This is a genomic window from Paenibacillus aurantius (assembly GCF_032268605.1).
GTDB lineage: Bacteria > Bacillota > Bacilli > Paenibacillales > NBRC-103111 > Paenibacillus_AO > Paenibacillus_AO aurantius.
This window is the reverse complement of the sequence record NZ_CP130318.1, coordinates 5,585,782-5,642,799: the sequence shown is the minus strand read 5'-3', so window position 1 is coordinate 5,642,799 and position 57,018 is coordinate 5,585,782. Positions and strand designations below refer to the sequence as shown.

Annotated in this window: 53 protein-coding genes (2 of these 53 cut by a window edge); 41 read left to right on the top strand and 12 right to left on the bottom strand. The window is 58.0% G+C overall.

Going from position 1 to position 57,018, the window contains the following annotated elements:
* Window positions 1-116: the 5' end (the start) of an MGMT family protein gene (locus MJA45_RS25455; RefSeq protein WP_315604698.1), read on the bottom strand. 208 nt of this gene lie to the left of the window's left edge; only the first 116 of its 324 coding nucleotides appear in the window; it begins with the start codon at window positions 114-116; its stop codon lies beyond the left edge, outside the window.
* Window positions 117-371: 255 nt separating this feature from the next.
* Here MJA45_RS25455 and MJA45_RS25450 point away from each other — a divergent pair, with 255 nt between their 5' ends.
* The 7 genes from MJA45_RS25450 (at window position 372) to MJA45_RS25420 (ending at window position 7,329) form a co-directional block, all read left to right on the top strand.
* Complete coding sequence (locus tag MJA45_RS25450; protein ID WP_315604697.1) at window positions 372-662, top strand: hypothetical protein; 291 nt, start codon at window positions 372-374, stop codon at window positions 660-662.
* Between the two features lie 400 nt (window positions 663-1,062).
* On the top strand, window positions 1,063-1,929 hold the full coding sequence (gene efeO / locus MJA45_RS25445; RefSeq protein ID WP_315604696.1) for an iron uptake system protein EfeO: 867 nt from the start codon (window positions 1,063-1,065) through the stop codon (window positions 1,927-1,929).
* Window positions 1,930-1,932: 3 nt separating this feature from the next.
* The gene (gene efeB / locus MJA45_RS25440; protein ID WP_407083081.1) at window positions 1,933-3,249 is read left to right on the top strand and encodes an iron uptake transporter deferrochelatase/peroxidase subunit; all 1,317 of its coding nucleotides are present in this window, start codon (window positions 1,933-1,935) and stop codon (window positions 3,247-3,249) included.
* Window positions 3,250-3,266: 17 nt separating this feature from the next.
* Window positions 3,267-5,072 (top strand): FTR1 family iron permease, encoded by a 1,806-nt coding sequence (locus MJA45_RS25435; RefSeq protein WP_315604695.1) that lies wholly within the window; start codon window positions 3,267-3,269, stop codon window positions 5,070-5,072.
* A gap of 261 nt (window positions 5,073-5,333) precedes the next feature.
* A complete protein-coding gene (locus MJA45_RS25430; protein ID WP_315604694.1) occupies window positions 5,334-6,173 on the top strand; it encodes an amidohydrolase family protein in 840 nt (279 codons plus the stop codon).
* A 126-nt stretch (window positions 6,174-6,299) separates the two neighbouring features.
* Window positions 6,300-6,764: a MarR family winged helix-turn-helix transcriptional regulator gene (locus tag MJA45_RS25425; RefSeq protein WP_315604693.1), complete on the top strand. Its 465-nt coding sequence runs from the start codon at window positions 6,300-6,302 to the stop codon at window positions 6,762-6,764.
* 13 nt (window positions 6,765-6,777) lie between these two features.
* Window positions 6,778-7,329, top strand: coding sequence for a DUF6022 family protein (locus tag MJA45_RS25420; RefSeq protein WP_315604692.1), 552 nt, complete (start codon window positions 6,778-6,780; stop codon window positions 7,327-7,329).
* A gap of 91 nt (window positions 7,330-7,420) precedes the next feature.
* Here the strand turns inward: MJA45_RS25420 and MJA45_RS25415 are convergent, their stop codons facing one another.
* Window positions 7,421-7,888, bottom strand: a complete 468-nt coding sequence (locus tag MJA45_RS25415) for an SRPBCC family protein (protein ID WP_315604691.1) — start codon at window positions 7,886-7,888, stop codon at window positions 7,421-7,423.
* A 157-nt stretch (window positions 7,889-8,045) separates the two neighbouring features.
* Between MJA45_RS25415 and MJA45_RS25410 the strand changes: the two genes are divergently transcribed.
* Complete coding sequence (locus MJA45_RS25410) at window positions 8,046-8,939, top strand: NAD-dependent epimerase/dehydratase family protein (protein WP_315604690.1); 894 nt, start codon at window positions 8,046-8,048, stop codon at window positions 8,937-8,939.
* Window positions 8,940-9,051: 112 nt separating this feature from the next.
* Here the strand turns inward: MJA45_RS25410 and MJA45_RS25405 are convergent, their stop codons facing one another.
* On the bottom strand, window positions 9,052-9,771 hold the full coding sequence (locus MJA45_RS25405) for a Crp/Fnr family transcriptional regulator (protein WP_315604689.1): 720 nt from the start codon (window positions 9,769-9,771) through the stop codon (window positions 9,052-9,054).
* Window positions 9,772-10,059: 288 nt separating this feature from the next.
* On the opposite strand from MJA45_RS25405, the gene mobA reads away from it, so the two are divergent.
* Complete coding sequence (mobA, locus tag MJA45_RS25400) at window positions 10,060-10,623, top strand: molybdenum cofactor guanylyltransferase (protein WP_315604688.1); 564 nt, start codon at window positions 10,060-10,062, stop codon at window positions 10,621-10,623.
* 306 nt (window positions 10,624-10,929) lie between these two features.
* On the opposite strand, the gene MJA45_RS25395 is transcribed toward mobA, so the two are convergent.
* Window positions 10,930-11,205, bottom strand: coding sequence for an HPr family phosphocarrier protein (locus MJA45_RS25395; protein WP_315604687.1), 276 nt, complete (start codon window positions 11,203-11,205; stop codon window positions 10,930-10,932).
* Between the two features lie 167 nt (window positions 11,206-11,372).
* On the opposite strand from MJA45_RS25395, the gene MJA45_RS25390 reads away from it, so the two are divergent.
* The gene (locus MJA45_RS25390) at window positions 11,373-11,969 is read left to right on the top strand and encodes a hypothetical protein (RefSeq protein WP_315604686.1); all 597 of its coding nucleotides are present in this window, start codon (window positions 11,373-11,375) and stop codon (window positions 11,967-11,969) included.
* Between the two features lie 750 nt (window positions 11,970-12,719).
* Here the strand turns inward: MJA45_RS25390 and MJA45_RS25385 are convergent.
* Window positions 12,720-13,373, bottom strand: coding sequence for a transcriptional regulator (locus tag MJA45_RS25385; protein WP_315608104.1), 654 nt, complete (start codon window positions 13,371-13,373; stop codon window positions 12,720-12,722).
* A gap of 271 nt (window positions 13,374-13,644) precedes the next feature.
* Between MJA45_RS25385 and MJA45_RS25380 the strand changes: the two genes are divergently transcribed.
* The gene (locus tag MJA45_RS25380) at window positions 13,645-14,187 is read left to right on the top strand and encodes a hypothetical protein (protein WP_315604685.1); all 543 of its coding nucleotides are present in this window, start codon (window positions 13,645-13,647) and stop codon (window positions 14,185-14,187) included.
* Window positions 14,188-14,755: 568 nt separating this feature from the next.
* On the opposite strand, the gene MJA45_RS25375 is transcribed toward MJA45_RS25380, so the two are convergent.
* A complete protein-coding gene (locus MJA45_RS25375) occupies window positions 14,756-15,652 on the bottom strand; it encodes a LysR family transcriptional regulator (RefSeq protein ID WP_315608103.1) in 897 nt (298 codons plus the stop codon).
* A gap of 108 nt (window positions 15,653-15,760) precedes the next feature.
* On the opposite strand from MJA45_RS25375, the gene MJA45_RS25370 reads away from it, so the two are divergent.
* The 10 genes from MJA45_RS25370 to MJA45_RS25325 all read left to right on the top strand — a co-directional run bounded on the left by MJA45_RS25370 (window position 15,761) and on the right by MJA45_RS25325 (window position 25,493).
* On the top strand, window positions 15,761-17,041 hold the full coding sequence (locus tag MJA45_RS25370) for an adenylosuccinate synthase (protein WP_315604684.1): 1,281 nt from the start codon (window positions 15,761-15,763) through the stop codon (window positions 17,039-17,041).
* A 21-nt stretch (window positions 17,042-17,062) separates the two neighbouring features.
* Window positions 17,063-17,548, top strand: coding sequence for a RidA family protein (locus MJA45_RS25365; protein ID WP_315604683.1), 486 nt, complete (start codon window positions 17,063-17,065; stop codon window positions 17,546-17,548).
* 593 nt (window positions 17,549-18,141) lie between these two features.
* On the top strand, window positions 18,142-18,840 hold the full coding sequence (locus tag MJA45_RS25360) for a class I SAM-dependent methyltransferase (RefSeq protein ID WP_315604682.1): 699 nt from the start codon (window positions 18,142-18,144) through the stop codon (window positions 18,838-18,840).
* Window positions 18,841-19,014: 174 nt separating this feature from the next.
* On the top strand, window positions 19,015-20,085 hold the full coding sequence (locus MJA45_RS25355) for a GNAT family N-acetyltransferase (RefSeq protein ID WP_315604681.1): 1,071 nt from the start codon (window positions 19,015-19,017) through the stop codon (window positions 20,083-20,085).
* Between the two features lie 167 nt (window positions 20,086-20,252).
* A complete protein-coding gene (locus MJA45_RS25350) occupies window positions 20,253-21,176 on the top strand; it encodes a DMT family transporter (protein WP_315604680.1) in 924 nt (307 codons plus the stop codon).
* Between the two features lie 157 nt (window positions 21,177-21,333).
* Window positions 21,334-21,969, top strand: a complete 636-nt coding sequence (locus MJA45_RS25345) for an FMN-dependent NADH-azoreductase (protein ID WP_315604679.1) — start codon at window positions 21,334-21,336, stop codon at window positions 21,967-21,969.
* Between the two features lie 133 nt (window positions 21,970-22,102).
* Window positions 22,103-22,999 (top strand): CHAD domain-containing protein, encoded by an 897-nt coding sequence (locus MJA45_RS25340; protein WP_315604678.1) that lies wholly within the window; start codon window positions 22,103-22,105, stop codon window positions 22,997-22,999.
* Window positions 23,000-23,122: 123 nt separating this feature from the next.
* On the top strand, window positions 23,123-23,470 hold the full coding sequence (locus MJA45_RS25335) for a YciI family protein (protein ID WP_315604677.1): 348 nt from the start codon (window positions 23,123-23,125) through the stop codon (window positions 23,468-23,470).
* Window positions 23,467-24,708 (top strand): RNA polymerase sigma factor, encoded by a 1,242-nt coding sequence (locus MJA45_RS25330; protein ID WP_315604676.1) that lies wholly within the window; start codon window positions 23,467-23,469, stop codon window positions 24,706-24,708. Before MJA45_RS25335 ends, MJA45_RS25330 begins: the two co-directional genes overlap by 4 nt.
* Window positions 24,709-24,944: 236 nt before the next feature.
* Window positions 24,945-25,493 carry a DUF1697 domain-containing protein gene (locus MJA45_RS25325; RefSeq protein ID WP_315604675.1) on the top strand — a complete coding sequence of 183 codons (549 nt, stop codon included), beginning with the start codon at window positions 24,945-24,947 and terminating at the stop codon, window positions 25,491-25,493.
* Window positions 25,494-25,613: 120 nt separating this feature from the next.
* Here the strand turns inward: MJA45_RS25325 and MJA45_RS25320 are convergent, their stop codons facing one another.
* Together MJA45_RS25320 and MJA45_RS25315 are read right to left on the bottom strand one after the other, a co-directional pair.
* Entirely contained in the window at window positions 25,614-26,426 is an 813-nt protein-coding gene (locus MJA45_RS25320) for a VanW family protein (RefSeq protein ID WP_315604674.1), read from the bottom strand.
* Between the two features lie 4 nt (window positions 26,427-26,430).
* Window positions 26,431-26,814 (bottom strand): hypothetical protein, encoded by a 384-nt coding sequence (locus tag MJA45_RS25315; RefSeq protein ID WP_315604673.1) that lies wholly within the window; start codon window positions 26,812-26,814, stop codon window positions 26,431-26,433.
* 133 nt (window positions 26,815-26,947) lie between these two features.
* On the opposite strand from MJA45_RS25315, the gene MJA45_RS25310 reads away from it, so the two are divergent.
* From MJA45_RS25310 to MJA45_RS25245, 14 genes are all read left to right on the top strand, one after another.
* Window positions 26,948-27,394, top strand: coding sequence for a DUF1801 domain-containing protein (locus tag MJA45_RS25310; RefSeq protein WP_315604672.1), 447 nt, complete (start codon window positions 26,948-26,950; stop codon window positions 27,392-27,394).
* Window positions 27,395-27,536: 142 nt separating this feature from the next.
* Window positions 27,537-27,686, top strand: coding sequence for a hypothetical protein (locus MJA45_RS25305; protein ID WP_315604671.1), 150 nt, complete (start codon window positions 27,537-27,539; stop codon window positions 27,684-27,686).
* An 82-nt stretch (window positions 27,687-27,768) separates the two neighbouring features.
* The gene (locus tag MJA45_RS25300; protein WP_315604670.1) at window positions 27,769-28,854 is read left to right on the top strand and encodes a PQQ-dependent sugar dehydrogenase; all 1,086 of its coding nucleotides are present in this window, start codon (window positions 27,769-27,771) and stop codon (window positions 28,852-28,854) included.
* 28 nt (window positions 28,855-28,882) lie between these two features.
* Window positions 28,883-29,164: a hypothetical protein gene (locus tag MJA45_RS25295; RefSeq protein ID WP_315604669.1), complete on the top strand. Its 282-nt coding sequence runs from the start codon at window positions 28,883-28,885 to the stop codon at window positions 29,162-29,164.
* 190 nt (window positions 29,165-29,354) lie between these two features.
* Window positions 29,355-31,124: a glycoside hydrolase family 2 protein gene (locus MJA45_RS25290; protein ID WP_315604668.1), complete on the top strand. Its 1,770-nt coding sequence runs from the start codon at window positions 29,355-29,357 to the stop codon at window positions 31,122-31,124.
* 55 nt (window positions 31,125-31,179) lie between these two features.
* Complete coding sequence (locus MJA45_RS25285) at window positions 31,180-32,919, top strand: sensor histidine kinase (protein WP_315604667.1); 1,740 nt, start codon at window positions 31,180-31,182, stop codon at window positions 32,917-32,919.
* Between the two features lie 3 nt (window positions 32,920-32,922).
* On the top strand, window positions 32,923-34,560 hold the full coding sequence (locus MJA45_RS25280; protein ID WP_315604666.1) for a response regulator transcription factor: 1,638 nt from the start codon (window positions 32,923-32,925) through the stop codon (window positions 34,558-34,560).
* Between the two features lie 197 nt (window positions 34,561-34,757).
* The gene (locus MJA45_RS25275) at window positions 34,758-36,437 is read left to right on the top strand and encodes an extracellular solute-binding protein (protein WP_315604665.1); all 1,680 of its coding nucleotides are present in this window, start codon (window positions 34,758-34,760) and stop codon (window positions 36,435-36,437) included.
* A gap of 82 nt (window positions 36,438-36,519) precedes the next feature.
* Window positions 36,520-37,419, top strand: coding sequence for an ABC transporter permease (locus tag MJA45_RS25270; protein WP_315604664.1), 900 nt, complete (start codon window positions 36,520-36,522; stop codon window positions 37,417-37,419).
* A 15-nt stretch (window positions 37,420-37,434) separates the two neighbouring features.
* Window positions 37,435-38,316: a carbohydrate ABC transporter permease gene (locus tag MJA45_RS25265; protein WP_315604663.1), complete on the top strand. Its 882-nt coding sequence runs from the start codon at window positions 37,435-37,437 to the stop codon at window positions 38,314-38,316.
* A gap of 101 nt (window positions 38,317-38,417) precedes the next feature.
* Window positions 38,418-42,626 carry a LamG-like jellyroll fold domain-containing protein gene (locus MJA45_RS25260; RefSeq protein WP_315604662.1) on the top strand — a complete coding sequence of 1,403 codons (4,209 nt, stop codon included), beginning with the start codon at window positions 38,418-38,420 and terminating at the stop codon, window positions 42,624-42,626.
* A 292-nt stretch (window positions 42,627-42,918) separates the two neighbouring features.
* A complete protein-coding gene (locus MJA45_RS25255; RefSeq protein WP_315604661.1) occupies window positions 42,919-43,437 on the top strand; it encodes a cupin domain-containing protein in 519 nt (172 codons plus the stop codon).
* 133 nt (window positions 43,438-43,570) lie between these two features.
* Window positions 43,571-44,122, top strand: coding sequence for an RNA polymerase sigma factor (locus MJA45_RS25250; protein WP_315604660.1), 552 nt, complete (start codon window positions 43,571-43,573; stop codon window positions 44,120-44,122).
* A 2-nt stretch (window positions 44,123-44,124) separates the two neighbouring features.
* Window positions 44,125-45,120, top strand: a complete 996-nt coding sequence (locus tag MJA45_RS25245; protein ID WP_315604659.1) for a hypothetical protein — start codon at window positions 44,125-44,127, stop codon at window positions 45,118-45,120.
* Between the two features lie 20 nt (window positions 45,121-45,140).
* On the opposite strand, the gene MJA45_RS25240 is transcribed toward MJA45_RS25245, so the two are convergent.
* The gene (locus MJA45_RS25240) at window positions 45,141-45,890 is read right to left on the bottom strand and encodes an alpha/beta fold hydrolase (protein WP_315604658.1); all 750 of its coding nucleotides are present in this window, start codon (window positions 45,888-45,890) and stop codon (window positions 45,141-45,143) included.
* Window positions 45,891-46,037: 147 nt separating this feature from the next.
* On the opposite strand from MJA45_RS25240, the gene MJA45_RS25235 reads away from it, so the two are divergent.
* The 4 genes from MJA45_RS25235 (at window position 46,038) to MJA45_RS25220 (ending at window position 50,305) form a co-directional block, all read left to right on the top strand.
* Window positions 46,038-47,015, top strand: a complete 978-nt coding sequence (locus MJA45_RS25235) for a helix-turn-helix transcriptional regulator (protein WP_315604657.1) — start codon at window positions 46,038-46,040, stop codon at window positions 47,013-47,015.
* Between the two features lie 243 nt (window positions 47,016-47,258).
* Window positions 47,259-47,882: a DedA family protein gene (locus tag MJA45_RS25230; protein ID WP_407083080.1), complete on the top strand. Its 624-nt coding sequence runs from the start codon at window positions 47,259-47,261 to the stop codon at window positions 47,880-47,882.
* 203 nt (window positions 47,883-48,085) lie between these two features.
* The gene (locus tag MJA45_RS25225; protein ID WP_315608101.1) at window positions 48,086-48,697 is read left to right on the top strand and encodes a transglutaminase-like domain-containing protein; all 612 of its coding nucleotides are present in this window, start codon (window positions 48,086-48,088) and stop codon (window positions 48,695-48,697) included.
* Between the two features lie 300 nt (window positions 48,698-48,997).
* Entirely contained in the window at window positions 48,998-50,305 is a 1,308-nt protein-coding gene (locus tag MJA45_RS25220; RefSeq protein ID WP_315604656.1) for a histidine--tRNA ligase, read from the top strand.
* 477 nt (window positions 50,306-50,782) lie between these two features.
* Here MJA45_RS25220 and MJA45_RS25215 read toward each other — a convergent pair whose 3' ends face one another.
* Window positions 50,783-52,015 carry an aminopeptidase gene (locus MJA45_RS25215; RefSeq protein ID WP_315604655.1) on the bottom strand — a complete coding sequence of 411 codons (1,233 nt, stop codon included), beginning with the start codon at window positions 52,013-52,015 and terminating at the stop codon, window positions 50,783-50,785.
* A gap of 318 nt (window positions 52,016-52,333) precedes the next feature.
* Between MJA45_RS25215 and MJA45_RS25210 the strand changes: the two genes are divergently transcribed.
* On the top strand, window positions 52,334-53,473 hold the full coding sequence (locus MJA45_RS25210; RefSeq protein ID WP_315604654.1) for a Gfo/Idh/MocA family protein: 1,140 nt from the start codon (window positions 52,334-52,336) through the stop codon (window positions 53,471-53,473).
* Window positions 53,474-53,587: 114 nt separating this feature from the next.
* On the opposite strand, the gene MJA45_RS25205 is transcribed toward MJA45_RS25210, so the two are convergent.
* Both MJA45_RS25205 and MJA45_RS25200 read right to left on the bottom strand, forming a co-directional pair.
* A complete protein-coding gene (locus MJA45_RS25205) occupies window positions 53,588-54,892 on the bottom strand; it encodes a dicarboxylate/amino acid:cation symporter (protein WP_315604653.1) in 1,305 nt (434 codons plus the stop codon).
* Window positions 54,893-55,023: 131 nt separating this feature from the next.
* Window positions 55,024-56,097 carry a DctP family TRAP transporter solute-binding subunit gene (locus MJA45_RS25200; protein WP_407083079.1) on the bottom strand — a complete coding sequence of 358 codons (1,074 nt, stop codon included), beginning with the start codon at window positions 56,095-56,097 and terminating at the stop codon, window positions 55,024-55,026.
* 77 nt (window positions 56,098-56,174) lie between these two features.
* Here MJA45_RS25200 and MJA45_RS25195 point away from each other — a divergent pair, with 77 nt between their 5' ends.
* Window positions 56,175-57,018, top strand: the 5' portion of a protein-coding gene (locus MJA45_RS25195) for an ATP-binding protein (protein ID WP_315604651.1). It continues 752 nt past the right edge of the window; only the first 844 of its 1,596 coding nucleotides appear in the window; its start codon is at window positions 56,175-56,177; its stop codon lies off the right edge, out of view.

Below are 57,018 nucleotides of genomic sequence, written 5' to 3'. Positions count from 1 at the left end.
ACCTGGCGGGCCCCCCGCGGGCTTCCCGCCGCTCCGGCAATCTGCCCGTAGGTCATGACGCGTCCCTCCGGAATGGACCGGATCACCTCCAGCACTCTCTCCGTAAATGGCGTCATCCCCGCCGCCTCCTTCTGCCGGGCCCTTCTCCCGTTCGGTCCGCGGTTCTCCTGACCGCTTCCCCAGGCTGTCCCTTCATGTATCATCTTTCCTTCCCTCGTTCCTATCCGAAAAACCGGTCTGTGTAAAGTATAAGCCATCGGGAAAAGCGCGCCAAATGAAACGCCGCCTTCCGCCTTCCGTAAAAATAGATGGTCAGTTCTTCAGGGGGTAATCATACATAACAATAAGGAAAGCAAGAGGAGGGACGGTTCATGAGCAATTCCAAACAGCTGAAATGGATCACGGGGGGACTGGAGGCGGTGCTCGGCATTCCGTTTGTGGGGGGGCTGATCGTCCTCAGTCTGGCCTGGGTGCCCCTCGGCATTATGCTGGTGCTTCACATCATTACGCTCCTGATGGCCTCCAAGGAGGGAGGCTCCCGGGTCGGGAGCGTCGTCGGCATCGTCACCTCGGTCATCGCCTTCATTCCGGTCGTGGGCATGATCATGCACATTCTGACCGCCGTCATCCTGCTGATCGACGCCGCCCGCAAGCCGGTCTAGCAGTGGTTCAGCCTATGACAAGGTGGCAGGTAGGCAAGACCTCACGGATCTGCAGCGTGCTGGCGCAGCCAGGCGCGGACGATGTGACTCAGCATTCCATAACCCCTAAGGGAAGCCCCCCGGCCCTCTTGGGGGTTTTTGCTGTTCTGGGTCTTTTTCTTCTGCTGCGGTGCGTTTGCCCCCCCCCTTTTTAAATTAGTCATTGAAAATCATTCTCACTTGTGATATTTTCAGTTGAGATTAATTCTCATTATCATTTGGGATCCTCCCCAAAATGATGGCTCGTGCTTCCCAACTCTCTATTCTTGAATACATACAAGATTCATGCGGGAGGCAGCGGGGGGAAAGCCCAAAGCCTGGCCATTACACTTAAAATTTTAATAAGGAGTGTCATTCATTCATGAAATCCGGTCTCATTCTTACCTCTGCGATACTGGCAGCCTCGGTGCTTGCCTCCGCCTGCGGGAACACAAAAGAAGCCGTTCAGCCTAGTGCAGTGGCTTCCACGCCCGTTCCTTCCGCTGCACCTGCCGCGCCGGCTGTTGACTATACTCAAGCTATTGATCAGTACCGGACTTACGTCATAGAACAGTGCAATGCCTATGTTAAGGCTACCGGGGAATTTACAGCCGCCATCAAAGCGGGGGACCTGGAGAAGAGCAAGGAGCTTTACGCTCCTGCGCGCATGTATTATGAGCGGATTGAGCCGATCGCGGAGTCGCTTGGAGACCTGGACCCGGCTATGGATGCCCGGGAAGGGGATGTTGAGGAGAAGGACTGGAGAGGCTTCCACCGGATCGAGAAAGGACTGTGGATGGACGGGAAGACCCATGGCCAGGAAGGCTACGCCGACCAGCTGCTGAGCGACAGCAAGCTTCTGAGGGCGAAGGTCGAAACGGTTGAGATTGATTCCACCCTGCTGCTGACGGGAGCGGTCGAGCTGCTTAATGAGGTGTCGTCGACCAAGGTGACGGGCGAAGAGGAGCGCTACTCCCGAACCGACCTCTATGACATCGCGGCCAATGTGGAAGGGGCGCGGAAGATTTTTGACGTGCTGAAGACGGAAGTGGAGAAGAAGGACGCGGAGCTGGCCCGAACGATCGACGGGCGCTTTAACAACCTGTTCAAGGTGATGGAGCCTTACAAGAAGGGCAGCGGCTATGTTCTTTATACGGATCTGACGCAGGACCAGACGAAAAAGCTGAGCCAGGCGGTGGATGCGCTCGCCGAGCCCCTATCCCAAATGGGCAAAAAACTGGGGGCCTAGATCATGGAAGACAACAAGAAACAGCCGCAGCCGGCAGACATGCACAAGGAGAGGGAGGGAGGCACCCCCTTCTCCCGCCGGGAAGTCCTTAAGATGGCGGGAGTGGGAGGCCTTGGCCTCCTGCTCGGCTCCGTTGGGGCCGGAGGGGTACTGGCCGGCACCGGGAAGCTCGGCTCCCGGTCGGACACCGCTTCCGCCGACGCGGCCCGGAGCGGCCGCCTTCCGTTCTATGGGACCCATCAGGCGGGAATCGTGACTCCCCCGCAGAATTTCCTGTGTTTCGCCGCCTTTGACCTGACGGTGACGCGTGGGGAGGAAGTAAGCCAGCTGTTCAAAGCCTGGACGGAAGCTTCGGCAAAACTGTGCGCCGGCGAAACGGTGGGCACGCAGAACAGCCAGACGGGTCTTCCTCCGGACGATACCGGAGAAGCGGTCGGCTTGAACCCTTCGAACACGTCTATCACGTTCGGAATAAGCCCGTCCTTCTTCGACGAACGCTTCGGGTTCGGTCCGAAGCGTCCTGCGGGGCTCGTCGATCTTCCGCGTTTCCCCGGAGACAATCTGCGGAGCGAATGGTGCGGGGGAGACATCGGCGTGCAGGTGTGCGCGGATGACCTGCAGGTGGCGTTCCACGCCATACGCAACCTGACCCGCATCGCCCGGGGAAAGGCTGTCCTGCGCTGGACGCAGGAAGGGTTCCAGCGTACGGCCGCAGCGGGAGCGCCGGGGGAAACCCCACGCAACCTGATGGGCTTCAAGGACGGAACGGGGAACCCGGATGTCACGGATGAGAAGCTTATGAGCGACCTCATCTGGACCCAGGCCTCAGACGGTCCGGCCTGGATGGCGAACGGCAGTTACATGGCCGTGCGCCGCATCCGTCTGCGCCTCGAGGTGTGGGACCGTTCGACGCTCGGGGATCAGGAAGCGACGTTCGGACGGCACCGGGACAGTGGCGCGCCGCTCGGGCTGAAGAACGAGTTCGATCCGCTGCCGCTTGATGCGAAGGGAGCGGACGGCAAGGCGGTCATCCCGATGACCGCCCATGCCCGGCTCGCCCATTCGGAGACGGAACGGATCCTTCGGCGGTCCTACTCGTATTCCAGCGGTCTCGACCGGCAGACAGGGCAGCTGGATGCGGGATTGTTTTTTGTGAGCTACCAGCGGAGCCTGGAGAAGCAGTTCATTCCCCTGCAGATGCGGCTCGCCAAGCAGGATAAGCTTAACGAATATATTACTCATGTGGGAAGCGCGGTGTTCGCCTGCTTCCCCGGCGCGAAGGAAGGCCGGTATATCGGCCAGGAGCTGTTCGAAGGATGAGGAGGGAGAGCATACGAATGAACAGGCAAGGATACCCCCTCCGTTCGGTCGTTCTGCTGCTTGCCCTGCTGCTGGGTCTGGCGGGGGGAAGTGCCGCGGCTGTCCCGGCTGCAGCGGCGGGCACTGACGGGCTCATGCCGGCTGCAGGCGGTGCGCTCGTGCACACCACCCAGAAGGAATGGCCGGAAGCGGGCAGGGAGCTGGAGCGGTTCGAGGCCGAATGGAAGGCCGTCCACGCTCCGGCTTCTCCGCAGGCGGACCAAGTGAACGCCGCCCTGACCGCGGCCAAAGCGGCTCTGTCCAGGCCGGAAGCGGATCCGGGCGCAGCCTACAAGGCCGTCTCGGCCTTGACGAAAGCAGCCGACGCCTTCGTCAAGGCAGCGGAGACCGCTTCCGGTTCCGCCAAGGGCGGCGGTCCGGCAGCGGCGAAAGAACTGCTGCCCGTGCTGCAGCGGATGCAGGAAGCGGCAGGGAACGGCCAAGCCGAGCAGGCCCGGGCGGAATTCCGCCGGTTCGACGCCCAGTGGGCGAAGGCGGAGCCGGCCATCCGGGCGGACAGCGTCCCGGTGTACGGCCGGCTCGAGACGCTGCTGACCATGGCGCGGATCTCCCTGCAGGCGGAGCCCTTCCGGGCGGAGGCCGCGGCTTCCGCGATCGGCGAGCTTAGGCAGACGGTGGAGGGCTACTCCGCCGGAACGCTGGCCGAAGCCGCCCCGGAAGCGGCAGCGGACGGCCGGACCGTGGACGATGCCCTCCTCCTGCTGGAGAAAGCCCAGCAGGCTATCGGCAGCGGCCAGCCGGCCGCAGCGGCGGAGCGGATGCAGGCCTTCATCCGGCTCTGGCCTTCCGTCGAGGGAGCGGTGCTGACGCGGGCGCCCGATGTTTACACCGCCATCGAGAACCGGATGGCGGAGGCCTCGGGCGACCTGCTGTCGAGCCCGCCCAAGACGGAGGCGGCCTCCCGGGTGATCGAGGCCATGCGGGCGGACCTGGAGCCGTACCGGGGCTCCGTCCGCTACACCGCATGGGATGCCGCGCTCATCCTTCTCCGGGAAGGCCTGGAAGCGCTCCTCGTGCTGGCCGCCCTGCTTGCCTTCCTGCAGCGTTCCGGCCATTCCGGCCGGCAGCGGTGGGTATGGGGCGGAGCCGCTGCCGGTCTCGTGCTTAGCGCCGGACTGGCGGGAATCCTCACCTATGCCGTAGCCTCTGCCGCTGCCGGAGGAGCCCGCGAAACGATGGAAGGGGTGACCGGCCTGGTCTCCGTCGTGATGATGATCACGGTCGGAGCCTGGCTGCACGGGAAAGCCCAGGTACAGACCTGGAACCGTTACATCCAGAACCAGGTAGGAGCGGCGCTTGCCGGAGGCAGCTTGTGGTCCTTGTTTGCGGTTGCGTGTCTCTCCATCCTGAGAGAAGGAGCGGAGACGGCCATCTTCTATGTGGGGATGGCCCCGTCCATTGATCCCATGCAGATGCTGACGGGCATAGCAGGCGCTCTGGCCGCCCTGGTCGTACTGGGCTGGATCGTCGTGAAAGCCAGCGTCCGGCTTCCGGTAAGGCCGTTCTTCCTTACGGCTTCGCTCTTAATCTACTATCTCGTGATCAAATTCCTCGGGCAGAGCCTGCACGCTCTGCAGGTGGCCGGCCCTCTGCCCGCGACCCCTTCAGCGGGTTTGCCCTTCTGGGAATGGCTCGGCGTTTACCCGACGTGGGAAACGACCGTTCCCCAGCTGGCCGTGCTTGCCTTTCTCGCTTTCTCGTTCATCCGGACAGAGAAGAAGAAGGCAGCGGTCGGCGGAAAGGAGGCTCCCTCCCGCGTATAGCCTTCTTTAGGACGGCGTAGAGAAGGCTTTTCTTAAAGGCCCATCTGTATACCACCGGTTCTTGCCCGCGCGGTAAGGGATCGGTGATTTTTTTAGCGAAAGGCCTTAATTTTAGGTAAAGGTCTTAAGACGGTCCATTCGAGGGCAATCCACACTTTTCCGGCGGCCAATCCGGAAGGATTGTCCCTAAGCCCCTGGTGACATCCTGAAAACTACTGGTAGAATGAAGGGAGTTTATTCTTTAAGCAAAGGAGCCAGATCATGAGAATCGATGCCCACCAGCATTTCTGGAAGATCGACCGGGGAGATTACGGATGGATTACCCCCGAAATCCCGGTGCTCTACCGGGACTACCTCCCGGAGGATTTGAAGCCAATCCTGGACCGGCACGGGATCGGCGGAACGATCGCCGTGCAGGCGGCCCCCACGTTGGAAGAAACCGACTACTTGCTCTCGCTGGCCGAGAAGCATCCCGCCATTCTCGGAGTCGTTGGATGGCTCGACTTGAACGATCCCCGTTGGCGGGAGCATTTCGAGCGTCACCGGCAGCATCCCCGGTACATAGGCTTCCGGATCATGATCCAGGAAATGCCCGATGCCCGCGTCATTTTGGAGCCGTCGTTTGTGGAAGCGCTTCGGTTTTTTGCGGAGGAGGACGTTCCGGTGGATTTGCTCGTGAAGGCCGGCCAGCTGGACTCCCTCGTGGAGCTGCTCGACCGGGTTCCGAACGTGCGGGGAGTGATCGATCACATCGCCAAGCCGTTCATTTCCCGGGGAGAGATGGAGCCCTGGCTCAGCCAGATGCGCCGGATCGCCTCCCATCCGGGAATCTACTGCAAGCTCTCCGGCATGGTTACCGAGGCCGATCCCGAGAGCTGGAAGCCCTCCGATCTGACCGGCTATATCCGCTCGGCTATCGAGCTATTCGGTCCCGACCGGGTTATGTTCGGAAGCGACTGGCCGGTTTGTCTTCTTGCCGCCTCCTACGACGAGGTGATGGAAGCCCTCGAGGAGTCGCTGCCCGATGGCTACAGCGAGGTGGATCGGGAGAAGTTGTTCGGTGGGAACGCCGCCGTCTTCTACAAGCTTCCGCCAAGATAGGAAAGAGCAGGCGCCGGGACGCCTGCTCTTTTTTCGTTGTAGCTGCGCCAGCTGGTCTGGTTCGCAGAAGAACACGTCTTATCCGAACATTGACAGGTAACTTACAATATGTCAATATATTGTCATATGAAGAAACTTAGCGCCAAGGGAGAAGCATTCACGGATTTGGTATTGGAGGTATTTCGCCTTAACGGGCTTCTACTGGCTGCCGGTGACCGGTTAACGTCACCCGTCGGCTTAAGCAGCGCCCGGTGGCAGGTGCTCGGTGTGGTGGAGCATGGGGCCATTCCCGTGGCGCACGTCGCCCGCATCATGGGCCTTACCCGCCAGAGCGTCCAGCAGACGGCGGACGCCCTGGAGCGCGATGGGTTGATCGTTTACCGGGACAACCCGCATCACCTGCGCTCCAAATTGATGGAGCTGACGCCGAAAGGGCGGGAGGCTTTGGATTATGTAACGGAGCGTCATTCACTTTGGGCGAATGAAATCGGAGAAAAGGAGACGGAGGAAGCTCTCCGGCAGACATCGTCCCTGCTTAGGAGATTAGCGGAGAGCTTGGAGCAAGAAAGGTGCAGTTACCAGGAAGACTAGGAGGAGGGGAAGGATGAACGGGGAAAAGTCTATCCGGTCCTACATGCAGAGCCGTCCGAATCCGATAATAGGCATCAAGGAATATGTGGAGGCCTACATTGCGGCGAATGGCCGTTCGATTCTGGAGAACAACCGGGAGAAGCTTAGGAAAGCTTATGAGGAAGCGGGTGATATGGCTTACGGGACCTTTCTGAATCTGCTTTTCCTTGACGTCCACAAGCAGTTGAGGCAGGAAGGATTGCAGCCGGAGCCGAGACTGCCGGGCGATTTCGACAGCTCCCGGGAGTGGGGGAGCTGTCCCGAGCAGACGGACCAGCAGCGCTGGATGTGGAGTACCATCAAAGAGGAGGGCGGCGAAGCGGTTGGAACCCTCGTCACGATCGTTTATCACGATCATACCGGGTTCCGGGTGCCCCGTATGCCGGATCTACTAGCGCTGGAGGAGTCCGGCAAGGAGAAGGTGGTCGAGGCTCTCTCCAGCCGATCCGAGGATTTCCGGAACGCTCTGGAATTTACAGAGGAATACGCACGGTATTTACAAAGCCAGTCCGAGGGGCAGGCCTAAAGAAAGACGCGACAAAGCGTCCGCCCGGCATAGGAAGCAGCTGCCGGACGGACGCTGTTTGCTTTCCGAGCCGGGAGATTCCCTCCGGAACTCAGCCCGTCACGTGGGCATCCGGCGCCTTGTCGGCGACGAGATTCAAGATCACGTTGTGCTCCAGGTAGGCTTTAAGTCCGCACAGCACCATTGTGAAGCCCTGCATGGAGTCGACCGCCTGGGCCACCACTTCGTCTCCGTTACCGTGGAACCCCGAGTTGGTGATGGTGACCATCGTTTCTTCCGGGGAGCGCGGGGTAAAGTCCCACTCCACGCCCACTCCCTCGTCCCATTCGATGCGGATCCGCTTGTCGGGCTCGACCGCCACCACGTCTACATCCGCCGCCGCCCCGTACATGTCCCAATACCACTTGATCCGCTTTCCCGCTTCCATCCGGCCGCTGCTTCGGGTATACCAGAACTTCGTCGTAACCTCCGGGTTGACGAACGCTTCAAACACCTCTCCGACCGGCCGGCGGATCAGCATGGAGGTCTGAACCACCGGGTCTTGGCTTATCGTTTTCATGAACAGGGCTCCTCTCTTGGTTTCCTTATCCAACACGCTTTCTTCTCCTATTATACCAAAACGCGATCGAAAGATTTCTTCCCGATTGCTTTGGTGCTTCCTGTATACTGAACTCAGGAATGACGGGAAATGGAGATCATTTTGACAAAAAGGCGGGATGGGGAGAATGAACGTACTGGTGCTTGGAGGAACGAAGTTTTTCGGTAAGCGGCTTGTGAACAAGCTGGCCGCCCGGGGGCATGAAGTCACCGTGGCGACACGGGGGAGAAGCTTGGCCGAAGGCTTGGACCACCGGGTCCGGCGGGTGACCGTCGACCGGACGGACGGGGAGGCCATGATGAATGCCTTCGGGGACCGGTCGTACGATGTGGTCTATGACCAGATCGGGTTCACGCCGCAGGATGCCCGGACCGCGGTGGAGACGTTCGGCTCCCGCATCGGACGCTACGTGTTCACCTCGTCGATGGCCGTGTATGACGATACGAACGAGGTAATCCGGGAGGAGGCTTTTGATCCTCACCGCTATCCGGTGGATTTGGACCGAGGGTCGTACGATTACCAGGAGGGCAAACGCCAGGCGGAGGCTTACCTGTACCAGAACGCCCCCTTCCCGGTAACGGCAGTCCGGGTTTCGCTGGTCATTTCGGGGGAAGACGATTATACGGGGAGATTCGCCTACCATGTGGACAAGGTCCGCCAAGGGAAGCCCATCGGGATTCTTCAGCCCTTCTCGTTCAGCTATATAGCGGCGGATGAGCTCGCCGGCTTCCTGTATTTCCTGGGAATCGAAGCGGAGTATGCCGGACCCGTCAACGCGAACAATACCGGGTGGCTGAGTATGGAAGAATTCGTGGAGGAGCTGGAAAAAGGAACCGGAGGAACGTCCGGGCTCTGCCTGGCCGGGGAAGGGGAGGAGAAGTCGCCCTATTCGATGGGGGCCACCTACAAGCTTTCGAATGAGCGGGCCGCCGCGCTTGGTTTCTCCTTCCGGCCGGTCCGGGCGGCTATTGCCGAGGAGGTCAAGCGCTACCTCGGCGTTCCGGTCGAGTAGGGAAGGGGAATGCCGCCCCCTGGAAAGCATGGGGGATCCCCGTCATGCGACGTCTAACACAGACGCCGGGAGCTGCACGCCATGCGAAAAAAAGCCCCAGGGGCTTCTGCCATCAAATCCGGCAGATGTCCTTGGGGCAGTGCTCGCAGCGGCAGATGCCCTGCAGGTAGGCCAAGTCCTTGATCACGATATACCCGTTCTCGTTATCGAGGACGCCCTGCTTCTTCAGGTCATTCAGCATGCGGTTGACGCTTTCCCGGGTGGCTCCGATCATGTCGGAGAGCTCGGAATGCGTTAATTTTTTGGTGATGAGGATATTCTCCCCTTCCGGCTTGCCGTACGTGTTGCTGAGCCGGATCAGGGTGGAGCAGAGGGCGCCCGGCTTGCCGTACAGCATCAGGTCGCGGAATTTGGTCTGGGTCAGCCGGTGGGTGAGGCCCATCCATTTCATGAACTCGATGGCCAAATCGCCATGCTGCCAGATCAGCACCTCGAGGTCCTTCTGCTGCAGGACGCCCACGACGCTGTCTTCCACGGCCACCCCGCTGAAGCTGTGCTTCGAATCGTTAAACGGATCGATCTGCCCGAGCAGGTCCCCGCTTTCGTATACATAGAGGATCAGCTCTTTGCCTTCGTCCGTGGCTTTGGTGATCTGGATCCGCCCGCGCTTAAGGAAGTAGAGCTTGTCGGCGTCGTCGCCCTCCCAGAACAGGTTGGCGCCTGCCTGAACTTTATGCTCGTACATGATGGCCTTCAATCGGTCCAGGTTCTGTTCGCTAAAAGCAGTCGTGTTGCCGGCGACGCTTTGCTCGGTTATGCGCTTCGGGTCCATTCGGATCTTCCTCTCCGGTCCTTACTTGATATACCTCAGTATATCGTATAAAGCAGCAGGGTGGTGTGATTTTTATCACACTTTGGAGCGGAAATTACAAAAAAAGGTGATCGGGTGCGGCTGCACAGAAAAGTAAGGGGATGCTGAAGAACCTTTCACGGATAAGGCACTAGGAAAGCTTCCCCGGTGTGACGGGCTTCACAGCTAAGGAGGGAGGCCGGAGGTACAATGGACCCAAGATCCTGACGGGCAGGTTCGCCTTCCCGGAGGGAAAAAGGAGGGATCCTTATGCTGACAGGCGTCATATTGACGGGGATGGACCCGTTGGGGGCCAGCCGGACGGATGCGGCGGAAGTCCTTCTCCTGCGCCAGATCCGCAGCATGCGGAAGGTGTGCGGCGAGCTTATCGTCATGACGGAGGAGCCGCGAAGGCTGCTTCCGGTGGTGGACCGGTCGGTCCGGCTTCTAAGCGGTTATTACGCGGGAAAAGCCCCGCTCGCTCACCTTCACGCCGCCCTTTCCCTTAGTCTTGGAGAAAGGCTTTGGGTGGTGAGCGGCAGCCGTCCTCTGCTTTCCCCCAAGGCGGCGGAGCGCCTGCTGGCCTACGGGGCCGGGCAGGAGTGGGAGGCGCTGCTGCCGGAAAAAGCCGGGGCGGTTTACCCGCTTCCCGGCCTCTACCGCAAGGCCTGCCTGCCTGCGGTTAGCGCGCTGCTGGAGAAAGGCGAGAGCCGCTTGGAGGCTCTCGCCGGGAGCCTGAAGGTGCTCCCGGTGCCCGAAAGGGTATGGGCGGCGGCCGGAATCCGGCTGGAAGCCGGGAAGCCGCTGCTTACCCTTAGCGGATGGGACTGCTAGATTCGGAAAGGGAAGGGAATAAAACAAAACCGCAGGGTCTTCTTCTGAGGACGGCTGCGGTTTCTTTGTATTAGTGCCTTATCCGGTAACTTAGTTAGCGAGAAAGCTCCCGTATGCGCACGAGAATCAATACGAAAGCAGAACTTCCTTTGCGGATAAGGCATGGGCAGGCAGTGGGGGGCTGGGGCTGTGTGGACCGCTCTTGTTTGGTAGCGGGACCGACTCCCGCCCCTACACACTGCCGCTGTCCGGCTGCCTCTATGACTAGGCGCCGCCCCTCTGCCGACCGCTGCCGCCGGTTTGCCGCTAAGCGCTGCCGCTGCTCGGCTGCGGGCTTTCCAGCAGGTCGCAGACGTATTCGAGCGCCTCCAGTTCATCGGAGCCGCGCGTCCGGACCGTCAGCCGGGTGCCCTGGGAAAGCGATTGCAAAAGCAGGCCGAGCAAGCTTTTGGCATCGACCTGCACCGTTTCGTCATTCAGGAGAAAGTGGATATCCGACTTGAAGCGGCCGGCTTGTCGGGCAAGATCTTCCTTGTCCGCCACCGACAGAGTGTGTCTGACTTGAATTTGATGGATTCTCATAGCTATCCCTCTTTGGTTGTTTTCTACTCTTCTAAACTATCTTATTCTCGCAGGGGTTTCAACTGCTTGGACGAAATCGTTTAGAACAGGAGGCGTTCGGGTAAAAATCGGTAAGACGACTCCCGGTTAGGGGTTTCGTCTCCAATACCGACTAGGAGGTTTTGGTCATGCCGAACCCGGATCATACACGCCCCGAAGGGGGCTCCATGGAAGACACAAGAGCCAAAATTCAGGAAGCCGCCGACAGCACCAAAGAGAAGCTCAGGGAGCTTTCCGGCCAGATGAACGAGATTTCCGATAAAATCCAAGCCGTTCCCGACGAGTTCGGCTTCTCCCTTCCCGATGGGGTGGAGAGCAGCGGGACCGATCGTCCTCTCGGAACCGGGGGGATGCACCCCTCCGGACGCGGGGGTACGCATGCGATGCATCCGTCCGGCCGGGGGGGCACGCATGAAATGCATCCTTCCGGTATCACTCCTCTCCGGGAAGAAAAAAGAGAGAGGGGCCTGGGCTCAGAGGCGGACGCCCCCGTGCTGGGCGGACGGCCGCTTTATCCGCCCTCCGGTACGATGTCCGATTCGCAGGCGGACCGGCTGGCGGAGGGGATGGACCGCCGCGTCGCCAAAGAGCCGGAAAGCCTGGACGCCGACGACCAGCAGCGCCTCCGTCAGCAGCAGCTCGACGTGAACCGCACGTCGGAGACGGATCCGGCGTCCGAGGCGGGCCTCTGGTCCGCCGCGAAGCGGGAAGAGGGCGGCGAGTAGCGCCGGTGCCGGGGCGTTGGCTGCCGGCCCGCTCGGAGAGCCGTGCCAGCAGGGGCGGCGGGAGTGCCGCCTTGGTGCGGTTCAGGAAAAAGCCGTTCAGCCACGAGGCTGAACGGCTTTTTTTACGGCGCCAGCCTACGGCGCCAGCCTACGGCGCCAGCCTACGGCGCCAGCCTACGGCGCCAGCCTACGGCGCCAGCCTACGGCGCCAGCCTACGGCGCCAGCCTACGGCGCCAGCCTACGGCGCCAGCCTACGGCGCCAGCCTACGGCGCCAGCCTACGGCGCCAGCCTACGGCGCCAGCCTACGGCGCCAGCCTACGGCGCCAGCCTACGGCGCCAGCCTACGGCGCCAGCCTACGGCGCCAGCCTACGGCGCCAGCCTACGGCGCCAGCCTACGGCGCCAGCCTACGGCGCCAGCCTACGGCGCCAGCCTACGGCGTCAGCCTACGGCGTCAGCCTACGGCGCCAGCCTACGGCGCCAGCCTACGGCGGCGGGCTCGCGCGCGGGGCTCGTCCGAGCCCTAGCGTTCCTTCGGCTTAGCGCAAGCTGTGGATCTTCCTTCTGGACAACGGCATCCTCTTACGAATCGTACGATGCTTATTCGCCTCCAAATGACGCTCCGTCGATTCTAACGAATCTCCATAACCCTATTCAGCGGGTTTGGCTATATTTCGAGCCCAAACCAGCTAATAAGACGATCAGGGTTCGTTAGAATCCCGCGAGCCCGCTTTTTGACCGAATAGCGTTCAGTCGATTCGTAAGCCGAACGTCCGATAGCGCTGCTTCCCGCTTGCTACATACAGGAGCCTAAGCTCCACCAATTGGTGCAGGAGGCGGCGGGCATGCTGGCCGGAAACGCGCAGGTGAGCGGCCAATTCCACCGGAGCAAAAGGGAGCCCCCTCCGCCTGGCAAACCGAACCGTCTCGGCTTCGAGCCAGCTCAGCTCCTGGGGGACCTCCGCGGCCGTGAACTTGCCGATGAAGGAGAGAACGAGCTGTTGGCAGCGCTTCGTCTCGTCCGTGATGGAGAGGTAGGCGACGGGAAGAAATAGCCAATCTTCGAGCGCCAATAAACAATGCCGCCAGCATAGGTCCTTAAACCGTCTCACATCGAGATCTCGCGCGTGCGGTCCGTAGCCTTGAATCTCGATCCCGCCTTTTGCGCGGCCGCCCGGAAGATAAGCGAGATCCAGGTAGCGGTAGCCGTTATGGAAATCGCGAACCTCCCATTCGGGATGCAGGTGGTGAAAGTTTTGCACGGCGGGGTACCAAACGGAACGAAGGAATTCGACGGTTCCGTGGCCGAGCCCTTTTTCCAGCAATCCGCGTCTTCGGGGATTCGGTTCCCCGGCAATGGCGCTGTTCATCCATTCCTCGTAAGCTTGATCAAATCGGGTGATCGTCCTCATCCTTTCTTCTATGAAATCCAAAAAAGCCGCTCCGGCACAACCCATTCCCTTGCAGGAACGGATGATGCCAAAGCGGCGTGTGCTTCACGACCGGGTTATACTGGTAGTATACCAGTGATTTTTCCTTTTTCAAGCCTCACATGGGGGTGCCCTGAGCAGCAGGGAGATCGGTGGAGCTCAACTCGTTAATCGCTCAAAACGTAGACCGAATGAAAGATTCAAGCCGCTAAGCATGCCGATGTCCAAAAAACGGAGGGGAACCATGCTCTACCTGTATCACTATTACGAGGAAGCAACCGGCCCGTTCTGCAACCTTTCCGACCTGGACCCGGAGGAGGCAGAGGCCGTTCTGAACCGGATCCGTACGGAGCAAAAAGGCTTCGCCAGCCGGCGTCCGCCGGATTACCTGGCCGTTCGGCGCTCGCTTGAGCAGACGGCGCGGAAGATTTTCGCGGACAAAGGGGGCCGGCCGGTCCGGACCTCTCCCCATTACATGACCTTAGGGGAATGCCCGTGGCTGCTCAGCTGGTATCCCCGTGGAAAAGAGCTCCGGATCCCTCTCAGCGCCTTTGACCCGTGTTCGGTCAGCTTTACGTACGGAGACTTGTTCCCGACCATGCGGGTTCAGGATGGGAAGCCGTACCGGGGACAAGTTTATACGCAGGACGAAATTCTGACGGTCCTCGAAACCTACGGGTGGCCCCAGGAGTGGAACCGCGACGGGACGAAGGGGCCGGAACGGTACGTGGAGGCCCAGATCTGGGAGGAGAAGCCTCTTGCCGGGTTTCGGGCGGGGGATTTCTGATGCTGGGCCAATTAAGGACCTTTGGCCGGTTGGCTGAAGTGTAACGAATCCTGTTATCGTTATGAGGTTCCAATAGACGGATTTGAATATCTAACGAACCCTAGATGCGTTATTTGCTTCGTTAGGGTTCTTTTTTGGTGGAAAAAGACTGGATAGCGCTATCACGATTCGTAAGAAATTCCATTTAGCTGAAAATGGGCTAGTAACGGTATGACGATTCGTTAAACTTGTATAAGTGTGCGAGTTGGCTTTGATCGGGCTGGTGCTTTCGGCATGTTTAGTTCGATGCGGTCAAGGAAGCAGGCTATTCTCTTGGTGCTGCTCAGGCTGCCGGATGCTTCCGGGCCTGGTCTCGAGCGGCCGGAGCGCTGTGCCTTCTGACTTTTGCGTGCCCCAGCTAATGGCCGCTTAGGCTTCCCGTGGCTCGGCAAACGGCCGTCCCGGCCTCGCGTCCCCTGTAAACGACTGTGCCGGTTACGCGTGTCTCTGCAAAAAAAGGCGTCCGGCTTTCTCGTCCCCTCCATAACCGTCATGCAATCTCGGCCGCAGCTGAGCTTACCGTCCGACCCTACCGTCGCCCCGAATCCTTCAGCATCATCTCGACAAGCCGGGCGGGAGCCGGGGACAGCGGGACGTTGTTCAGCGTGGCGATGCCGATGGGACGCGGCGGGATCGGCTCGGTGAGCCGGATCTCGTACAGGTCTCCGCGCGCGAGCTCCTCTTCGGCGAAGTTGCGGACGACGCAGGCGATGCCGAAGCCGGTCCGCGCGAACTCGGTGAGCAGGTCGATGCTGCCGAGCTCGATTTCCGGCTCCAGCTCGATCCCCTGCTCAAGCGCGAACGCGTCGAGGTAGCTTCTCGTGCCGCTCCCCTTCTCCAGCAGGAGGAGGGGATAGCGGGCCAGCGTCTGAAGCGGCAGCGACTTCGCCGCCAGGTGCTTGTACTTCTCCCCCGCCACGAAGCAGTCCTGCAGGGGGAGGCTTTCCTGGACGGTCAGCCTTTTGTCCTCGAGAGGAAGGTTGATCAGGCCGAAATCAATCTTGCCCTGCTTCAGTAGGCTTACGGTTTCGGAGGAGGTGCGGTTCGTCACCTGAATCCGGATGCTCGGGTAGGCCTTGTGAAAGGCCTCCAGGTAACGCAGCAGGTAGTACTTGCACAGCGTATCCCCTGCGCCGATGCGAACCTCCCCATTCTTCAGCTCCCGCAGCTCCGCGAGCTTCGTCTCTCCCGTCTGGATGAACGTAAACGCCTGGTCGATGTACCGGTAGAGCACCTCTCCCTCCGAAGTCAGCTTGACCCCTTTGGGCGTACGAAAAAAAAGCTGGCCCCCCAGCTTAAACTCCAGCTGCTTGATGGCGTGTGTGACCGCCGGCTGGGTGATGAACAGCTCCTCGGCGGCCTTCGTGAGGCTGCCGGTTTTGGCTGTAAAATAAAAGGCCCGATACCATTCCAGGTTGTCCAGCATCATAAACCGCCCTTATGTTCAGCATTATGAATATTAATTATATTAATGGGTTTTCCTTTATTATACTGAAGGCGTAACCTCAAATTCAAGGGAGAAGGAGAGACGCAAATGCCGGTAACCGCTGTGGTCGGGGCCAATTGGGGAGACGAGGGGAAGGGCAAAATGACGGATGTGCTAGCGGCAGAAGCTCAGTACGTCGTCCGTTACCAGGGAGGCAGCAACGCGGGGCACACCATTCTGAACGGGTACGGGAAATTCGCCCTGCACCTGCTTCCTTCCGGGGTGTTTTACCCGGAGGTGGTGAATGTCATCGGGCCGGGCGTAGCCCTGAATCCATGGGACCTGCTGAGAGAGCTCGCTATGTTAAAAGAACGCGGAGTCCCGGACCCGCAGCTCAGGGTTTCGGACCGCGCCCAGCTCGTGCTGCCGTATCACCAAAAGCTGGATGAGCTCGAGGAGGAGCGCCTGGGGGACCGAAGCTTCGGCTCCACCCGTTCGGGGATCGCACCCTTCTACGCGGACAAATTTCTGAAGCTGGGCATCCAGACGGCCGACCTGTTCGACAGGGAATGGCTTGCGGAAAGACTGGACCGGGCCCTGGCCGCCAAAAACGTGCTCCTCCCCCACCTCTACGGCCAGCCGTCTATTAACGCGGCTGACCTATGGAAGGGGCTGGAGGAGGCCGCAGAACGGCTGAAGCCGTATGTGGCCGACACGACGGAGCTGCTGCACGGAGCGCTCGTCAGGGGAGAACGAATCCTCGTGGAAGGGCAGCTCGGCGCCCTGCGCGACCCCGACCACGGCATCTACCCGTTCTCCACGTCCTCCTCGACGCTGGCCGGGCATGCGTCGGTAGGGGCCGGCCTCCCGCCGCAGGCGATCGACCGCATTGTCGCCGTCGTCAAGGCGTACTCGAGCTGCGTCGGGGCGGGCCCCTTCGTTACCGAGCTCTCCGGCCTGGAGGCGGAGGAGCTTCGGAGAAGGGGCGGCGACGCGGGGGAGTACGGGGCGACGACCGGCCGTCCGCGGCGTGTTGGCTGGTTCGACGCCGTCGCGACGCGCTACGGCTGCCGCGTCCAGGGAGCGACCGAGGTCGCGCTCACGAACCTGGACGTGCTCGGCTACCTGGACGCCATCCCCGTCTGCACCGCCTACGAGATCGACGGCGCCGCCGTCCGGTCCTTTCCCGTCTCCGCCCGGCTCGGGCGGGCCCGTCCGGTGTGGACCACGCTCCCCGGCTGGGGAGCCGACCTGTCCGGCCTTCGGCGGTACGGGGACCTTCCTCCTAATGCCCGCCGGTATGTGGAAATGGTCGAGGAGGAGACCGGGGTGCCGGTCCGCTGGGTGTCCGTCGGGCCGAAGCGGGAGCAGATCATCCAACGCTTTTAGCGGAAAAGGAGCGTGGCAGGCATGAGCGAAAGAATCGAGAAGAGGCTGGAGGAGCGGGGAATTCGGCTGCCGGAGGCGAGCGGGCCGGCCGCCCGCTATGTCAACTATGCTCAGGTGGATGGGATGCTCTACGTATCCGGCAAGGGCCCTTCGGGCTCTCCCCGGGGAAAGCTCGGCCGCGAGTTTACCACGGCCGAGGGCTATGCCTTCGCCCGCCAAGCGGGCCTTGAGGTACTCGCGGTGGTGAAGGAAGCATTGGGCTCGCTGGATAGGGTGAGGCGCGTGGTCAAGATCCAGGGCTTCGTGAACGCAGAGCCGACGTTTGAAGAGCCGCACCTCGTGCTGAATGGCTGCTCGGACCTGATGCTGGAGGTTTTTGGTGAGAAGGGGGCTCACGCCCGCTCCGTCATGGGAGCCTGCTCCTTGAGGGACGGTCTGCCCCTGGTGGTAGACTCTGTTTTTGCAGTGGAGGCTCCCGCAGAAAGCCGTTCGGGTGGAAGCGCCTAAAGCCAGGCGTCAGCTTCCTAAAGGAAGGGCGAGAGGAGGGGATGAAAAACAAGCGAAGTGGGGGCGGCAAGACAAGCTAACGAAGCTTAGGGGAAGCTTGGGTGAAGGAAAGGAACGGGAAGGGAGGAATCTGCGTCGATTGTAACCTATGGGTGACCCCTGGATTGTGAATTTCTGCAGATTAGGGGAAGTTACAATCGCCGAGGCTTTTAAGGGGAGGAAGGGAATCGTTTGCGAAACCGGGAAAAGCTCCCGGTTCTTTTTTTGTACCGGAATAAGGTTCTCCTTTTCATCAAGGGAGGAATCTCCGTTCGGGCAGGCTGGACCGGCCTTTTTCGCTATCCGGCGATCCAGGATTTGGTACAATACGATAAGAACCGCGTCCGGAAGGACCGGCATCCAAATCGGGTGTGGCTGTGGATACCGGCCCTTGTGGATATGTTTACGAAACTCCTGGAAGCTATGCACAATGCCTGTTTATAAAGTGTTGATTATGTGGATAACCCTGTGGATATGGTCCGAACCCGATCCGTGATTGGGGATAGAAAAAAGGCCGGGCAACGGTTGCCAACAGAAAAAGGGAGTGAAGCTGGGTGCTAAACCGCGATGATATTTACGAATCGGTATCGGCTCGGTATGATGAGCTGATCGCTTATGAGGATTGCGAAGGGGAGCTGGCCCGGTATATGGCGGGGCTTGACCTGGAAGGAAAAGATATCGCCGACCTGGGGGCGGGAACGGGGAGGCTCACTTGTCTCGCGGCTCCTAAAGCCCGGACGGTGGCGGCCGTGGATTTTGCGGCGGACATGCTGAGGGCGGCGGCGGTCAAGCTGGAAAAAGCCGGTCTCCGCCACTGGACGACGAGGGTCGCGGACTTGAGGCAGCGGCTGCCTCTTGAGGACCGGTCCCTGGACGTCGTGATGGCGGGCTGGAGCCTCTGCTACCTGTGCGGCTCGGGCAATCCCGATGCAAAGCGGAACCTGGATCACCTGTACGGCGAGCTTAGAAGGGTGCTGCGGCCGGGCGGACGGGTCATCATCTTCGAGACGCTCAGCACCGGGGTTGAGGCACCGGCCGCTCCGCACTTCCTCGAAGCCTACTTCCGCCGGCTGGAGCACGACTGGGGGCTTGCTTCCCAAGTGCTGTACACCGGGTTCCGCTTCGAGGATAAGGAGCAGGCCAAGCGGCTGGCCGGGGATTTTTTTGGAGAGGCCCTTCGGGATAAAATCGAGGCCTGGGACAGCCCGGTGGTTCCTTCGTGGACCGGAGTATGGTCAGGCAGCTTGGGGTAGAGCCTGCACGGTACGCTAGATAGACCGAGCGGGGGTTGGTGAAGCTGACCTGCTAGACTAACCAAGCCGGCCTAGCCCGCCGTATTCCGCCTGAATGCCTGGCCTTCGAACCGTAAGTATGGTACCATTCGATTCGGTTTCCATATCCAATACTTTAGAGACAGGGGATGCGTTATGCCCTTTACCATTAGACCCGTTAACGAAATGGATATCCCGTTTCTGTGGGAAATGCTGTACCAATCGATTCATGTCCCGGAAGGAGAAAAACCCCCTGGCCGCGACATTCTTCGTTACCCTTCCATTGCCCAATATATGCAGAATTGGGGAAGGGCGGGCGACCTCGGCTTTGTGGCCGTGGATGAGCAGGGGGAGCGGGTGGGCTCCATCACCTGCCGGCTGTTCCAGGCGGGCAGCCGGGGGTACGGCTATGTGGATGAAGACACCCCCGAGCTCGGGATGGCGGTAAGGCCGGAAAACCGCGGCTGCGGGGTAGGGTCGCTCCTGTTGGAGACTCTGCTGGCGGAGGCCTCGGCTCGCGGCTTCGCTGCCGTCTCGCTGAGCGTGGATTCCCGGAACCCGGCCCTCCGGCTCTACGAGCGGCACGGGTTTCGGGAGGTGACCCGCAGCGGTGCCTCCCTTGTCATGGCGGTCGGGCTCTCTTCCCGTCAGGCGGCCCCGCTAGCATCCTGCCATGGGCCGGGCGGGGAGGCTTCCCGCGTGTTCCTGCGGCCGCTGGTCATGAAGGATGCCCCGGCTCTGCTCGAGCTTATGGTGCGGAACCGGGAGCTTTTCGAGCAGGTGGTGCCGGTTCGTCACGAGCTCTTCTATACGCTGGGGAAGCAGGAAGATATCATCCGGAACTCGGAGAAAGCGAGAATGGAAGGCAGCCGGTATGCCTTCGGTATCTTTCTTCGGGAGACGGAGGAGCTGATCGGCGAAATCTCGCTGTTCGAGATCATGCGGGGAGCGCTGCAGCGGGCCTTTCTAGGCTACTGCCTCGATGAGCGCCACAACGGAAAAGGCCTGATGACCGAGGCGGTCTCCCAAGTCCTGGATTTTGCTTTTCGGGAGGCGGGCCTTCACCGCATAGAGGCCGGGGCGAAGCCGAGCAATCCCGGGTCCCTCCGGGTGCTCGAGAAGGCCGGGTTTCAGAAGGAAGGCCTGGCCCGCCAGAACGTGAAAATCAACGGAAAATGGGAGGATCATGTCATGTACGCCATCCTTGCCTCCGATCCGAGGGGCTGAGGAGCCGGAGGCCTTCTGGGAGATGCGGCAGTGGGCGGCCCGCGGTTAGACGAAGCAGTTTGACCGCTCCACGCCCGCCCGGTCCACCGGGCCGGAAGCCAAAGGGATGCCCCTCCGGCTTTCTTGGCGTATACTGAAAGAACACTTCGCAAAAGGAGCCGGATGCCATGATCCGTTCGTCGGCTTATGTTCTGCTTGTCCTGGCCGCCTGTTTCTGGGGCGGCAATTTTGTCGTGGGGAAGGCCCTGGTCGCGCATATTCCTCCGCTCACCCTGGCGGCTCTGCGTTGGAGCATCGCCTTCCTGTGCCTTCTTCCCTTCTATGGCCGGGAGGCTTGGGAGCGGCGGCATTCCTTTCTCCGCCGCTGGAAAACAGTGGCCTTCGTCTCCCTCACCGGGGTGGCCGGCTTCAATACGCTTACGTATGTCGCCGTCCAGTACACCGGGTCGATCAACGCCTCGCTCATGAACGCGGCCACCCCGATCCTCGTCATCATCCTGTCGTCCTTCCTGCTGAAGGAACGGATCGCGTGGGCGGCGGGTCCGGGCATTCTGCTTTCGCTCTTCGGGGTTCTGTGGATCATCGGCCGTGGCAGCCTGACGACCCTGCTGCATCTGTCTTTCAACCAAGGCGATCTGTGGATGCTCGCGGCGGTCTTTTGCTGGGCGCTGTACTCGGTGGTCATGAAGAAGGAAGGGGGCCGGTTCCCCGCGAGCGTTTTTCTGCTGGCGCAGATGGCGGCGGCCCTGCTGCTCCTGCTTCCGCTATCCGCTGTGGAGCTTGCGGTCAAGGCTCCTGCGATCGACTGGAGCCCCGGGCTTATCGCCGGAGTGCTGTACATCGCGGTTTTTGCTTCCCTCGCCGCATTCCTTTCGTGGAACCGGGCGATCGAGCTTATCGGGCCGCAGCGGTGTGCGGGCTTTCTTAACCTGATCCCTCTGTTTGCGGCGCTTTTTGCGACACTGTTTACGGGGGAGACCTTCCATCTGTACCATATCGCCGGGGTGGCCCTGATCGTAAGCGGCGTATACCTGACCCAGCGGGCGATGAAGCGGCGCCGGTCTGCCGTCGTGGAGGATTTTTCCATATAAGTGAGGGAGATCTCACGCCAATCACCGCTTTTTCAGCCTGCCGGTACAAGAAAAATTATTTTTTAACAAAAAGTAAGTAAATATATATTTAAAACATACTTAAAATAAGTTATAATGAGGCGTACTCCATTTTAATTAAGAAGGGAAGTTGTTAATTATGGCAACGGTTTTGTACATAACCGCCCATCCACACGATCACTCGGTTTCGTCCTCGCTAGCCGTGGGCAAAGCCTTCATTGAAGAGTACCGCGAAGCGAATCCGGGGGACGAAGTCATCCACCTGGACCTGTATAGAACGGACATCCCGCAGATCGATGCGGACGTATTCAGCGGCTGGGGCAAGCTGGCGTCGGGAACCGATTACGCTGAGCTGACCGACAACGAGAAGGCCAAGGTTAGGCGCCTCGGCGAGCTGGTGGACCAGTATGTGGCGGCCGACAAATATGTGTTCGTCACCCCGATGTGGAACTTCTCGTTCCCTCCGGTAATGAAAGCTTATGTCGACGCGGTGTGCGTCGCAGGCAAATCGTTCAAATACACCGAAAATGGGCCGGTGGGCCTCCTGACCGACAAGAAAGCTCTGCACATTCAGGCAAGCGGCGGGATTTATTCCGAAGGGCCTATGCAGGCGTTTGAATTCGGCCACAGCTACCTGGACAAAATCATGAAGTTCCACGGCGTGCCGTCCTTCGAAGGCATCTTTGTGGAAGGTGCAGGCGCCCGCCCGGATCAGGCGGAGGCCATCAAGGCCAATGCCATTGAGAAAGCCAAGGAAGCCGCTAAGCGCTTCTAATGCTGCAAGAAATTCCGATGAATTCTGGAAGGACCCTTTGGGGTCCTTTTTTTGCGTGAAGGGGGAAGCTGGGGGGCTCAGGCTGTTTATCCCTGCCCCGGGTGGCGTAAGGTATGGTAGGAGGGGATGCTCCATGTCTGCCCAACAAGCTTTACCGAAGGACCAGCCGGCTTCAGACCTGGCTCAATGGCAAGCCGTACTGGCCGGGTTTCATGAGGAATTCGAGTTCCAGCTGATGCGGGCCCTGAAGGATGGTGGCAGCAAGCCCATTCATAAGGCGAGGGTGAACGGCCGCAAGCTTCTGACGCTGCTGAAGCTGCTGGATCCGGATAACCGGACGGGACTGGCGGCCTACTACCGGAAAGGGATGAAAAGGCTCGGCAAGGTCCGGGATGCCGATGTTCTGATCGATGCCTTCGAAGAGAGGCGGAAACGGCAGAAGAAAGCGGGGCACAAGAAGCAGGCCCGGCTGCTGAAGGCCGTCGTTAGGATGCAGAGGAAGAAACGGAAAACCTTCCGGGCCCGTCTGGCCAAGGAAATGCGGGATTTTCCCGAGACGGAGGAGCATTCGCGATGGGAACGGTGGTTGAAGGAGGACCTGGAAGAGCTTCTGGATAAGGTGCAGGCCGACCGGGTCATGGTGAAGCTGCAGGAGGCTTACGAGCAGAAGAAGCGGGTGTACCGGGAGCAGTGCCGGGAAGCCGGAATGGAATCCGCCGAGGCGTTCGACGCCCTGCACGACCTGCGGATCGCGGCCAAAGAAATCCGGTATATAGCGGCGTCGGCGTCTTTTGCCCTGGACGGCAAATTCCAACGCTGGGAGAAGCGGTTCCAAGGCATTCAGGATGAGCTCGGGGCCATCAACGACCGGCGGGTGTGGCTGGAAACCGTGGAGCGCCTGCGTCCGGAAAGGCTGTCGGCCCGTACGAAAACCTGGAACCGGTTCCGCAAAAAGCTGAGGAAGGAAATCCGGGCACTTCTTCTGGAAAACCGTGTGGTGAAAGTCTCCTTGTCCTCCGATGGAAAATGATAGAATGGACGCATAACGGAAATTTTCTAATAAAAAAATTTCCGGAGCTGTCGAAATGACCGGAGGCAAAACGTCTTTAGGGTAGAGCTCAAGCTCAACCATTGTTTAAGAGGAGAGATGGCCATGCATTACACCGTTTTGTTCTATGAAAGCCAGGAGGAGTTCGCCCAGCGCCAGGACCCGGAGAAGAAGGAGGAGTATTTGGCGGGATGGACCCATTATGTCAAAGCCCTGCGGGAATCCGGCGTCGTGGTCAGCTCGTCCGGGCTCTACCCGCCGGAGGCGGCGACCAGCTTAAGACGCCGGGACGGCAAAATGGTCGTACAGGACGGGCCAATCACCGAAACGAAGGAGCAGCTTGGCGGTTTCTTCGTGATCGACGTGCCGGATATGGAAGCCGCGCTGGAGTGGGCCGCCCGCTGCCCGAACAACGCCGTAGAAGTTCGGCCGAACCTGCCGCCGGTTCGATGACGGGCACGGCGAAGGCCTACGCCACGGTAGAGCAGGCCGTCCGGGACTGTTACGGCCGGCTGGTGGCGTACCTGGCGGTGCATTGGCGCGATGTGGCGGCGGCGGAGGACGCGCTGGCGGACGCCTTTCTGGCCGCGTGCGAGACGTGGCCCCGCCAAGGCGTGCCGGACAAGCCGGAGGCCTGGCTCTTGACGGCGGCCCGCCGCCGGCTGGTCGACGGGGCCCGCCGCGCCCGCGTGCAGGCCAAGGCGGTGCCGGAGCTGCTGGCCCTGGCGGAGGAAGGGGCGTCACCGGGGGCGGAATGGGAGGAAGCGGAGATCGGAGACGAGCGGCTGCGGATGCTGTTCCTCTGCGCCCATCCCGAGCTCGACCCGGGCATCCGGACGCCGCTCGTGCTGCAGACCGTGCTCGGGGTCGATGCTACCCGCATCGCCACCGCCTTCGTCGTGAAGCCGGCGACCATGGGGCAGCGCCTCTCCCGGGCGAAGGCCAAGCTGCGCGCCGCTCCCCTCCGCTTCGAGATGCCGGAGAAGGCGGAATGGCCCGGGCGTCTCGAAGCGGTGCTCGAGGCCGTCTATGCCGCCTACGGAAGCGGCTGGGAAGAGGCGGCCGGAGCGGAGCCGCGCCGCAGGGACCTGGCCGCCGAGGCGATCCACCTCGGGCGGCTGCTGGTCCGCTTCCTGCCCGGGGAGCCGGAGGCGCAGGGGCTTCTCGCCTTGATGCTCCACCTCGAGGCCCGCCGGGCGGCCAGACGTGACGCGAAGGGGAGGTATATTCCCCTTTCAGAGCAGGACGTCACGTTATGGTCGGCGGATGAAATAGGAGAAGCGGAGCATCATCTAAGCCTGGCCGCCCGCGCGGGAAGGATGGGCCGCTTTCAGCTCGAAGCGGCCATTCAGTCCGTCCATGCCCATCGGTCCATGACCGGAGAGACCGCCTGGGAGGACATTGCCCTGCTGTACGAGGGGCTCGTGCGGTTGGCCCCGACTCTAGGTGCCCAGGTCGGCCGGGCGGCGGCCTTGGCGGAAGCCCAGGGAGCACAGGCGGGCCTTTCGCTCCTCGGCGAACTTCCCCAGGAGGCGGTCCGAAGCTACCAGCCGTTCTGGGCGCTCGCCGCGCATCTGTACGGCCGGGTGGGGCGCCTGGAGGAGGCCCGGGAAGCGTACAGCCGCGCGGCCGGGCTCAGCACGGATCCTTCCGTGCGCCGTTTCCTGCAGGAGCGGATGAACGGGCTGTGAGGCCGCTCTTTGGGAGCCCTGTACGGGGCACGGATATTGGGGGCGGGCGGCCTGCTTGGAAATCGGCTTTTCCCAAACCATCTGTGAAAGCTAATCTGAGCAAGCCAAAAGAACAGCACCGCCTCATCGGCCACCCGGCCGAGGCGGTGCTGTTCCTTTTCATAGGCTCCTGCAGGGATTGCTGGTATAATAAGGAAAACCTCTCTGAGAGAGGGCGGCAAGGAGACGAGGAACGGATGAGCATCTACATAGCCCTGTTAAGGGGCATTAACGTAAGCGGACATAACAAGATTAAGATGGCCGAGCTTAGGAAGGTGCTGGAAGAAGCCGGCCTAACCGACGTTCAGACGTATATCCAGAGCGGCAACATTTTGTTCCGCTCGGAATTAAGCGCTGACGTCCTACGGGAGAGGATTGAGGGGATCATCCATACGGCCTTCGGCTTGACGATTACGGTCGTTCTGCGAACGGCGGAGGAATGGGAGAGGATTATCGCGGAATGCCCGTACGCGGAGGTCCCTCTCGGGGAGGTGGACAGCATCCATCTGACGTGTCTGACGGAAGAGGCGGCGCCGAAGGCCGTCTCCCTCTTAGCGAATTGCGATCGGGAGGATGACGAGTACACTGTCTGCGGACGGGAGATTTATTTTCTGTTCCGCCGGCGCATTGTGGATTCCAAGCTGGCCGCCGCCATGCAGAAGCTGGGGAAAATCTCGACGACCCGCAACTGGAATACGGTCCGGAAGCTTAGCGAGATGGCCCGGGCTCTGCAGGAGAAGGGGTAGTAGCTTATCCGTAGCTTGGAGGGTAAGGCACGGCGGCCTTACCCAAGGCTAGCACAGCCCGCCCCTGCCTGCCCAGCATAAAGAAACCACAGCGGCCTTTTGGCATCCTGCCGTTTTGCTTTATTCCCCAGCAGGCGGCAGGGAAGGATCATACATCATGATGGCCCGGTTTGATGTAACGGGCTCTTCCCTCAGCAGATCTCCGCTGCGGTTCTGCACCCGCCGCCAGATTTCGTTGCTTCTCACGTAGCCGACGCCGAATTCATGGGCCATCCGGTGGTTTTTCTCCACGATTTCGTAGCGGTAAAGAGGCGGGGACGCACTGCGCCATTCCCCTGTCAGATGGGTGTCGGTCAGCCGTACGCCCAGCTGGTACTCCGCATCGGTATCGTTGCGGATCTGCAGGTCGATGTAATTGTAATAGCAGGTGGCCCCGCTGCCGAACGGCTGGCTGCGGCCGGAATCCGGGAACACATCATAGCTGTGGCGGTGGCGTTCCGTCACGGTAAGCGGAGTGTGCAGGGTCATCCAGTAGATGAGGTTGGAGAGCTGGCACAGTCCTCCTCCCACTCCTGAACGTACCTGCCCGCTCTGCAGCAGCATTCCGTCCAGGTACCCTTTGCTGCGGGTAGGCTTGCCGATGGTCCGCCAATAGGAGAAGGTTTCGCCGGGCTTAAGAATCAGTCCGTCCATTCGCTGAGCGGCGAGCGCCAGATTTTTTACCTTGTTGTGCTGCATCCACATGTCCACGTTGGCCAGCTTCCGGAGAAGAATGGTTTCGTGGGACGCCGCCTGATAAGGAAGCCGGCCGGCGCTGCGGTACCGAGCATAGCGAGCCGATCGGGAAAGAAGCCACTTGGCCCTGCGCTTGGTGCGAAAATAGAGAACCCCCAGCTTCATTCGAAGGGGAGAACGGTTACCGGTTGCGGGCATAAAGTCACCTCGGTTGGTTTAGTAAGGAGAGACGGAGCGAATCCGCCAGATAAAAGAGCAGAGCCGAAACCGGAAAAAGGGGAGCGAAGCGGTCCGGAACGGCAGGAATCCCTATCCCGGCAGCGGTGGCGGCGGCCAAGTAAACCAGCAGCCTTGTTTTTCTACTGACGGGGTAAGGTGCCATAAGGAGCGCGGGGACGGATAAAACCAGCAGATAAATGGTATAAAGGATAGCCAGAGCAAGAAACAGCCCGGCCATGAAGGTTTCGCCGGAAGTCAGCACGAGCGGGCCTTGGTCCTCCGCTGCGTCCAGCCGGAAGGCGGCGTAGGTGGACAGAACGGCCAGCAGCATGGCGGTGAGGCAAGGATGCGTCGCGGCGGCCAGCAAGGGTTTCCGTTTCAGGGGTTCTCCTCCTTTCCTGAGTTCCATCGTCTGTTTAGCAGCTAAGCCGGAATAAGCACAGTTTACCACAAAATGGATATTACTTGATTAATGAGGTAAGGAAAAGGAGGCCGAAGCCATGTCCCAAAATTCCGAAGCGAAACCTGCCAAAAGCGGCAGGCGGACGGGGGCCGAGGAGGTTGCCGAATTTCTGGACCGTCTGGAGCATCCTAGGAAGGCCGAAATCGAAGAGGTCCGCCGTCTGGTGCTGGCCGCCTATCCGCCGTTAACGGAGCATATCAAGTGGAACGCCCCCAGCTTCTGCTGGAACGGAGAGGACCGGATCACCTTTAACCTGCAGGGAAAAGGCTTTTTCCGGCTTATTTTTCACTGCGGGGCCAAGAAGAGAACGGCTGCGGGAGAAGGGTCGCTCATCGAGGATCCTTACGGTCTCTTGGAGTGGGCGTCACCCGACCGGGCCATCCTTCCCTTCACCGATAGGGAAGACGTGAGGGCCAAGAGAGACAAGCTGGCAGACCTGGTTACCCGGTGGGTGGAGGCGGCTGGATCCTTCCCACCCGAGTGATTTAACCCAGCCATTAGTTCTAAGAAAAAAACTTGCCAGGTAAGCTGTAGGGAGGGAAACCAGCCCTGACGGGCAAAGGGGGACGAGTATGCCGCCGGTTTCGAGACGGAACGAACGAATCGTCAGAGGGTTTGCGATTTTCATGAGTTTAATCATTCTGAACCTTATCCTGTACTTGGGTCTGGTCGGCCTGCTGGACGGACCGGGAGATACGGGCGAGCTCATGGCCATCGGGATCGTTCTGTCGCTGCAGCTCACATTTCTTATCACCTATCTCATCGTCCGAAAGTAGCTCCCATATACGGGTAGCAAGCTCTCCAAGGAGCCGTTCATTCCCAAAAAAGACAAGCCGACATTCGATAGGAGGGACCCTCATGAACGCGTTAAAACCGCTTCTTGCCGCCGCTTTGCTGCTGTCAACCGGAACCGCCTGCCTGTCGAGGGACGATCCGGCTGCCGCCCCGCCAGCAGCCTCCACGGGGAAGCCCTCTGCTTCCCCCAAATATGAGGTCATAGCGACCAAGCTTCGGACGCCCTGGTCCCTTCAATTCGATGGGGACACCCTCTACGTGAGCGAACGGGAAGGGACTATCGTCCGGATCAGCGGGGGCTCGGTCCAGCGGGCCGAGGTTAAGCTGAAGAAACCCGTCAAGAAAGGCGGGGAGGGAGGCTTCCTCGGCCTTCAGCTGGCGCCGGATTTTGCCCAGTCCCGGCTGGCCTATGCGTATCACACTTACCAGGAGGGGAACCGGACGCTCAACCGCGTCGTGCTTCTTCAGGAGAAGAACGGAAGCTGGGAAGAGCAAAAGGCGCTGCTGGAGGGCATACCCGGCGGGATCAACCATAACGGCGGGCGGCTCGCGATCGGGCCGGACCGGCTGCTGTATATCACGACAGGGGATTCGGGGGAAGAGAAGCTGGCGCAGGACCCGAAAAGCCTCGGAGGCAAAATCCTCCGCATGACGCTCGACGGCCGTGTGCCGGAGGATAACCCGTTCATCGGCTCTTATGTTTATTCCTACGGCCACCGGAATCCGCAAGGATTGGCCTGGGATAAGCGGGGCACGATGTACAGCTCCGAGCACGGGCCTTCGGGTTCTCCGGGAGGGCACGACGAGATCAATGTCATCGAGAAGGGCCGCAACTACGGCTGGCCCGATATCATCGGAGATGCCAAGAAGGACGGCATGGTCAGCCCCGTCTACCAGACGGGGGACACGGCTATCGCTCCGTCGGGGGTCGCTGTGGATGCAGAGGGCAAGCTGCTAGTCGCTACCCTTCGCGGAGAGAAGCTGTTCCGCTTTGATCCCGCCTCCCGGAAGCTTACGCCCGTGCTGGAAGGGGAGGGGCGGCTGCGCGACGTGCAGGTGCATAACGGCTCTATCTATGTCCTCACGAATAACACGGACGGCCGGGGCCGCCCCGGCGAAGAGGACGACCGCCTTTTACGGCTAAAGTAACCGGCCGGATAGCGGAGAGGAGGAAATGATGAACCGGTATACGTTCCATATTGTTACGAGCGTGGTGACCCTCCTGATTCCTGTCGTTGGAGTGATCTACGGCTATTGGGACCAGCATCGGCCCCGGCTGGGGCCGGTGGGAGACGGTCACATCGCCGGCCCCTCCCCGATTCAATGGATGGTGTTAGGGTGCGCCTTTCTCACCGGAATCTTGAATCTGGCTTTAGCCATCCACCGGTACAGAAGCTACCGGAATCAAGCGTCTCCGGAGAACCGGGAGGGGCCCTTGTCCCTTCCGGATGAGGAATAACCCTTGGGATGGCGAACCTGTTTTATAAGCCGGAGGATTGCGGCTGGGAACTAACGAATTGGTATTGGCACAGGCGTGGTCTGGGCCCTTTTGTGGTAGAAGAACCCCCTCCGGTTCGATGGGAGGTATCATGATGGAGGACAGGGTTATAAGGTAAAGTCTGGTAAATGGGATAAAGGAGGATGTAGAGATGAATACCGCTTCAATAAGAGAGGAATATCCGAGGCCGCAGTTTGTCCGCAGCGACTGGTTGAATTTAAATGGGCCTTGGCGGTTTGGCTTTGACGACGAGAATGTAGGCGAGCGGGACAAGTGGCACTCTACGGAACAACCGTTTGACCGGGAGATCCTGGTGCCGTTCTGTTATGAAAGCCCGCTGAGCGGGATAAGCTGTACCTCTATGCACAAGATCGTCTGGTACCGCCGCAGCTTTACCCTGACGGATGCTTTTCAGGGCAAGAGGGTCATGCTTCATTTCGGGGCTGTCGATTACATGGCTTCCGTTTGGATCAATGGGTCATTCATCGGATCTCATGAAGGCGGCCATACGCCATTCTCCTTCGATATTACCGATGCCCTTCAGGAAGGCGAGAACGTAATAGCCGTCCGGGCAAAGGATGATCATCTTAACAAAGCCGTGCCCAGAGGGAAGCAATACTGGAAAGAACAGTCCGAGTCGATTTTCTATACGCGGACCACCGGGATCTGGCAGACGGTTTGGCTTGAACCTGTTCCCGAATTCAGCTTGGAGAAGGTTCAATGTACGCCTGATTTGGATCGGCACCGCATTGAACTGGTTGTTTTTCTTCGGGGAGAGCTCCCCCATAAGAAGGTCCATCTGGCAGTCAAAGTAGAATTCAAGGGAGAGGTCGTCGCGGAAGTTAAGGTCGGGGTCTCCCAAGAGATTAGCACGTGTGCGATCGATCTATCCGGCCATAGCGGCTACGAAAACAGGAACTGGTCTCCGGAGCACCCTAACCTTTACGACATTACCTACGAGTTGATGCAGGACGGTGAAACGGTCGATAGCGTCTCCAGCTACTTCGGAATGAGGAAGATTGCTATTGAAGACGGCAGAATATGTTTGAATCACCAGCCGTATTTTATGAAGCTCGTTCTTGACCAAGGCTATCATCCGGAGGGGATCCTGACCTTCCCGTCGGACGACGCGATCCGCCAGGATGTGGAATGGACGAAGGAAATGGGCTTTAACGGCGCCCGCAAGCATCAGAAAATCGAAGATCCCCGATACCTGTACTGGTGCGATCGATTGGGTCTCCTGGTGTGGGGGGAAATGGCTAACGCCCATGATTTCAACGAAACCTATGTCAGCCGCTTCACGGCGGAATGGGTCCGGGCGATTGAACGGGATTACAATCATCCGTGCATTGTCGTTTGGGTCCCGCTTAACGAGAGCTGGGGTGTTCCTCATATTCTGACGGATGCCCGTGAACAGAATCATGCGATGAGCCTGTATTACTTGACCAAATCGCTGGACCCTACCCGGCTTGTCGTGTCCAATGACGGATGGGAGCAGGTCCAAACGGATCTTCTGACCGTACATGATTACGAATCGAGAGAAGCGGTCCTGCAGCAGCGGTACGGCTCCTTGGATCAGATGCTGGAATCGAGGCCGGCCGGCCGGATGCTGTGGGCCGGCGGGTACGGGTATAAGGAAGAGCCGGTTATCCTCTCCGAGTTCGGAGGCATCAGCTACGATCCTAATCACGGAGAATTCTATATCAATTATTCCGCAGCGGAGAGCGAGGAGGATTTGCTCGAAAGGCTGGCGGCTGTCGTTCGTCCGGCTCTGCGTTCGCCCTTTCTTCAAGGATTCTGCTATACGCAGCTTACGGACGTCGAGCAGGAAATCAACGGTTTGCTTACCTACGATCGTAAGCCAAAGCTGCCGCTGGAGAAGATCAGAGCCGTCCTAGAAGGGACGAGTATCCGCGAGTAGGTAAATCCGGGTGGAAAGGAAGGCGGACATGCGGCTTGAACCGATCCTGCGAAAGATGACCATTTTTCCTAAATTACTGCTTACGTTCCTGCTTGTCATCGTGCCGATCTTCCTCGTAAGCCTGCAGATGAACCGGATGGGGACGGAGAGCGTCCGGGAGAAGATCCTAAGTTCCATGCAGATGCGCGTTCAAGCGAACATGGGCTCGCTGGAAACCGAGACGGAACGGATTATCCGGCTACACCAGCAGTACGTGCTGGATGACGACGTCATGAAGCTGGGAACGAACTCCCCCATCTTGCCGTACTACGATATCCTGCTTTTACAAAAAAGAGTACAAAACAAGCTCTGGGTAATGAAAAACTCCAACCTGTACGTAGCGGAAGCCAAGGCTTATTTTCCTGAAATCGCGACCACCATCTTATCCTTGAATTACGAGGCCGGAATGACAGGCCAGGAGGTATCGGAGCTTCAGGAGCTGAAGCGCAGTCAGCTGTCTCCTGTCGCTTATTGGCATGGCAAGCTTCTGATCAACTCGTTTTATCCGGATCCCGCGTATTCTACCAAGCCCCCCATTTATATTCTGCAAGCCGAGTTGAGCCAATCCGGGCTTCAAGCCTTCTTGAGAAGTATAACGAACGGGCCGGGGGAAGGCTCTATCCTCTTTAACGAGAAGGAAGAATGGACCCTGTGGAGCGGTCGGGACGATGGCGTTCAGTCCGAGGTGAAACGGTTCGTTAAGCAGCAGCGGCTGCCGGACAGCTTCGGCCAAGGCACCCTTACCATCGATAACCGCATTTATTATGTTACGTTCCAGCGGTCCAAGCTTTTGAATATGGATCTCGTCCTGTATATTCCCAAAGATCAGATTTTGGGGCCCCTTACCAAATACCGAATGTGGTTTTGGATTCTTTTTGGCTTGTCTTTGGCGGTTGTAAGCGCATTCTCTTATTGGATTTACCGTCTCATTCATTATCCGCTGCGCCAAATGGTCCGCGCCTTCCATAAGGTAGAGAAAGGCGATCTGAGCATTTCCATTCAGCATCGAAACTATGATGAATTTCAATACCTGTACGGACAGTTCAACAGCATGGTTCACAAGCTGCATCAATCCATCCAGGAGGTTTACGAGTCCCGAATCATGGCTCAGCGATCAGAGCTTAAACAGCTGCAATCGCAGATTAATCCTCATTTTTTGTACAATACCTATTTTATGGTTCATCGCATGGCGGAGAGCTACGACGTGGATAACGTGGTCAAAGCCACGCAGCACCTGGGCGACTATTTTCTATACATAACCCGTAATTCCTCGGATGATGCTCCTTTGGACGAGGAATGGAACCATACCGCAGCCTATCTGGAAATTCAACAAATGCGCTTCTCCAGCCGGATGGAAGCCAGATTGAAACGTGATGCCCAGCGAACGGAGAACGTTCGGATCCCTCGATTGACCCTGCAGCCTTTAGTCGAGAATGCCTACCAGCACGGACTGAAGTCCAAGACATCCGGGGGAATCGTCTTCATGGCGCTTGAAGCTTTGCCGGGTGGGGACATCCGGATCTCCGTAGAAGATAACGGGGAATCGTTGGACGATGCCGATCTGCTTATGCTTAAGCGGAAGCTGGAGTCCACTTGGCAGGATCGGACGGAGAAGACGGGCCTTCTTAATGTCCACCTTCGACTGCGTTTGAAATTCGGAGAAGGGTATGGATTACAACTTTCAAGAAGTCCGCTCGGCGGGATGAAGGTCGATCTGACCATTCCTGCCGGCGAGCCGGTCCCAAAGGAGGAATGAGCGATGCGTCGTCTACTCGTCGTCGATGACGAGCTGTTCATTGTAAATGGTCTCACCGGAATGATCAAAGAGGCAGGCTTTCCGGATCTGGAGGTCTATAAAGCCAACTCCGCGGCCGAGGCGCTTGATTTGCTGCAAAGAACGGTCATTGACATCGTCTTGACGGACATTTGTATGCCGGGCATGGATGGTCTTGAGCTGCAGAAAAGCATTATTCAGGAGTGGCCCCGATGCAAGATCCTGTTCTTGACCGGTCACCATGATTTTGACTACGTGAAAGAAGCGATTCGCCACCGGGCATTCGATTATATTCTGAAAACGGAGGGGGATCGCGCTATATTGGCTGCCGTGGGCAAGGCCTTGACCGAGCTGGAGCAGGAATTCGAGACGGGAAGCGAGCTCTTGAAAGCAAGGCAGCAGCTGCAGGCCGCCCTGCCGTTCATGCAGAAGGAGTTCATGTTCGATCTCGTGAGGGGGGAGGCGAGTCCAAAGGTTGCCTTGCAGGAGCAGATGGCCGAGCTCCATTTGGATTTCAACACTCGGCTCCCTGTATTGCTGATTATGGCCAAGGTCGACGAATGGGCCGAAAAGAGCCATTCCGACAAAGCGCTTCTTCTCTATGCGGTTCAAAACATCGCACACGAATATTATTCCTCCTCCGTGCTGTCCCTGTCTTTCCCTTATGAGAAATCGAAACTGGCCTGGTTTATTCAACCGTTTGCCTCTAGCGCACAGGACGGGGACAGTTACCGGAGACTGTTTCGCTTCGTGTATGGAGCGACGGAACGAATTCAGCAAACCTGCGGGGAGCTCTTAAAACTGAAGCTGTCCTTTGCGCTAGCGAGTGAGTTCTTCCCTTGGCCGCAGCTTTCCGACCGGGCGGAACGATTGCAAAGGATCATGCGAAGAAGCTTTGGCTTGGGGCAGGAATGGCTCTTGACCGACGAAGAGTTCTCACCGGCTGCTAAAGCTTCGACCGAGCACCATACCAAGTGGATCCGGAAGCAGGTCGAACAGCTGGAGCTCTGTCTGGTAAGCGGGGCACGGGCCGAGTTTCGGAGCAGATTGGCGGAGATGGCGGAGCATCCGGCGGCTGCGTCCGATTCCGGCTTCCGTACCGTGGCATCCTTTCAGCTCACCTCCATGATTCTGACCTTTGCGATGAACGAAGGCCTTTCGGTTGCTCCCTACGGAGAGTATGATTCCATTCGGCAATGGAACCACAACTCACCCGAGGATTGGGAGGGATTGATCGAACGAATGGCGGAAATGGGGGATGAGATCATCCGTCTGAAGGAAAACGCCGCCAGCCAGCACGGACGCAGTCTGATCCTGAAGATTCACCAGTACATCGATCAGAATCTGGGGGGAGATTTATCCATGACTCGCCTGGGAGAGGTCGTATCCTTAAATCCCATCTATCTGTCCCGTTTATATAAACAGCTCACCGGGGACGGACTGACCGACACGATCATGTCGGCCCGGTTAACGGAAGCTAAGAGACGGCTCAAGGAGACGGACGAGAAGGTGCAGGATGTCGCGCATAAGGTCGGATTCGAATCGGCTGCCTATTTCATACGGCTGTTCAAGAAGACGACGGCCTTTACCCCGCAAGAGTACCGGGAGCATGTCCGCAAATAACCAGCAAAAAGCTTATCGAGAGAGCCGTTCGGAGCCTTCCCGCCCCGTACGGCTTTTTTAACGGTTAGCGGCCGGGAAAGGTTTAGATAAGTCAATCAAAGTTTAAAACGTCTGATGGATAGCGCTTTCATCGGACCGCTATAATCAAGTCATGGGGAGAGACGTCGCTTCCCGACAAACCGTAGGGGGTACGTGGAATGAATAAGATCCAACCTGCAAAATGGCTTGCCGTGACGATGATGATGGCATCCGTTCTCGCAGCCTGCAGTAAAGCTCCGGGCGATACCGCATCGTCGGCAAAACCGAATACGTCGAGCCCGCCGGCCGGCACGGCTTCTGCCCAGCCGGCGCCGACCGGTAAATACGATCCGCCGATCGTGGTGACGGATATTCGTCCCTATGATGATAATACGAAGTTCGCACCGGGCGATAGTTCGGACAACAACCTTTGGTCCAAGAAATATGAAGAAAAGCTAGGCATCAAAATCAAGTATTTGTGGACATTGCAGGGTCCTATCGATCAATATTACCAGAAGCTCAACGTGGCCATCGCCAGCAATGATTTGGCGGATATTGTGACGGTCAACGCTCAACAGTTAAAGCAATTGGCGGAGGCCGGTCAGATCGCGGATTTGACCAGTGTTTTCGATAAATATGCCACCCCGTTCGTCAAGAAAACGATGAACGAAGACGGCGGAACGGCGCTTAAATCGGCTACATTCGGCGGAAAGCTTCTCGCTATCCCGCGGATCGGTTCCGATATCGATGAAGTGCCGATGCTCTGGGTGAGAACGGACTGGCTCAAGAAATTGAATCTTCCGGAACCGAAGACGATGGCGGATGTTCTGGCCATCTCCGAGGCCTTCACCAATAAAAACCCGGATGGAGACGGAAAGGCCGACACGTTCGGACTGGCCCTTTCCAAAGATTTGAACGGAGGCTTTCCGGGCTTCGAAGGGTTTCTCAACGGATACCATGCTTACTATAATGTCTGGCTCAAGGATGCTTCCGGCAAGCTTGTGAACAGCAATATCCAACCGGAAATGAAAACGGCCTTGGGCGAACTGCAGAAATTGTACAAAGCCAAGCAGATCGATAAGGAATTCGGCACGAAGGACGGAGCCAAAATCGCCGAGATGGTGACCAGCGGCAAAATCGGTATGTACTACGGTCTCTATTGGACCCCGGCTTGGCCGCTGCAGGACGGAAAGAATCTGGATCCCAATATGGAGTGGCATGCCTATCCGCTTCCTTCTGTTGACGGCAAACCAAGCGATGCACAGGTCCCCTTCTCGGTTGCTCAATATTATGTAGTCCGGAAGAATGCCGAGCATCCGGAAGCGGCCGTCAAAATGCTTAACCTATGGATGGAAGAGAGCTTTAACAGCCCGCCTTCTCAAGAGAAGCCTGACCCGCGGCAGGAAGGCATAGAGACCTTCAAACATGCCATTATTGCCGGAGAACCCATTACCAAGAACATGGGCGTTTACACGCACGTAGCCGCTGCCCTTAAGGCCAAAGACCCTTCCTCTTTGACCCCTGTGGAACTCGGGGTATACAACGACATCATGGCTTATGAGAAAGGCGATAACAAGAAATGGTTCAATGAGAATATTTACGGTTTGGACGGCTCCTTCAAAATCATTGATTACTACGTGAAAAACAACCTCATCCGCCGCAGCGAATTTTTCGGCTCCCCGACGCAAGCCATGGGGGAGAAGGGCAGCACGCTGGATACGCTGCTTAAGGAGACGTTTACGAAAATCATCATGGGTGCGGCTTCGATTGATGAGTTCGACAAGTTCGTGGAGGATTGGAAAAAGCTTGGCGGGGATCAGATCACCAAAGAAGTTAACGAGTGGAAGACCAAGCAATAAAGCAGGAGTTACCTTGACTTGGGAGGTAAGAAGCTGCTTCTGATGCGGCTTCTTACCTCTATCTATAAGGAGGTGCGAAGAAATGAGCAGGAAAACATGGCGCAGAGAGATTCCTTTGCACCTGATGATCTTTCCGGGTTTGCTGCTGATTCTTCTTTACAGTTACGTCCCCTTCTTCGGTTTAGCCATGGCTTTCCAGAAATTCCTGCCGGCCCGCCCGTTTTTTGACAATCCTTGGGTAGGGCTGAAGCATTTTCAATACGTCTGGGATATGCCTAACTCCCTTCGTGTCTTATGGAACACCGTCTATATCGCTTCGCTCAAGATCGTGGCGGGACAGTTGGTGCCGATCGTGGTCGCCCTGCTGCTGAATGAAGTGCGCAAGGATTGGCTGAAAAGGGGAATGCAGACTTTGATTTACCTGCCTCACTTCCTTTCCTGGATCATACTCGGCGGCATCTTGATCGATATCTTATCCCCTTCCGTCGGGATCGTGAATCAAATCGTCCAATTCTTCGGATTCGAACCGATTTATTTCCTGGGAGATAATCGCTGGTTCCCCCTTACCCTTGTCGTCACGGATGTCTGGAAGGAGTTCGGCTTCAGTACCATTGTTTATCTGGCTGCGCTAACCAGCATCAATCCGTCGCTTTACGAGGCGGCGGTCATCGACGGGGCAAACCGCTGGAAGCAGACGCTGTATGTAACCCTTCCCGGTATTCTTCCGATTGTGATTCTGCTTGCGACACTAAGCTTGGGCAACGTGCTGAATGCGGGGTTTGATCAGGTATTCAACTTATATAGTCCTTCCGTCTACCAAAGCGGCGATATTATCGATACTCTCGTCTTTCGGACGGGTCTGGAGCAGGCCCAGTACAGCGTGGCGACCGCCATCGGTCTTTTTAAATCGATAGTGAGCTTCGTCATGATTTCATTGTCTTATGTCCTGGCTTACCGCTTTGCCAATTACCGGATTTTCTAGAATGGGGAATGCATCATGTATGGAAATGGAAAGGGTTATCGCCTTTTCAGCGTTGTAAACCTTATTTTTCTCCTCACCATCTCGATCGGCTGCATTCTGCCCCTGGTTCATGTGCTTGCCGTTTCATTCAGTAACAGCAGTGCGGCGGCGGCGGGCATGGTCAAGTTCTGGCCGGTAGGATTTAATACAAGCTCTTATAACTTTATTATGCAGAAACCGGCCTTTATGCGTTCCATCGGCGTTACTTTGGAGCGCGTGGCTTTAGGTGTGACGCTGAACATGCTGATGACGCTGCTTTTGGCTTATCCGCTTTCTAAAGAGACACGCGCTTTCCGGTTCCGGACGGCCTATGCCTGGATCTTTGTCTTCACCATGCTCTTTAACGGGGGGCTGGTGCCCTGGTATATGACGATCAAATGGACCGGGATCATGGACACGATTTGGGCGCTTGTCCTGCCGGGCGCGGTGCCGGTATACAGCGTCATCCTCTTGGTCAATTTTTTCCGCGGACTTCCGAAAGAGCTGGAGGAATGCGCCTCGATCGACGGGGCGAGCCATTATACCATTCTATGGCGAATTTATGCTCCGCTTTCGCTGCCGGCTCTCGCGACGCTGGGGTTGTTCTCGATCGTTGGCCATTGGAACTCTTGGTTTGACGGAATGATTCTGATGAAGACACCCGATCATTATCCTTTGTCGACTTATCTTCAAGGGATTCTTATCCGCATTGATTTAACTAACATCAAGGCGGAGGATTATAAAAGCCTTACGGAAATTTCAGACCGAACCGCCAAAGCCGCCCAAATCTTTCTTGGGTCACTGCCTATTCTGATGGTTTATCCGTTCTTGCAGCGGTTTTTCATTAAGGGAATTGTTTTGGGCAGCGTCAAGGAGTAAGAGGGAACGAAGAGTGAAAAGGGGGTGATTCTTCAAGCTGCGGATGGGAGAGGGAAGGAAGAGAGGAAGGGCCACGTCCTATTATAAAAGGAGTGTATGTTGTGAAGGGTAAGAAACGAATGTCCATTGCCGCGACTCTTCTGCTGATTACCGGTATGATCGGTTCCTTCGGAATGGTACAGCCCGAAATCGCTCAAGCTGCACCGACGGTATACTATGCCTCTCCTACGGGCAGCGGTTCGACTTGCTCGCAAGCATCCCCTTGCTCGCTAACGGGGGTGCAGGCCAAGGTGAGAACGGTAAGCGCCTCCATGAGCGACGATATCATCGTCAATCTGCTCGGGGGTACCTATACCTTGTCCCAAACGCTTGTCTTCTCTCCTTCCCAAGGGGATTCGGGGAAGAACGGGCACAACATCATCTACCAGGCGAATAACTACGGAACGCCGTCTCAAGAGGTCCCCGTCTTAAGCGGGGGTCAGAGCATTACCGGATGGACCCTGCACGACAGCGCGAACAACATTTGGAAGGCTAATGTGGGCAGCCTGGAGACAAGGCAATTGTACGTGGATGGGGTGCGGGCTTATCGGGCCAGGACCAATTCGGGCATTCCCGGTACGGTAACCAAGACGTCAACCGGCTATACGACGACCGACCTCTCTCTGCAAACATGGGCCAACGCTGCGGATATCGAAATGGTTTATCATGACGGGGACGGCGTCGGCAACTGGTTATGGGCGGAGCCGAGGTGCCCGGTAGCTTCCATCACCGGAAATGCGAGCTCCACCACGATCACGATGGCACAGCCTTGCTTCGATCTGACCAAATCGGCGAGAGGCGGCAACCTCAGCCTGCCCACGCAGATCGAGAATCACTACAAGGCGCTGACCCAGAGCGGGCAGTTCTATCTGGACCGGGCCGCGGCTGGAGCTCACGTGCTCTATTACAAGCCGAGAGCCGGGCAGAACCTTGCGACCGCCTCGGTCATTGCCCCGAGACTTGAGCAGCTTGTGCGGGGGGACGGCACGCTGACCGCTCCGATTCACCATATTCAGTTTAAAGGCCTGACGTTCGCCTACGGAACTTGGCTCGGGCCGAATAGCTCTCAGGGGTTCCCGGAAACAAGCTATAACAAGTATAACAACACGACGGGGCCCGAATCGCAGGAGCTTGCCGCCGTCTCTTTCTATGCGGGGCAGAATCTTCTGTTCGAGGGGACTACTTTTAAATATTTGGGGGGCGCCGGTCTGACGCTTGACGAAGGAAGCCGGTTCAACTCCGTTGTCGGAAGTGAATTTCTCGATATATCGGGTAACGGGATCCAGATCGGAAACGTGGTGACCACCTATCCAAGCGCCGCCCAACTAGTCACCGGTAACGAGGTAAAAAACAATTACATCCATGACATCGGAAAAGAATACCCGGGGGCTTACGGAATCTGGAACGCCATTACCCAGAACACAACGGTGGAGCATAACGTCATCGCCCACCTTCCCCGCGGGGGGATTGCGACCAATTATCAATATTCCAATCAGCCTCCTTCCGCGACCACAGGAAACCGGTTCAATTACAACAAGGTGTTTGACTACATGAACAATATTCGGGACGGAGGAGGATTCGACACCAACGGTACCCAGAACGGCATCAGCGGGGTGGAGCCCAATTCCACGTTAATCGGAAACGTGTTCTACGATAACCATAACAACTTCGGCCAAATTTATTTGGACATTTGGACGGCTGGATTTACGGTCAAGAACAATGTGGCTTATGCATCCGCCAGCCTCGATTACAATACGATCGATTTCTGGAGTCAGCCCTGCTGCAATGTCATTCGACACAATTTCTTCGACCAAGACAACAGCTACAAGTTTCAAACCGCGTCGGACATGGCTCTTGGCAACGTGATGAACCTGCCGGTCTCGGCGATGCCCGCCTCTATCATTAACAACGCGGGGCTGGAACCGGCCTACCGGCATCTGCTGCCGCCTGTTACGCCTCCTTCGGACACCCAGGCCCCGAGCGCTCCCGGCGGCGTCAGTGTAAGTGCCGTCGGGGCGGGGCCCAGCGTGACCGTCAGCTGGGGAAGCTCCAGCGATAATGTCGGGGTGACCGGTTATGAAGTCGATAACGGATCTACGGTATTGGCGGCTACCACCGGACTTAGCGCGGTCGTCCAGGGACTCGTCCCGGGAAGTACTTACCATTTGGTCGTTCGTGCCCGGGATGCAGCGGGGAATTTGTCCGGACCGAGCTCTGAAGTGCTGGTTACCGTTCCCGGAACCGCCGATCTGGTCGGCCATTGGACGATGGACAACGGCAGCGGCACGGCCGTAAGCGATTATTCGGGCAGCTTCAACAACGGCTCCCTCTCCGGGGCAGCCTGGACTACAGGCAAGATTGGCGGAGGATTAAGCTTCAGCGGAGCCGGCTCCGTGAATGTGGGCAATGCCCAAATTCTGAATCAGGACCGAAACAGCTTTACTTTGGCAACCTGGTTCAAAAGCACCTCCACGGGCTCGGGGCAGAGAATGATATCCAAAGGGCATTCCAGCAATACCGGCGGCTATTTTATGTGGAATAATGCAGGAAAGATTGCGCTGGGTGTCGGGGCAAACAGCGAAGCGGCGAATGCAACCGTCGTGGAGACGCCGGGCGGCTTCAATGACGGCAATTGGCATCATGCCGCAGCCGTCGTCGACCGGCGCGCGCAAACCGTACAGATCTACGTCGACGGAACCCCGCGTACCCTGACCAAGTTCAGCGGATTCTGTGGAACCGTGAACGGAACCGCGATGGACATTTCCGGTTGTCCTTTTATGGTGGCCTCCAGCAACGATCCGTTCACCATAGGCAGCTATAATGGGGGAGCCGAATATTACAACGGTTCGCTGGACGACGTCCGGGTGTACAGCCGAGCACTGAGCACATCCGAAATCAGCGATGTCATGAGCCTTACCGGGCGCTGGAAGCTGGACGAAGGCGGGGGAACGTCTGCGGAGGATGATACGAATAACCGGACCGCGCCCGCCAGCGTTTCGAATGCGGCTTGGGTGGGGGATGGCGGCAAAATCGGCGGCCGTCTCGACTTTAATGGGGTCAACAGCTATGTCTCCATGGGCGGCGCCGGTCAAGCAAACATGGGAACGGGCAGCTTCAGCGTGGGGCTGTGGTTCAAGACCCTCTCTACGGGAATCCATCAACGTATGATTACCAAGGGCAATTGGGGCAACACGGCCGGTTACTTCCTCTGGCATGAAGCCGGAAAGGTAGTCTTCAGCCTGGGGTCCAATGGAGTGCAGGGGAATACGGTGCTCGTTGCTACCCCGGGCGGCTTTAATGACGGGCAGTGGCACCAGGCCACCGCGGTGGTAGATCGAGCTGCCCAGACGATCAAACTATACATCGACGGGACGGCTAGAACGCTTGCCTCCGGCAACGGTTACTGCGGGACGGCGAGCGGGACAACGCTCAATCTATCCGGCTGCAATTCTTTAAATGCGACCAGCGGGGATTCCCTGATGCTGGGCAGCTATAACGGCACCAATGAATTCTTCTCCGGCTCCTTGGATGAAGTAAGACTCTATAACCGGGCGCTAACCGATGCCGAGGTTACCAAGCTCAGCAGCTTTAACGGGCTTGTGGGACAGTGGAAGTTTGAGGAAGGCAACACCCCGGCAGCGGCTGAAGCAAGCGGCAACAGTTCGGCGGCCGCCCTCTTGGACACAGACTGGACGGCAGGAAAGTTCGGTAAGGCGTTAAGCTTTAACGGCGTTAAAAGCTACAGCGTGATGAGCAGGCCCGATGCCCTTAATATGGGAACCCGCAGCTTCAGCTTGGCGGCTTGGTTCCGAACCGATTCGACAGGAACCCATAAGCGGATGGTGTCCAAGGGCAATTGGGGAAATTCCAACGGCTATTTCCTCTGGTACGAGGGCGGCCAGGTATCGTTCGGTCTGGGAGCTGGCGGCTCTCAAGCCGGAGCGGCACTCGTTGGAACGGCAGGAGGATACGGAGACGATAACTGGCATCACGTCGCCGCCGTGGTCGACCGCACGGCCCAGACGCTTCAGATCTACGTCGACGGCACCGCTCAAACGTTGTATCCTGCAAGCGGTTATTGCGGCACAGCAACTGGAACGACATTGAACATTGCAGCATGTACCTCTCTGAACGGGACTAGTGCAGATCCCTTTACACTTGGCGGGCATAAGGGAGTCTACGAGCTCTTTACCGGTTCGCTTGACGATGTGCGGGTGTACAGCCGTGCCCTGACGCAGACCGATATCAACAGTATCTTATTGGGAAATTGATCGAACCAAGAGCCTGTGGAGGACAGGGAGAAAACGGCTGGGAACTAACGACTTTGGAAATGGCGCGGACCTGGTCCGCGCCATTTTCTTTTGGTTCGGGCGGACTTCGAAAACGACGACGGCGGTTCCGTTTGGTCGTATCGGATTTAGGGCAAGGGCCAAGCTGCAAGGAGGAGTGGTAGACTTGGCCGATCCCGTTTTGTAAGAAAATGGGTTAATTCCCCGGAAGGCTATGGTAGCATAGGGATATACGATTGACGTTAGCTCCCATTTCCATCGCGAGGTGAATCCCTTGAGCAACCCAACCCTTGTTCATCCCGACGGCCGAACGGTAATCCTGCTGGAAAAAGGCACCGACGGGCAAGGCCCCTATCTGCGCATCGAACATACCATCTTAAAGCAAGGGGCCATGAACGGCCCCCATTGGCATCCCGTTCTTCAAGAGACCTTTCGGGTCCGGGAGGGGCGGATGAGGTTCGTCCTTGACGGCGAAGAACGATTCTTGGAGGAAGGGGAGGAACTGGTCATTCCCCCGAAGCAGATTCACCAGTTCTGGAACGTGAGCGGGGAACGCCTCGTCGCCCTGCATGAAATCCGCCCGCCGGGCCGCCATTGGGAGATGTTCCAACTCGTGCACAAGCTGGAATGCGAAGGAAAGGTCAACCGGAAAGGGATCCCGGTTAATCCTTTGTGGCTCGGCCTGGCTTGGGAGTGCATCGACGGCTACCTGGCGGGACCGCCCCGCGTGGTCCAGAAGGTTGCCCTCGGCGGACTAGCCCGGCTGGCGAAGCGGCTCGGTTACCGGATCTAAGCGGAGTCCAAAGAGGATACAGGCACCACCCATATAAAGAGGGTCGTTTCCCGCGGCGGCGGAGAGACGACCTTTTTTTATGATAAACGGGAACTTCTGGAAGGGAAAGGGGTCTAATGTCTGAGGTGATTATGTGGAGTCCAGCTATCTACGGTATCTGGCGCAAGCGCCGGATCACGACAAAGACGCCATCCTGGAGGAGCTGATGAACTCCTATGGGAATGATGTCTGGAATTTTGCCTATTTTCTGACACGCCGGCCGGATATGGCGGATGATCTTTCGCAGGAAGTATTCTTATCGGTTTATCATAACCTGTTCCGGTTCCGCGGCGATTGCAGCATAAAAAGTTGGCTGCTGACCATAACCCGGAACAAAGTGTTGAAGGTGAAACGAAGTGCCTTTCTGCGAAAGGTTATTCTGGTCGACTACGTCATTCCCGGGGGACATACCCGCTCCGCAGAAGCCGAGATGTTCGATCGGGCGGATACCCGTCATATCTGGCAGGCGGTCATGCAGATCCCTCTTAGGTTCCGTGAAATTCTGCTGCTGCATGTTCATTACCAGCTTAACGGGAAGGAAATGGCTGAACTGCTCGGCATTCCGGAGGCTACGGTCAAAACCAGGCTTTACCGGGCAAGACGCAAACTGGAAGCCATATTAGATAAGGAGAAAGGAAGGGAATGACGATGGAACGTTGGACAGAATGGAACCAGGCACTGGAGAAGTCTCCCTTCCAGGAACCCCGGTTCGGCGAATCTTTAAAGCGGCAGGTCCGCCTGAAGGCAGGAACCAAACGGAGGACGAGTTTGCCCTTCGCTGGCGCCGTCGCTGTACTAGTCATCTGTCTGTTGGCGGCAGGTGTCTTCCTTGCCCTGCCTTTATTTAAGAGTCTGAACCAAGAAGAGCTGGCGTTAGAAGATCCCGAATGGAAGGTAAGATCAGAATATTCCGTTCAAGGAGAGACATTGTTTACGGTCTTCCCGGACCCTGGGCTTTCCACCGGGAAAAATTACGGGTATAGGATCCGCTTTACGGCACCGTTCGAGGCCTTCCGGGATAAAACGATCGCGATTCAGGCCTACCATCTGAAATCGGGTACCCGCCTGAACGTGCTGCCGGCTAGGACAATTACTGAGCCAACCGCGGGCCACTCGAGCCTGGAGGGATTTACGGCAGAGTGGGATCTTCCATTAAGCGGAAAATGGAAACTGGAAATAGAGGTCGAAGGAGCCAAGTATGGCGATGCCGTGGTAACCGTTGCCGATTCCCCTTGGACCCTCAGCCCGACTTTTGATCTCCCCTATACCGGCAACGACGGCATGGCCCATCATTATGTCTTGGCAGGCGAAGAAGGCAGGCTCGGCCTGCTTGTCGGTCCCTATGCCAGCCAAGAGGGAATACAGGATAGGCAGCCCTTTGCCGTAGGGAGAAGCAACAAAGCGCTGTGGTACTTCTGGGGAACCGATGAGGAGTTGAAGGGAGAGTGCCGGGTTGTGGCTGTCCGTATGGGTGATTCCCTTCTCACTCCTCAATTCTCCGTCGGTCGACTGGGAGGGGGGGTGCTGGGAGCGGATCGGACCATCACCTCTTACTTAACTTTTCCGAAGCCGGGAAAATGGCGGGTGATGGTCTATGTCGGTGACAGGCTGTTCGGCAGCCTAGTGGTGGAAGCAACGAGTTAAACGTGCCCCCGGATTCCGCGTTAAGCTAAGACTCCGGACGGCATCACCTCCTCGGCAAGAAAGTGTTCAAGCACCCGGCGGAGGCCGTCCGGGTCGCTTAGCATCGGCAAATGCCCCGTGGCCAGCTCCGCCACCCGATTAGGCTGAAGATGGCGGATCATCCGGTCCTGCAGGGAGGAGCTGAACTCCTTGTCCTTGGTCAGCTTCATGTACAGCCGCGGCACGGACGGCACCGCCGCCTCGCACCGGTCCGTATAAGCCCGGACCGCCTCCGGCACGAAGGCCTTGACCACCTTCGATGCCTGCTCGGGGGCCAGGTCACTGCACAACCCCGCCCGGATCATGGATTCCGGCGGGCGCGTGCCCATTTTCTTAAGGACTACGGAGAGGATAAGCCTCTTCGGCCAAGGCAGGGCCGACACGAAAGACCCGCCGTCCCGCGGGATGGCGGCTCCGACGGCGGCGAATCCGGCCAAACGGTCCTCCAGCCCCGAAGCCGCCCGGAGTGCTACCACTCCTCCTAACGAATGAGCAACCAGCACCACCCTCGGCACCGGCCAAGCCCGGATCTGTTCCCTTAGAGATGCCGCATAATCCTCCAGGGTCAGCTCCCCTCTTGCCTCTACCGGTTCGTTACGGCGGGGAAGGTCGGCCAGCAGATAGGGCAGGCCCAGGTTCTTCACCACCCCCTCCCAAACCTCGCTGCGAAGCCCCGCTCCGTGGACAAACACCAGCCCGTACTCCCCTTCTTCTTGCTTCCTTTCCTTCATGTTGATCTCCTCCGTATGCTTGGTCTTGTTCTTGGCTTACTCTCCCTTTTAACGTACCATGGAAATAAGTCAATTTCTGTCTTATTTAACGGATACACTAGCGAATAGAACCAGCGAATGGGAACCAGATCAAAAGGGGGAGAAGGGATGAACAAAGCCCAGCGTCTCATCCAGCTCATGATGAGGGTTAACGCTCGGAAGTCCTTTACCGTGGGGGAGCTGGCGGACGAATTCCATGTTTCCACCCGGACCATAACGAGGGACCTGGAGGAGCTTAGCGGGCTCGGGGTTCCGCTCTATTCCGTGCAGGGAAGGGGAGGCGGGTACAAGCTTCTGAAGGAGCGGCTGTTACCGCCGATCTCCTTCTCCGAAGGGGAAGCCGTCGCCATGTATTATGCCTGCCAGGCGCTGGAGCACTACGGGTCGCTGCCCTTTGGCGATGGGGCGCATACCGCCTTGGCCAAGTTCTACCATTACCTTCCCGGGGATGTGAAGGAAGGGGTGGACCGGCTTCGGCACAAGGTCTCCATCTGGAGCCCATACCGCCCCATGGCCCGGGAGGTACTGGAGACGCTCTTGCAGGCCGTGATGCGGCGCCGGGCCGCCGTTATCCGTTACACTTCCGCCAGCGGCGAGTCCGAGCGCACCATCCAGCCCATCGGCCTCTACGCCAGCTCCGGCTACTGGTACTGCCCCGCCTACTGCCACACACGAGGGGACGTCCGCCAATTCCGGGCGGACCGGATCCTCACCGCGGCTCTGACTGAAGCCGTTCCTTGGCGCGAGGACGTGGACCGGCTGACCCTGCTCGATAAGCCCGTCAAGGATCACTTGGAGCAAGTGACCCTTAAGCTCGAGCTCTCCGCGAAGGGCGTCTGGCTGCTCCTGTCCGATAACCGGTTCGGTCCTTCTATAAGCCGGAAGGAAGACGGGAGCGGGGAGGCTTTGGTTTCGGTCCCGGTGGCGGATCTGGAATTCTATGTCGACAAGATCTGGCAGCTTGGGCCGGAGGCCCGGATCCTTGCCCCTGCCGAGGCGGTTGCCAGCCTGAAGCGCAGGCTGGAAGCTTTGCGGGAGCGTTACGAGGAAGAAGGCCAAGGTGACCATAACGTAAGGAAAACCTAAGGAAGCCGTAAGGCTTTGCCAAAAATTCTCTGGTACAATACAGGGAGGGTAGAGGTCAGAGAAAGCCGGAGGATACCAGCGGGAAAGGCCAGGGCAAGGGCAAGCTGCATCAGCCGCTCTTCCGGTTATCCTTGTGCCCGGCGGCTCCCATGGACCGTGCGGCCATTCCATATTTTCGCAGGAGCCGTTTAGGATGATATAATGGGAGGGCCCGCGGGTAAAGATAGAGAACAAGTCGGACAGATGGGGGCCGTTATGAAGCTGCTGGACATGCTGGAGCATATGTTTGAACAATACGGGTATCTCGTGCTTCTGTTCGGGCTGCCGCTGGACTTTATCGCGTCTCCCATACCGCCGGGGAACAGTACCCTGACCTATACGGGATATCTGGCCTATAAAGGGGTGCTGGATGGACTGTGTGCTTTTGTCCTGGCGCTGGCCGGGAGCTGGCTCGGGGTTACCATTACGTACCTCGCCGGATACAAACTCGGCATGCCTCTGATCGAGAAATACGGCAGATGGCTGTCCATCAAGCCGTCCTTTGTCGAGAAGACACGCCGGTATTATGATAAATATGGAGACAACCTGCTGCTGATCGCCTTCTTCCTTCCGGGGGTGCGGCAGTTTATCGGGTATTTCATCGGCATCCTCCGTATTCCGTTCAAGACCGTGCTGATGTATGCGTATACCGGCACGTTCCTTTGGGTGACGGCATTTTTCTCCATCGGGTATGGCTTCGGCGACCGGTGGCAGCAGGTTTTCCTGCTCGTGGAGCGGTATCTCAAAACGATATTCATCGGACTCGCGATCATCCTGGCCGCTTTTCTGCTCGCGAAATGGATCGGGCGGGGCCGGCTTAGGAGCTGAGCCTGAACATAACCAAAACCGGCGGGAAGGTCCCGTCGGCTTTTTTTGTGGAGTGAGGGGCGGGGAGGCTTTCTTTTCTCATTGGTCACGGCTTCTCTTGATTGAATATTTATTCACGCCTATGTATAATTACTGCTATCCTTCGAGTCCCTTCAGAGGCTTTCTCCCATCGGAAAATCCTATTAAAAAGGAGAACGGACGCTATGAACTTAATCCTGGAATCGGATAAGGTAACCGACTATCTGGCCGAGACCGAGGAGGTCGATTACTCCCATGCCGGCATTAGAGAAAAAGCAGAGGAATTAAGCTGCCGCTCCTCAAATGAAGTCGCCTTTGTTCAAGCCGTTTTCGAGTTTGTCCGCGATCGGATTTCCCACTCCTGGGATATTCAAAGTACGCGTGTTACCAGCACGGCCTCCGACGTGCTCCGCTTTCAAGAGGGGATCTGTTACGCCAAATCCTTATTGTTATGTGCTCTGTTAAGGAGTAAAGGGATTCCGGCGGGGTTCTGTTACCAGAGGCTGACCTTGGGGGAAACGCCCGAAACGGGATATGCCCTTCATGCTTTAAACGCTGTATTTTTAAGCTCATTAAATAGATGGGTGCGGTTGGATGCACGGGGGAATAAGGAAGGGGTTAACGCTCAATTCTCGCTCGGGGAAGAGCAGCTGGCTTTTCCCATCCGTCCTCCTTTCGGAGAAATCGATTATCCTACTATCTACGTTAGCCCGAATTCCCGAACGCTAGCCGTCCTTAAACAATTTACCAATGGTTTAGAAATGTACCAGAATCATTTGCCCACGGCTTTGGAATGACGGTAGTGGAAAGACCAATGGAGAGACCAGGGGAAGATTCCACGGCAAAACGCGGGGAATACCAAAAGCTTCTTGCCTTTGCCAAAGGGATTCGTTATAATCGTTCTACTTTGTACGGAAGGTGACTTGAGCCATGAAACCCTATAGGCTGAATCAACTTCATCATCACAATCAGCGTTAGCACCCCTGTCATTTATCAGGGAGGGCTAACGCCATTCGCGTTGGCCTCCCTGCGGCATACCAAACGCGCAGGACCAAGAGGTCCGGCGCGTTTTTTGTTTATGCCCATAAAAGAAGGGAATGATCGTTGTGCAAAACGTAAAGGGAACCTACGATTTTATCGGTAAAGAGCAAGCACTTAGACGAAAAGTCCAGTCTATCCTTCAAGAGGTGTTTGAGCTTTATGATTTTGAAGGCATGGATTCTACGATCCTAAACGAACTTGAGCTGCTGACCTCCAAGTATGCAGGCGGAGAAGAGATACAGAACGAAATGTATCAGCTGACCGATCAAGGGAAGCGCCGGCTTGGACTCCGTTACGACCTTACGATTCCTTTTGCCAAGGTGATCGCTTTAAATCCCGGTATAGAATTTCCTTATAAGAGATACGAAATGGGAAAGGTTTTTCGGGATGGACCTGTGAAAAGAGGGCGGCTGCGCGAATTTATCCAGTGTGATGTGGATATCGTCGGTATGGCGGGACCGGTTGCCGAGGCGGAGTTAATGCAGATAGCCGTTGAGGTATTCAGAAGGCTGGACATTCCGGTCACACTCAGATGGAACAACAGACGCTTCCTGGGGGATATCCTTGAAGTCATGGGGGTGCCGTCGGATAAGCGGCTGTCGGTCATGCTTACCCTCGATAAGCTGGAGAAGATTGGTAAAGAAGGAGTGCTCCTTGAGCTTATTGGAAAAGGGCTGCCTGCTAAAGTCATACAGGCTATGACCGAGCTATTGGAAGGGGGGAACCCTGCGTTTGAGGACGTATCCCGAGCCTACGGTATCCAAGCCAAACCAGGAGCGCAGGAGGTCCGATCCCTTCAGGAGATCATTCGGAAATTGGGGCTGGAGCCGATGTGCCGGTTTGATCCGTTCTTGTCACGGGGCTTGTCGTTTTACACGGGTACGGTTTATGAAATCTTTGATGCGTCCCGTACGTTTCCGTCCAGTTTAGGCGGTGGGGGCCGGTATGATGCCATCATCGGACAGCTGATCGGCCGGGAGGATCTTTCTTATCCTACAGCAGGCCTTTCGTTTGGAATGGAATCAATCATGGAAATGCTGAAGGATCGTCCTGTTTCTGTACCGGTTGCATCAGCGGTTATCATCCCCATCGGCGAAACGGTTACCGAGTGCCTGCGAATCGCAGCTGCTCTACGGTCTAATGGGATTCGAACAAGGCTGGACACCACCAAACGTAAATTAAAAAAATCCCTGGCCACGGCTTCCTCGGATGGAATCCGGTATGTCCTTCTCCTAGGAGAAGAGGAAGAAAACCTTGGGAAGGTCCGATTGAAGGATATGGATAAGATGACAGAGATGGTAGTGACCCTCCAAGAGGCCATAAGCTTGATCTCTCAGGAAGGCTCCCGGTCCAGAGGATACTAGGGAATCTCTGTCTCCCTCCCACCTCGGTTCTTCAACTGGACCGCTAACGAATCCCAGGGTGCTTATTAAGCCTAAAAGGACCCTCCGCTTATTCTAACGAATCGCTGTAACGCTACACGGCCTCGCCCTTGTAAAAAGAGAGCGAAATCGGACTAATAGCGCCATGACGATTCGTTAAACTTGCAGAGGGCCTTTTTGGCGCGGTATAAGGTTACCACGATTCGTTGGCGGGAGGCAGCCTCAGGCAGGGCCGAGAAAATTACCGGCCCGCCTTGAGAAACGCTTAGGACCAGGGGGCGACGTCAGACCGCCGAACTCCCAAGCGGCCGGTCAACGGGCATGCAAACCGGCCCTCCTGCGCGAAGAAGCGGCGTGCACTCGCTCCGGCACGGCCCGACGTGCACGCCCCAGGCCTGCCGGTACGCCCGGCTTCCTGCAGGGCATAACAGCGCGCTCAGGAGGACCCGGCCGTCTGCCTCAAAACGCCCAGTTGCCCTTGCGGAAGATCGGCTCGATTGTGCCGTCCGCCAGCTCGCCGTCGATGTCCATCTCGGCGGAGCCGATCATGAAATCGACGTGCGTGAGACTCGTGTTGAGCCCCGCCGCCAGCTGCTCCTCCGGCGACAGGTCTTCGCCGCCCTCCAGGGTGGTCGGGAAGGCGCGGCCGAGGGCCAGGTGGTTGGAGGCATTCTCGTCATACAGCGTGTTGAAGAACAGCTGCTTGGAGTTAGAGATTGGGGAATCGTGCGGCACGAGCGCGATCTCTCCTAAATAATGCGAGCCTTCGTCCAGCTCGACGAGGTTCTTGAGGTTCTCGTAGCCCTTCTCGGCCTGGAAATCCACCACGCGGCCGTTCTCAAAGGTGAGTGAGAAGTTTTCGATGAGGCTGCCCTGGTAGCTGAGCGGCTTGGTGCTGTGCACGACGCCGTTGGTTCCGTCCCGGTGCGGCGAGACGAATACTTCCTCCGTCGGTACGTTCGGGTTGAACTCAAAGCCGGCCCGGGTGTTCGCCACGGAGCCTCCCCTCCACAGGTGACGCTCGGGAAGCGCTACGGTCAGCTCCGTCCCGGGAGCACGGTAGTGCAGCTTGCGGTACTGCTTCGCCGTCAACTGCTCACGCTTGGCTCGAAGCTTCGCATTATGTTCGCGCCATAGGGCGACCGGATCGTCCTGATCCGCACGGGTCGCCCGGAAGATAGCCTCCCACAGCGCCTGGACCGCTTCTGAGTCCTCTTTATCGGGATACACCTTTCGGGCCCACCCGACAGAGGGAGCGCCGATGATGCACCAGGTCATCCGGTAAGAGCCCATGTATTCGCGCCATTTCACAAGCTCGGCCCCCGCCGCCTTGGAGAAGGCCGACAGCCGCTTGGGATCGACTCCCTTCATAAGCTCCGGGTCGTTCGACTCGATGTACAGGTACGCACCGTTCTTCTCGGCTTCCTGCTCGAGGGCCCGGGCCCGCCAGGCGGGGTATTCCCCGAACGCCTCTTCCGGCGCGAGGTCGTACTTCAGGCGGTTGACGGCTTGGTCGTACCATTCAACCTGCACATTCTTGGCGCCGGCTTCATACGCCTTGCGGGTGATCAGGCGGATGAGGTCGGCGGAGTCGATCGGGCCGTTGATCCACAGCGACTGGCCCGGCTGGATGTTGCAGCCGATGCGGACGGCCAGCTCGGCGTATTTTTCCAGGTTCTCGGCAAAGGTCATGGAAATCCTCCTTGGGTAGGGTATGGTTCTTCCTCTAGTGTAGTACATTCTCCGGATTTTACAAAAAAACGGGGGAGACGGGGAGCCGGACAAAGGCCGAAACCGTCCAATCCCCGAAGGCGGGGAGCCGGATAAAGACCAAAGCCGTCCTAACTCCGAAGGCGGGGAGCCGGACAAAGGTCAAAGCCGTGCCATCTCCCGAAGCCGTTGGCCCCCTCAAAAGGGGTCTTGCCAAACGGATTGTCAAGGAAGAGCCCCTGTTTTATAATACAAGTATGTAACAGGCATAATACCATGATCAGAAAAGAGGCCTCTTTGATGAAAATAGCTGTCATTGGTTACGGGCGCCGTATCCGCAACGTGATCCGCGAGCTGATCGTGCAGGATCCGACCCTGGAGCTTGCCGCCATTGTCGATGTGCAGAACGAAGCGATTAAGCAGGCGATGACGGAGCGCGAGGATCGGCTTCCTGAATTCTATGACACCTTCGCCGAAATGAAGGAGAGGGTAAAGCCTGACGGGGTGCTCATCGGCACAAGATGCTCGCTTCACGCCCGGCTGGCGGCCGAGGTCCTGTCAAGCGGCATTCCGCTCTTCCTGGAGAAGCCGGTGGCCACCACACTGGAGGACCTGAAGCTGCTGAAGCAAGCTTACGACCGCTATCCCGCCGAGGTGGTGGTGTCGTTCCCGCTGCGGGTAACCCCGATGGTAAGCCTCGTGAAAGAGATTCTCGACTCCGGGAAGATCGGGACGGTGGAGCATGTCCAGGCGGTGAACAATGTGCCGTACGGCGGGGTCTATTACCACCACTGGTACCGGGACGAGAACGAAACGGGCGGGCTGTTTCTGCAGAAGGCAACCCATGACTTCGACTATCTCCAGCATCTCATCGGCGGGCATCCGACGGACGTATGCGCCATGGTGTCCAAGCAGATTTTCCGCGGCGACAAGCCGGCCGGCTTAAAGTGCGCCGATTGCGAGGAGAAGCTTACGTGCAAGGAGAGCACTTACGGCGTCGTTCGCAGCGAAGACACCACTCCGGCGGGCGAATACTGCGCTTTTGCCGTGGACACGGGCAACGAGGATTCGGGCAGCGCTCTGATCCGGTACGAGTCGGGCATGCATGTGTCGTATTCGCAAAACTTCTTCGCGCGGCGCAAGGCAGCCTCTCGGGGAGCCCGGCTGCTTGGGTACAAAGGGACGCTGGAGTTCGACTTCTACACCGATGAGATCAAAGTATTCCCGCACCACAGCCCGCACACGGAAGTATACCGGATGGACGGCAGCGAGGCCCACTTTGGCGGGGACCAGGTGCTCGCGGATAACTTCCTCAAGGTCATGCGCGGCGAAGCCCGCTCCAGCTCAGACATGAATTCCGGCCTGCTCAGCGCACTGGTCTGCTTGAAGGCCCGGGAGTCTTCCCTGACCGGAACGTTCCAGACAGTGGATTGGCGCTAGGAAGATACAGAAAAGGACCTCAACCTCCACAGAATGTGGCTGAGGTCCTTTTTTTGTGGGGAAACCCCTTGTTCACTTGTTCTATCTATCTTTGCTTTGGAACCGAGTTCTGCGTTACGCCTTGCTCGGGCTCATGCCGGCCACCGCCCGTTCGTCCTCCTCCTCTTCCTCGAGAGCGGGAACGGAAGCGGACTCCCGGTTCGGGTCGAATTCGCCTTCCATTTTGGCGACCACGACAGTGGCCACCCCGTTGCCGATCAGGTTCGTGATGGCGCGGGCTTCGGACATGAAGCGGTCCACCCCGAGCAGGAGGGCGATGCCTTCCACCGGAATCATCGGGAAGGCGGCGAGGGTCGCGGCCAGGGTGATGAAGCCGGAGCCGGTTACCCCGGCGGCCCCTTTGGACGTCAGCATCAGAATGCCGAGCAGGGTTATCTGCTGCCAGATGGATAGGTCGATGCCGTAAGCCTGCGCGATGAACATGGCGGCCATGGACAGGTAGATTGACGTGCCGTCCAGGTTGAACGAGTAGCCGGTGGGGATGACGAGGCCGACAACCGGCTTGCTGCAGCCGTATTTTTCCATGCGCTCCATCATCCGCGGCAGGGCCGACTCGGAAGAAGAGGTGCCGAGCACCAGCAGAATCTCATCCTTGATGAAACGCAGGAAGCTGAAGATGGAGAAGCCGAAGATCCGGGCGATGGTGCCCAGTACGATAATAATGAACAGGAACATCGTCAGATAGACGGAGCCCATCAGCTTGCCGAGAGAGAAGAGCGACCCGATGCCGAATTTGCCGATCGTGTAGGACATGGCCCCGAAGGCGGCGACCGGGGAAACCTTCATGATCATGTTGACGATGTTGAAGAAAACATGGGACATTTTCTCAAAAAACGTGTAAAGCGGCTTGGCGGAATTCCCCATGGCGGCGAGCGCCAGCCCGAACAGGACGGAGAAGAACAGAATCGGGAGCAGCTCGCCCTTGGCCATCGCGCCGATAATGTTGTCCGGGACGATCCCGACCAGGAAATCCACGAGGCCGTGGCTGGATTCGGCGGCGGCTTTCGTATACTGCGTGATGCTTCCCTTGGTGGCGTGGCTGACATCGAGACCGGCGCCCGGCTTGATGATATTGACCACCAGCAGGCCGATGGCAAGAGCGGCGGTGGTAACGATTTCAAAATACAGAAGCGCTTTGCCGCCGATCCGGCCGACCTTCTTCAGGCTGCCCATTCCGGCGATGCCGGTCACGATGGTAAAGAACACGATAGGGGGGATGACCATCTTGATCATCTTTACGAAAACGTCTCCAAGCACCTTCAGGCTGGTGCCGAAGGCCGGGAAGAAATGGCCGACCACAATGCCGAGCAGAATAGCGGTAATGACCTGAACCGTCAGGTTCCGGAAGTTGATTCTCATGGATGCACCTCTCCAAGTTTGACTTGTAAGCGCTTCACAAGCGCCGGTAAACTTAGTTTAGGCACGTCACGGAATTTTCACAATGTTGCGGTCATACTGTTCGTTTTGGTCTTTATGGTCTCCAGGTGTTCCTAATCCGTTTTCCCGATGTATTTATCCCGAAGCTCCAGCATCCGGTCGGTCAGGTCGCCGCCGATTTCCTTGCGGAACCGTTCGTATACCGGCTCGAGCACACGGATCCATTCCCGGCGTTCCTCAGAGGTAAGCTCGTGGATCTGCATGTTGGAAATGGCTTTCATCTGCTCGAGCTGGGCCGCGTTCATGGCATCCGAATTCGCGGTCATCCAGCGGGTGGTTTCGTCCATGGCTTCGGCGAGCTTCTCCTGGATGTCCGCCGGGAGCTTGTTCCAGAAAGGGCGGTTGATGATGACGGCATAGCCCAAATACCCGTGGTTGCTGATCGTCATGTGGCTCTGCACCTGATACAGCCTCTTCGTATAAATATTCGAGAACGTGTTCTCCTGGCCGTTCACGCCGCCCGATTCGAGGTTCCGGTACACCTCGTTGAAGTTGAGCGGCGTGGTTTTGGCGCCGAGGAGCTGGTATTCGGCCTCCAGCACCCGGCTGGGGATGATTCTAATTCGCAGGCCGTTAAAATCCTCGGGGCGGATCAGCTCGCGGGGACCGGTGATCTGCTTGAAGCCGTTGCTCCAGAAGGCCATTCCTTTCATGTCACGGCTCTCGAGCGTGCGGAACAGCAGCTTTCCGATCTCCCCGTTGAACGCTTCCTCCACGGCCTCCCGGTTCGGGAGCGCGAACGGCAGGTCCATGGCGTACCACGCCGGAAGGATATTGCTCAAGTAGGAGAAGGCCGGGGCGATCATCTGCAGATCCCCCTTCATCATGGCCTGGATCTCCTCGGTGTCGGAGTACAGGGTGCCGTTCGGGAACGTCTGCACTTCCACGCGGCCGTCTGTTTTCTCCTTCGCGAGCTGAGCGAATTTGAGGGCGGCGAGGCCTTTGGGCGTATTTTCGGCGACGGAGATGCTGAATTTAATAATGATCCGGTCCGCGAGCCCCTGCTGCTCGTCGTCATGGGGGGCCGGGGCGGAATAGAGATCGGGGCGGAAGCCGGCAAAGAGCGCGGCCGCCAGGCCGATCGCGAGGAACAGGATCAGGCTAACGATGGATTTCAAGATAGGCACCTCTCTTAAAGGTTGCGAATGAAGCCGGCTTGTTCCACAATAATAACAGAATGAGGATGAAGGTAGAAAGGGACCCTATGAGGCTGACCAACCTGCGCATACAATGGAAAATCACCTTCCTCTCCTTCGGCATCGTGCTCTTCTCCCTGCTGCTCGGCGGGATCATCCTGCTCGGCAGCACGATCCGGCTGCAGGAGAACGCCATCGCCGACCGGCTCCTGATCACCGGCCGGACGGTGGCGGAGCTTCCGGAGATCCGGCAGCACTTGACGGAGCCGGAAGGGTGGAAGGCAGCGAATCCGGTAGTGGAGCGGATCCGCATCATCAACGACGCCACGTACATCGTCGTGCTGGATAGGAACCGGGTCCGCTTCTCCCATCCGGTGGAAGCGCGGCTCGGGACGAAGGCGGAGGAGGCCGGCATGGAAGCCGCTTTCGCCGAGCATACGTATACGTCCCGGGCGAAGGGAGAGCTTGGGACGGCGGTGCAGGCTTTCGTGCCGGTCATGAACGAGGAGCACCAGCAGATCGGGGTGGTGCTCGCCGGACGCGTCCTCCCCGGGCTAGCCGAAACGATCCGGAAGCAGCGGGGCTATGCTTATGTTACCCTGCTGCTGTCTCTCCTGTTCGGTGTTTGGGGATCGTGGAATTTGGCCAAACACATTAAGAGGCAGATGCTGAATCTGGAGCCGCAGGAGATCGCCCGGCTTCTGCTGGAGCGGACCGCTGCCTTTCATTCGATGAACGAAGGGGTCATCGCCATGGACAGCCGGGGGATCCTGACCATCTTCAACGAGAAGGCGAAGCAGCTATTCGGCATAACGGGGGATGTGCTGGGACGGCCGGCGGAGGAGGTCGTGCCCGGCATGCGCCTCTCGGATATTCTGAAGCAGGAGCAGCCGATGCACAACGAGGAGCTGC

Excerpts from the sequence above, each read along its gene's own strand:
- MJA45_RS25450 (WP_315604697.1), top strand. The coding sequence starts at position 372 with ATGAGCAATTCCAAACAGCTGAAATGGATCACGGGGGGACTGGAGGCG.
- efeO (WP_315604696.1), top strand. The coding sequence starts at position 1,063 with ATGAAATCCGGTCTCATTCTTACCTCTGCGATACTGGCAGCCTCGGTG.
- efeB (WP_407083081.1), top strand. The coding sequence starts at position 1,933 with ATGGAAGACAACAAGAAACAGCCGCAGCCGGCAGACATGCACAAGGAG.
- MJA45_RS25435 (WP_315604695.1), top strand. The coding sequence starts at position 3,267 with ATGAACAGGCAAGGATACCCCCTCCGTTCGGTCGTTCTGCTGCTTGCC.
- MJA45_RS25430 (WP_315604694.1), top strand. The coding sequence starts at position 5,334 with ATGAGAATCGATGCCCACCAGCATTTCTGGAAGATCGACCGGGGAGAT.
- MJA45_RS25425 (WP_315604693.1), top strand. The coding sequence starts at position 6,300 with ATGAAGAAACTTAGCGCCAAGGGAGAAGCATTCACGGATTTGGTATTG.
- MJA45_RS25420 (WP_315604692.1), top strand. The coding sequence starts at position 6,778 with ATGAACGGGGAAAAGTCTATCCGGTCCTACATGCAGAGCCGTCCGAAT.
- MJA45_RS25415 (WP_315604691.1), bottom strand. The coding sequence starts at position 7,888 with ATGAAAACGATAAGCCAAGACCCGGTGGTTCAGACCTCCATGCTGATC.
- MJA45_RS25410 (WP_315604690.1), top strand. The coding sequence starts at position 8,046 with ATGGGGAGAATGAACGTACTGGTGCTTGGAGGAACGAAGTTTTTCGGT.
- MJA45_RS25405 (WP_315604689.1), bottom strand. The coding sequence starts at position 9,771 with ATGGACCCGAAGCGCATAACCGAGCAAAGCGTCGCCGGCAACACGACT.
- mobA (WP_315604688.1), top strand. The coding sequence starts at position 10,060 with ATGCTGACAGGCGTCATATTGACGGGGATGGACCCGTTGGGGGCCAGC.
- MJA45_RS25395 (WP_315604687.1), bottom strand. The coding sequence starts at position 11,205 with ATGAGAATCCATCAAATTCAAGTCAGACACACTCTGTCGGTGGCGGAC.
- MJA45_RS25390 (WP_315604686.1), top strand. The coding sequence starts at position 11,373 with ATGCCGAACCCGGATCATACACGCCCCGAAGGGGGCTCCATGGAAGAC.
- MJA45_RS25380 (WP_315604685.1), top strand. The coding sequence starts at position 13,645 with ATGCTCTACCTGTATCACTATTACGAGGAAGCAACCGGCCCGTTCTGC.
- MJA45_RS25375 (WP_315608103.1), bottom strand. The coding sequence starts at position 15,652 with ATGCTGGACAACCTGGAATGGTATCGGGCCTTTTATTTTACAGCCAAA.
- MJA45_RS25370 (WP_315604684.1), top strand. The coding sequence starts at position 15,761 with ATGCCGGTAACCGCTGTGGTCGGGGCCAATTGGGGAGACGAGGGGAAG.
- MJA45_RS25365 (WP_315604683.1), top strand. The coding sequence starts at position 17,063 with ATGAGCGAAAGAATCGAGAAGAGGCTGGAGGAGCGGGGAATTCGGCTG.
- MJA45_RS25355 (WP_315604681.1), top strand. The coding sequence starts at position 19,015 with ATGCCCTTTACCATTAGACCCGTTAACGAAATGGATATCCCGTTTCTG.
- MJA45_RS25350 (WP_315604680.1), top strand. The coding sequence starts at position 20,253 with ATGATCCGTTCGTCGGCTTATGTTCTGCTTGTCCTGGCCGCCTGTTTC.
- MJA45_RS25345 (WP_315604679.1), top strand. The coding sequence starts at position 21,334 with ATGGCAACGGTTTTGTACATAACCGCCCATCCACACGATCACTCGGTT.
- MJA45_RS25340 (WP_315604678.1), top strand. The coding sequence starts at position 22,103 with ATGTCTGCCCAACAAGCTTTACCGAAGGACCAGCCGGCTTCAGACCTG.
- MJA45_RS25335 (WP_315604677.1), top strand. The coding sequence starts at position 23,123 with ATGCATTACACCGTTTTGTTCTATGAAAGCCAGGAGGAGTTCGCCCAG.
- MJA45_RS25330 (WP_315604676.1), top strand. The coding sequence starts at position 23,467 with ATGACGGGCACGGCGAAGGCCTACGCCACGGTAGAGCAGGCCGTCCGG.
- MJA45_RS25325 (WP_315604675.1), top strand. The coding sequence starts at position 24,945 with ATGAGCATCTACATAGCCCTGTTAAGGGGCATTAACGTAAGCGGACAT.
- MJA45_RS25320 (WP_315604674.1), bottom strand. The coding sequence starts at position 26,426 with ATGCCCGCAACCGGTAACCGTTCTCCCCTTCGAATGAAGCTGGGGGTT.
- MJA45_RS25310 (WP_315604672.1), top strand. The coding sequence starts at position 26,948 with ATGTCCCAAAATTCCGAAGCGAAACCTGCCAAAAGCGGCAGGCGGACG.
- MJA45_RS25305 (WP_315604671.1), top strand. The coding sequence starts at position 27,537 with ATGAGTTTAATCATTCTGAACCTTATCCTGTACTTGGGTCTGGTCGGC.
- MJA45_RS25300 (WP_315604670.1), top strand. The coding sequence starts at position 27,769 with ATGAACGCGTTAAAACCGCTTCTTGCCGCCGCTTTGCTGCTGTCAACC.
- MJA45_RS25295 (WP_315604669.1), top strand. The coding sequence starts at position 28,883 with ATGAACCGGTATACGTTCCATATTGTTACGAGCGTGGTGACCCTCCTG.
- MJA45_RS25290 (WP_315604668.1), top strand. The coding sequence starts at position 29,355 with ATGAATACCGCTTCAATAAGAGAGGAATATCCGAGGCCGCAGTTTGTC.
- MJA45_RS25285 (WP_315604667.1), top strand. The coding sequence starts at position 31,180 with ATGACCATTTTTCCTAAATTACTGCTTACGTTCCTGCTTGTCATCGTG.
- MJA45_RS25280 (WP_315604666.1), top strand. The coding sequence starts at position 32,923 with ATGCGTCGTCTACTCGTCGTCGATGACGAGCTGTTCATTGTAAATGGT.
- MJA45_RS25275 (WP_315604665.1), top strand. The coding sequence starts at position 34,758 with ATGAATAAGATCCAACCTGCAAAATGGCTTGCCGTGACGATGATGATG.
- MJA45_RS25270 (WP_315604664.1), top strand. The coding sequence starts at position 36,520 with ATGAGCAGGAAAACATGGCGCAGAGAGATTCCTTTGCACCTGATGATC.
- MJA45_RS25265 (WP_315604663.1), top strand. The coding sequence starts at position 37,435 with ATGTATGGAAATGGAAAGGGTTATCGCCTTTTCAGCGTTGTAAACCTT.
- MJA45_RS25245 (WP_315604659.1), top strand. The coding sequence starts at position 44,125 with ATGGAACGTTGGACAGAATGGAACCAGGCACTGGAGAAGTCTCCCTTC.
- MJA45_RS25240 (WP_315604658.1), bottom strand. The coding sequence starts at position 45,890 with ATGAAGGAAAGGAAGCAAGAAGAAGGGGAGTACGGGCTGGTGTTTGTC.
- MJA45_RS25235 (WP_315604657.1), top strand. The coding sequence starts at position 46,038 with ATGAACAAAGCCCAGCGTCTCATCCAGCTCATGATGAGGGTTAACGCT.
- MJA45_RS25230 (WP_407083080.1), top strand. The coding sequence starts at position 47,259 with ATGGGGGCCGTTATGAAGCTGCTGGACATGCTGGAGCATATGTTTGAA.
- MJA45_RS25225 (WP_315608101.1), top strand. The coding sequence starts at position 48,086 with ATGAACTTAATCCTGGAATCGGATAAGGTAACCGACTATCTGGCCGAG.
- MJA45_RS25220 (WP_315604656.1), top strand. The coding sequence starts at position 48,998 with ATGATCGTTGTGCAAAACGTAAAGGGAACCTACGATTTTATCGGTAAA.
- MJA45_RS25215 (WP_315604655.1), bottom strand. The coding sequence starts at position 52,015 with ATGACCTTTGCCGAGAACCTGGAAAAATACGCCGAGCTGGCCGTCCGC.
- MJA45_RS25210 (WP_315604654.1), top strand. The coding sequence starts at position 52,334 with ATGAAAATAGCTGTCATTGGTTACGGGCGCCGTATCCGCAACGTGATC.
- MJA45_RS25205 (WP_315604653.1), bottom strand. The coding sequence starts at position 54,892 with ATGAGAATCAACTTCCGGAACCTGACGGTTCAGGTCATTACCGCTATT.